The sequence below is a fragment of the Pseudogracilibacillus sp. SO10305 genome, assembly GCF_037072005.1.
Taxonomy (GTDB): domain Bacteria; phylum Bacillota; class Bacilli; order Bacillales; family Amphibacillaceae; genus Pseudogracilibacillus; species Pseudogracilibacillus intestinigallinarum.
In genome coordinates this window covers 1-57,671 of sequence record NZ_JAXHDE010000001.1, presented here as the reverse complement: position 1 = coordinate 57,671, position 57,671 = coordinate 1, and the positions used below count along the sequence as shown (strand labels likewise).

Below are 57,671 nucleotides of genomic sequence, written 5' to 3'. Positions count from 1 at the left end.
GGTTGTTCCTGGTTCGACATTAGAAAACTGTAAACTCGTCGATGATACAGAATCTTTTTGACCATTTATATCTACTTCAAATGTTGCACCATCTCCATCATAATCCCAAGTTGCGGATATAGTGTTGGAAGAAGCATCATAACTTGCTTGAAGATTTTCTATTTCTCCTATATCCTCTTCTTCCTCATTAATTGTAATGGAAGTTGATGCAGGATCACTTTTTTCATTTGATTCTTTGCTAACTGCAACAACTTCTATCGTATATGTGGCACCATCATCTACATCAGATATCGTTGCCCCTGTATCAGATGTTGAAGTTAGATCTTTCATAGACCCATCATCTTTTTTGTAACGAACATCAAAGCTTACGTCCAAGTCACTATCATAATCCCAACTTATGTCTATTTCATTTCGGTCTTCTTCATATGTTGCACTTAAATTAGAAACAGGATCTAAAGAATCTACTTCATCGGCTACTTCATCTGGTACTGTTCCTTTAACAAATAGCTCTCTTGTAACACTGTCGGAAGCCATTCCACTACCAGCAACGACAGGAGGATTAGAACCTTTTACAATGTTTTGTTCGACAACGGAGTCTGGTTTTACAAAATCATCTGTTTCAATATCCTTCGATAATTCTGTCATAATATGCCTGAATAAGTGTAACGGTATTTGTGTATCAGGTAATATTTCATTATTGTCGTTATATCCAGTCCATGCCGTTATCGTATAATTTGTGGAATATCCAGCAAACCAGGCGTTGTTAGATCCAGCCTTCTCAGGGTGGTTAGTAGTACCTGTTTTACCTGCAATAGGTAAATGAGAGACGTTCGCATTGGTACCAGTACCTCTATCGACAACATCTTTTAGCATGTCTGTTACCATATATGCTGTATAATCTTCCATAACTGGTTCAGATTTAGGTTTTAAGTCAACGACAGAACCATCTTCAAATTCAACTTTTGTTACAGCATATGGTTCTGTATAAACCCCTTCATTTCCAAATGCACTGAATGCACCCGCCAGTTCTAAAGGTGAGTATTCATTTACAGTTCCACCAATGGCATCTCTAGGGTCTAATACATCTGTGTTGAATGAGAGTCCCAAATTTTCTCCAAATTCTTTTACTCGATCAGAACCAATCTCTTCTAACGTTTTAGCTGCTGGTACGTTATAAGATTGTTCTAAGGCAAATCTTTGTGAAACCCAACCGTGATATTGTCTATCCCAGTTTCGAATTGTATTTGAGCCTTCAGGTGTATATTCTTCATCTAAGATTTGATGATACGTAGACCATTGTTCATATTCAATTGCAGGACCATAGGCTAGTAATGGTTTCACGACCGATCCAGGTTGTCTATGTGCGTTAATTGCATAGTTTGAACCAAATGCATTTTCTCTATTTCTACTACCACCAATTGCTTGAATCGCCCCTGTTTTAGTATCAATTACAGATACTCCAGCTAATAAATCTTCGTCTGGATATGGGATTGGGTTTTCCTCGCTATCCGTTAATAAAAATTCCACATATTCTTGTGCGTCCGTATCAAGTGTCGTATAAACTTTTAATCCCGCTGTATTAATATCTGTACCTTCTAATTTTTCTTCTAATTCTCTTTCTACTTGTTGAATAAATGCATCATATGGGAAAGATTTTGGTTTTTCATCTGTTAAAACAGAAGATACGTCAATAGCCGCAGCTTCATCTGCTTCTTCTTGTGTAATCTTTCCATGACGAACCATTAATTTTAATACTGTATCAACTCTGTCTTGCATTAATTCAGGATTTTCAAAAGGATTATATGCAGATGGTCGTTGCGGTAGTCCAGCTAACATTGCAGCTTCAAGCAATGTTAAATCATGTAAATCATCTTTACCAAAATAAACTTCTGCCGCTTTTGCTACACCATACGCATTACTTCCATAGAATATTTTATTTAAATACATTTCCATTATTTGTTCCTTTGAAAATTCTCTCTCTAACTTCATTGCAATCCATTGTTCTTGTACTTTTAATTTAATAGATTTTTCAGGAGTTAAAAATAAATTTTCGGCAACTTGTTGTGTAATAGTACTAGCACCTTCTGCACCGAATCCTCGTTGGAAGTTCGCTTTCACTGCACCAGCGATTCTTCGTAAATCGATTCCTTTATGTTCAAAGAATCGAACATCTTCTGTTGCAGTAACCGCATCAATTAAAACTTGAGGTAAATCGTCATATTCAATTTTTATTCTATTTTCGGCACCTCTGTCAGCGAATTGATTTCCATCTTGATCATAATATTGTGAAGCGAATGCTACATCAAGTTTGTCAATATCAATTTTTGGAGCAGTCATAATGAAATAAGCAAAAACTCCACCTACTACTAAAAACATCAATAATATAAATGCGAATAAATAGGTGATTACTCGTTTCCATACTGGTTTTTTTCCTTTTTTAGACTTTTGTTGTTTTTTTCTTCTTGCTGTTCTTGATTTTGTATCAGCCATATTAAATCCTCCTAACTAAAAAAACGTTCATCAATAATTGGTAAATAGTTTACTCTAGCTTGAAATTGTAGTGGTATTTGTTCGCCTTTTGTTTTTATATCCTCATATGAAAGTGACTTTTTTCCACCTTGCATCATTTTTTCGTATGCTTGTAAGATGTCTTTTGCCTCTATGAAATATGTTTCATCCATCGCTGTAAAACGTATGAGACAAAAACAGATCCCGCCATGTTCTACAATTTGTTGCATATGGGAAAACTGGTGATCATGAAAATTTGCTAAAGGAAATAATGTTTTATTTTTTGTTTCTTTCGCTTCAAAATCGATATGTTTTCCTTTATAAATCCCATTATAATCTGTTGTTGATTTACTTTGAAAATAAGCTTCAGTGATTACGGCTGCACTACGTTTTGGATAATGGACACGGACGATTTGAATCGGTGTCGGTTTTTTATGAACAATAGCTTTGTTCGTTGCAAGATAATATTCATTCGTTGCATTAATATCCTCTTCCAATGACATTCCTCTATTACTATAAGACTGGACATTATTCGTTTTTTTTACACGGTTTGATTGATTCGCACGTGGACGAACTCCATTTGGATAATTCATGCTCATCCTCCTAACACCTTATATTATAGTATTACTTTTTGAAACCTACAACATGTAACATCTTATTCTCATCGTATTCTCATAATGTTTTGACGTTCTTTAGACAAATTAAAATGAAATGTCATATCATGTCATATTTTAAAAACCTTTGTCATTTAAAAGGATTATGATGATTTCATCAAGAAAAATAGAGTAAAAAAAAGGATGTGGAAATATATGTTAAAGTTGAAAGAGAAAGAAGTAGATGAATTGTTTCAAAATTTGTATATTCAATGTGTTAAAATTGAAAAAATGTATGCCAAAAAAGTAAATGAATATATTTCAACCGAATTTAAAAAATTTGATACTTCCATTGATTTTTATGAGAAAATTATTGATAATATGAATAACTAGACAGAAAAGGTTGATGCACATGACAGAAGTGAAACAATTAACAGAATCACTTATAGCATATATGCAAAAATTGGAAATAGTATTTAATAAAGGAGAAAAACCAACTCATAATGATCATGCTTTTTTTGAAAAGGTACGGACAGAAATCAATCCGATATATGATATGGTGGAGGCATGGGAGGAAAAAACAAGTTATCTTATCCAGCAACGAAAAGTGGACTTACATCCAAAACAAGTTGATGCAACAGTAAAAAGCATAAAAGCAATTGCATTACATAGTTATTATCTAGATGTTCGCAAGAGAAGATATCAAGATATAAAAAAATCAGTTGAATATGTATTGCAATTATTATTAAAGGAGTTGTCTTCATGAAGGAAACATTAATTGAACGAGCAAAAAAAGCACAAGAAAAAGCACATGTACCATATTCAAACTTCCGGGTTGGGGCTGCATTACTGACAGAAGATGGAAAAATTTATGAAGGATGCAATATTGAAGTAAGCTCTTTTTCATTAACGTGTTGTGCAGAGAGAACAGCTATTTTTAAAGCGGTATCTGAAGGAGAAAAGCAATTTAAGGCAATAGCTGTAATTGGAGATAGTGAAGGTCCAGTAAGTCCATGTGGGGCATGTAGACAAGTAATGGCAGATTTTTTTGATGAGCATATGAAGGTTTATTTAACGAATCACCACAATGAAATAAAAGAAATGACGGTAGCACAATTATTGCCATATTCGTTTTCATTAGATAAATTATAATGTTTATTTGAGGAAGCTTTCTGTAAGCTTCTTTTTTATGGTATAATATATAAAAGTAGAAATATAAATAATGTGAAGTTGTTTATATGAATTGTTGAGGTGATTTGTATGTCAATTAATCGAATTCAATTAACCGTAAATGATATTTTAGAAAAAGATTTTAAAAAGTCCATGCGTGGATATAATGAAGAAGATGTAGATGCATTTTTAGACGTTATTATCCAGGATTATGAAGCTTTTCAAAAAGAAATTGAAGCATTAAAACAAGAGAATGAACGATTTAAAAGAAGTGAAACACCAACACCACAAAGACAACAAACAACACCATCCCAAGTTAATTATGATGTTTTAAAAAGACTATCCAACTTGGAAAAGGCTGTTTTTGGACAAAAGTTATCCGAAAAAGAAGGGTAAAACTTGTTTAAAAATGACTGTATATAGTATACTGTTTTAGGAATACTTTTGTAATCGCTGCGTGCTTTGTGTACGTAGAGGAAAGTCCATGCTCACACAAACTGCGATGTTTGTAGTGTTCATGCTTGACGAAAAAATAAGTCAAGGTAGCTTTATATAAGGCTAACGGCAGGAGTTTATTCCTACGTCGATTTTGATATGGAATAAAGCCTTGAAAGTGCCACAGTGACGAGGAAGGTTGGAAACAATCGGAAGTGGAACGGGTAAACCCCATGAGTGAGCAACCCAAACTATGGTAGGGGCACTCTCTTAGTAGGAAATGAACGAACGGAGAGACGAGTAGTAAATACTTGTAGATAAATGATTACAGCTGGAGTACGAGGTTGACCACCGTTTGTAGTACGAAAGAACAGAACATGGCTTACGAAGTATTCTTAGGTCATTGATACAAAAAGTTGAAACCTGTTTAGCAGTATTTACTGTAAATAGGTTTTTATTTTTTATTAATGGATATAGAGAGGGACAATAATATGGCACAAACAGTAAAATTAATTGCTACAAGTGCGATGGGTTTAGAATCACTTGTTGCAAATGAAGTGCGTGATTTAGGATATGAACCGACTGTAGATAATGGAAAAGTTGTTTTTGAAGCACCAATCTCGGCAATTCCCCGTTGTAATTTATGGCTTCGTGTTGCAGACCGTGTAAAATTAGTCATTGGGGAATTTAAAGCTATTACATTTGATGAATTATTTGAAAAGACGAAAGGTCTTCCTTGGGAAAAGTATATTTCTGAGGAAGGGAAATTTCCCGTATCAGGAAAATCACATAAATCAACATTATTTAGTGTTTCGGATTGTCAAGCAATCGTAAAAAAGGCAATTGTTGAACGATTAAAACAAAAACACGGAGTAGCAAGTAGAATGCCAGAATCGGGAGAAATGTATAAAGTAGAAGTTGCTTTATTAAAGGATATTGCAACTTTAACAATTGATACATCTGGTGAAGGACTTCATAAAAGAGGGTACCGTGTAGGGCAAGGAGATGCTCCTTTAAAAGAAACATTAGCTGCTGCTTTAGTCCAATTAACGAATTGGACACCGAATGACTTTTTTATGGATCCGTTTTGTGGATCTGGTACGATTGCAATTGAAGCTGCTTTAATTGGACAAAATATTGCCCCTGGTTTTAATCGTGCTTTTGCATCGGAAGAATGGGCGTTTATTAAGCAGCGATTATGGGATGAAGCATTTGAAGAAGCGGAGAACAAAGCGAATTATGATCAGCCGTTACATATTATCGGTACAGATATTGATCACAAAATGATTGAAATAAGTAAACAAAATGCATTAGAAGCTGGTTTAGGAGGTTTAATTACATTTAAACAAATGCAAGCGGCAGATATTTCCATTAAAGAAGAAAATGGATATATCGTCACAAACCCTCCATATGGAGAGAGAATAAAAGATGCAACATATGTACATGAGTTGTACAACACATTAGGAAAAATAATGAAGGAGCATCCAACTTGGAGTGTTTACTTATTAACTTCCTATAAAAAATTTGAACAAGCCTATGGTTCAAAAGCAACGAAACGAAGAAAACTGTTTAATGGTTTTATTGAAACGCAGTATTACCAATATTTTGGAAAGAAACGATAGTCTATTGATATATATATAGGTTTGCGAGGGATTGGGGGTTATCTTCCCCCTAATTCTTTCTCAAAACCTACTGCATGACTGAAAAATGCCACTCTTAATATTTCACAACTACATAATTCATTGAATTCAGTTATGGGAAAGTAGTTATTTTTTTATCTAATTGTAAGCCGTAATCAAACAACACATGTATGGCATCAAGCATCTCTCGTTATGATAAAGGCTTCAATTGAAAGAGTTGTTTTTCTATGTCGCATGAAGAATTAATCATCGTCCCTATAATACTCCATCCTGAAAAAGAAATAGCTATATTATCTATCCCAACCGTTTCTTCGGCAATTCTTGTTTGTTAGAAAAAATCAGGAAACCTTGAATTTTTCTTTCATTAACGGTGTGGATGAGTATATCATTCAAACTTAATTAGAAATGGATACATATAAAGAAGTACCTAAATTGTGAAAGGGAATGGGAACAATGAACTTAACTGGAGTATGATAAACTTACAGCAAGAAGTGTACGTATTAATTGAATAAAATTATAATCTCAACGATAAAATAAACGAACTGAGTGTAAAATTGGAAAAAAAAACGATATAAGTAAATTGAAAAACAGCTTAGTATTTAAGGAAAATTAGTATTATCACGCTGGCGCGAAAAAAGAGAAAAAAGACTTATTGTCCATCGTGAAGGGATAATAATGAAAAATTAATAAAGCTACACAATAGAAACGCAAAAGATATTAATTGTATTAGAAATGTCCAGTATGCGATACATAACAAAGTAATCTCAATAGGGGATTTTTCATAATCAAATATAAAACAGTCGATTGATAGTATTTGTTTAATTGATATTTTTAACCATTTCTATCATAATTAGAAATATATTTAATTTTGGAGGTTGGTAATGTGAGGAAATATTTATTTATTGTTTTTAGTGCATTATTAATTTTATCAGCTTGTGGTGGATCAAATGATAAAAAGGTTGTAAATGAATTGGAAGAAGAAACAGATGATAAGTCCGAAGAAAGTAATGGAGACGAAATAGATCGTAACAATGAAAATGGTGAGGTCATGAAACTAGGCGAAACAGGTTACGTAGATGATGGAATTTTTCAATATGAAATTACGCCTTTGAGTTTTGAAATATTTGAGGAAAGAAACGGAACTTCTGTTAATAATGATGATGAGGTGTTTGTATTAATCGACTATACAATAAAAAGTTTAAGTGAAGAGGGGTTTGAGGAAGAAGAAATGTTAATAGGAGGCGATTTATTATTAAAAAATTCGCAGGGAAATATAGCTTCAGAAATCACTTATTATGACTATGATTTTGTCGATAAAATAGCGGAAACGATTGAACCTGAAAAATCGTATGATAGTCAAATGTTGTTTGAAGTTCCCAAGTCGGAGACCTCTGAATACACTTTACATTTTGGATCTTACTCATCTGATATCAATGATGCAGAATGGTCTTTCGAGGAGTCAGAAGCAAAGTAGGTAATAAGATTATGGAATAATTCCGATTGATAGCACCCATAGTGGTGCTTTTTTAATACCCAAAATTAGGTGGTTGGTGATTATATAATATGTGTAAAAAGAAAAATGAATTGACCGTAGAACTAACTATTATACTCATGTTGAATCTAGACTTTTAAAGATGGAAGGAAGGACAAGAGATGGTTTAATTGATAAGTATATAGCGGAAAATTTAGGAGTGGTATAATCTTTCTTTAAGACATATATTAACATGCTTCTGGACTTAACAGTTTCCTTAAAAAAAGCAAGGTTATTACTGATGGTTAAGTCGCAAAGGTGTTATTTCGTTATCAAGTATATCGAGAATGAAAGGGAATCAACACTTTTACTATATGTCAATTGGGGAGGAAGGTACAAAATGAAATATGAAAAATTGTATAAGATTAGAAATAAGAAAAATATGTAGCAGAGGTAGATCACTAAAATCATTGGGATAATCCACTTAAAAGAAACTGGTAAAAGTGATTTTTTATCCTAAAAGAAAAAAAGATAACGAAAACATTTGGTTGTACATTAGATGATTTATTTGGTGATGAAGAATAGCAAGTTGATCCATAACTATATATTCATCATGTCGGTTGATAGTGGAACAACTAGTAGTATGGAAATGTTACAAATAAGTAAAAAAGAAAATAAAACAGTATCTACGGTGTAAAATATACGAAAGGAATACAAAGGAAATTAAAAAAGTTACACATTCATGGGAGTTCATCTTTTTATTGCATAATCATTATTTTTGAAATATCGTAGAAACGTTGATATATTAATACTTGTACATAATTGTTAAGTTTTATTACATACTAATATTTTCGGAAGAAGTATCGTTCAACAAAATGAGAGACTGGAAACAGGGGAGACGTATGATAAGAAAATTCACAATCATTTTAGGAGTAGTATTATTAGTAGTAGCATGTGGAAATAATGAGGAAAATATAAATGAATCAAATATGAATAATGCGGAAGAAGTTGAACTAGCTCCCAGTATAACAGGGGATAAAACAGAAGGGTTTCAATTAATTCATGAACAAGCCCATAAAACAAAAGTATATGAAGATGAATGGATTAAGATGACATTAACACAATCTATTCATGGAAGAAGTAATGTAAGAGATGTAGTTGAATTGAAATTTGCAGTTGAAAACAAAACAGACAAAACATTCCACATTAATTTTGACCATGTCATTTTCGATGACCGTAATATTGAAGGTACAAAGTTAAATATGTTTGGTACAACTGTCAACGAAAAGGACACAACAGTATTAGATGTTATGGTTTCCAATGAAAACGAATTAACTTTTGAAGAAAAAATTTATGGAGAATTTCGATTAAAAACGGAAGATGATGGGGTAGAAACCATTGAATTCCAAACAGCTATTAATTATGAATAAAAAAATCAGGGATGAAAACATATATTTGTTTTCTCCCTGATTTTTTAATTGATTGTCCTCATAATGCGTTTGTATGCACGATCACGATCAAAGTCTTCTCCCATTGTAAATTTTTCAAGTAGGTTATCATTTTCATCCATGAAGTATGTGTAAGTAGAATGTATGATTTCTCCTGAACCTGGGTCACGATATGCAAAGTCTAAAGCGTCCGCGATTTTTCTTGTTTCTTCTTCAGATCCAGTTAAAAATAACCAACCATCATCATCTGACTCTACTTCAAAACGACCTGCATAATCGCGTAAAACTTCTGTTGTATCATGTTTTGGATCAATTGTAATAGTAATGAATTCGACTTTATCGCCGAATACACCTTCTTCTTCTAAAGTAGACTTTAATTTAGCCATTTCTAGCGTTGTAACAGGACATACATCAGGACATGATGTATACATAAATTCGATTAAACGTGCACGTTTTGGCAGTTCATTAAAATCAACGGTTTCTTCAAATGCGGTTTCCATGACAACGTCGTCTGGAAGTTCAGCCGTTCCAGGACGGAAAATCTCTAAATAATAAATACCAGCACCAACCCCTACAACAAATAGGGCGATAAAAGTAATATAAATTTTTTTCATCTTACTTCCTCCATTAAAAATGATAAAAGAGGGGGAGAGAACCCCTCTTTTACATTACCATAATTTAAATCCCTTAGCTCCCGGAGGGGCACTCTGAATAATATCAATTAAAGGAATTGTATATGCGAATAAAACTAATGCTAATGTAACTGCAGTCCATAGTTTCCAATTTTCGAAAACTTTAGGTGGTGCAATTGCTTTATTACTTACTTCAGCAATCGGATATTCTTCTTCTCCTTTAGGAGCGAAGAATGCTAAATTGATGAAGATAATAATCATAACAACCATACCTAAAAATAAAATTGATCCCCCAACAGCTTGTGCAATTTGATATGCACCCCATGCAGCAGTATCTTCGTTTCCTGCATATGTAGAAAATGCAGAACGACGTGGTCCACCTAATAAACCTTGAATATGCATTGCTGTAGACATAATAGTCATACCAACTGTCCATAAAATCGTTTGTGCAATTGCTAATTTATTGATTGACTTTGTATAGGTTCTTCCTGTTAAAGAAGGGACTAACCAGTAAGCTGCACCGAAAAATGTTAACATTACTGTCGTTGCAACAGTTAAGTGGAAGTGACCAGTTACCCAAATCGTGTTGTGTACAACTTGGTTCATTTGGTTTGATGCGTTAACGATTCCACCAGCACCACCAGGAATGAAGAATAGCATTCCGATAAATGGAGCTAAAAATCTAGCATCTCCCCATGGCATTTTCTTTAACCAACCGAACATTCCTTTCGCACCAAGTTCACGCCCACGTGCTTCAAATGTTGCAAACATACTAAATGCTGTCATCATAGAAGGAATAACAACAATCATCGTTAAAATAACTTGAATGAATTTCCAGAATGGATCGATACCAGGTTCTGTTAACTGGTGGTGGAATCCAACTGGGATTGAGAATAGCAATAATAAAATAAATGTAAATCTAGCCAGTGAATCGGAGAAAATTTTACCACCGATAATTTTTGGTACAATTGCATACCACATCATGTATGCAGGTAATAACCAGAAATAAACTAATGGGTGACCGAAATACCAGAACAATGTACGGCTTAATAAAATGTTCATCGTTTCTGTCCATCCTAATGCCCAAGGAATCATTTGGAAAATAACCGTAATCGCAACACCTAAAGAAGCAATTTGCCACATTAACATTGTTATAACAGCCATATAGCTTAATAAAGGTGTTCTTTCACCAGGATTTTCTTTACGGAAACGTGCATGACGTTTGAAAATAACAAATCCATCAAACCATGTACCAACAATAACTAAAGCTAAACCGATATAGAAAATAACATGTGCTTGTAGTGGAGCGTAAAATGTAAATAAAACAGTTGCTTCATTTAGTAAAATCATTGTCGCTGCCATAATCGTACCAGCTAACATTAACCAAAATGCGATCCATGCAAGTGTACGCTCTGTTTTATTGTATCCACCTGTCGTTTTACTTTGTGCAGATAACATAAAACCTAAAATGAAAAATGTCGTTAATACTAAACCTAAAATAACACCGTGTACTGTTAAGATTTGATAATATCCAATACCTGCTGGTAATTGGAAGTGACCTGAACGTTCTAATGTTTGTAATAAACCACATGTTGCCCCAATAAATAGAGAAATAAAAGCAACATACATATGGGACATAACAAGACGTGATTCTTTTTTAGATAAACTTCTTACTCCTTGTGTCATTATTCAACCACCTCAATCGTAGCAGACATTAAATGGTGACCTACACCACAATATTCATTACATACTAATGTATATGTGCCTGCATTTTTAAATGTATTTGTATACGTACTAATATAACCAGGCTCTAACATCATGTTAACGTTTGTTCCAGCAATCTCAAAGCCGTGGATAACGTCTGTTGTCGTTGAAGAAACATGTACTTTCGCACCTTTTGGAATTTCAATAACTTTTTCAGGGTTTCCAACATCATAATCGAATGCAGAAGCAACGATCGTTAATTGATATTCATTGTCCCCAATTTCTTTTAATCCTGGTTCTTTAAAGAGTGTATGCTCTCTAACTGTTTCTGGATCTAATGTTACTGCACAGCTAGGTGGCTTGTTTCCCATATAGAAAGCACTTATTCCAACTAATGTCAGGAATACTAGCAATGTTGCAGATCCGAAGAAGATCCATATCTTTTCATATTTGTGCATATTCATTTAACTATTCCTCCCAATCTCTCGGTCTATCTTGATAAGAATAAAGACCAAACTCCAAACCACATAATAATAATGACGAAACCTACTACACCTACACCGAATAAAGTACCTCGTAAATCAATGCCATCATGTTCATCTACATGTGCTTGATTTTTCTTTTGCGGTTCTCCCATACTTACCTCTCCCCTCTACCACAAATTCATTCATTAAAGATAATGTATAAGTACGATAGAATTAAAAAAACAAAATGTTTCATCATGTTTTGTAACGAATATTGTTTTTTAACTCTATCTTTATGATACACGAGAAAAGGCCTTATAAAAGGCTTCATGTCAACGTTTCACAATTTAGACGAAAGTCTTTTAAAAGGTAAATTCAATTAGTTTTTAAAACATAAATGTTATAAAAGTATGTGAAAAAACTGTGACCATTTTTTGGATAAAACGTTACAAGAGGGGAGAAAAAGAAGAATTACAGACCAAAAAATAACCTTTCTCGCTTTATAAGCAAGAAAGGTTATTTTATATACTCGGACTTTTATGTGTCCCTTATTTTAGTTTGTAACTTTTTCAACGTTTGCTGCTTGAGGCCCACGTTCACCTTCAACAATTTCAAAAGTAACTTCTTGACCTTCTTCTAATGATTTAAATCCTTCTTCTTGGATTGCAGAGAAGTGTACGAATACATCGTCTCCTTCTTCTAATTGGATAAAACCATATCCTTTTTCGGCGTTAAACCATTTTACAACTCCATTTTGCATGTACATAATCCTCCTAAATTCTTTCACGAATGCCGTGTTGATATACAAAGAAAAGATTGAACATAAAAAAACATCATGCTGAAGGTGGATTGCGTCTGTACCTGCACACATGAAGTAACTTTTATGAATCCATTCAACTTCTTTGTTATATATTAATATAACGATTTTCATTTATATAGTCAAGCGGTTACATTCATAACATTCAGTTAATTTACAAACTATTTATTTTATATTATTTCATAAAATTTGTTTAATTCATATTGAAGTTTCAATAATAGCACTTATGAGAAACAGTATTTTTTGATTAGTGAGGTTGGGTTATCGTGTAAAATTGCTTTCGTAACTGTATCATTAATGATATAGTTTATTAAGCGATAAAATTAATAAGTAAGAATGGTGATATAGATGCAAAATTATATACAATTATTAGAAGATATTTTACAAAATGGAGCGACGAAAGGGGATCGAACTGGGACAGGTACGGTTTCTGTATTTGGGCGTCAACTTCGTTTTGACTTGCAAGAAGGTTTCCCATTATTAACGACGAAACGGGTACCATTTCGTCTCGTTGCAAGTGAATTGTTATGGTTTCTACGAGGGGATACAAATTTAAAGTTTTTATTAGAACATCAGAATAATATATGGAATGAATGGCCGTTTAAACGATATATAGAAAGTGAAGATTATGATGGTCCTGATATGACAGATTTTGGTTTACGTAGTCAAACAGATCCAGAATTTAAAGCAGAATATGATGCGGAAATGGAAAAGTTTAAAGAGCGTATTTTGACAGATGACTCGTTTGCCAAACAATATGGAGAATTAGGTCCTGTTTATGGAGCACAGTGGAGGAAATGGGAATCGAAAAATGGTAGTTTTGTCGATCAAATGACAAATGTGGTTGAGCAAATTAAACATAATCCGAATTCAAGACGCTTATTAGTAAACGCGTGGAATCCGGGAGAAGTAGATCATATGGCATTACCACCATGCCATTATGCATTTCAGTTCTATGTTGCAGATGGTAAATTGTCCTTAATGTGGCAACAAAGAAGTGTTGATACATTCCTCGGTCTTCCATTTAATATTGCAAGCTATGCTCTCTTAACACATATGGTTGCTGCACAGTGTGATTTAGAAGTAGGAGAATTAATTTTTTCCGGGGGAGATGTCCATTTATATAGCAATCATATGGAACAAGCAAAAATATTAATCGACCGTACACCAAAACAATTACCGACATTAAAGTTAAAACGAAAGCCAGAAACAGTATTTGATTATACAATGGATGACTTTGAGTTAGAAGGTTATGATCCACACCCTACAATAAAAGCAGATATTGCCGTATAAATGGAAATTACATTTTAGGACGAAAAGATGAAAAATGGATTTGGGCAAAAAATCCAAATGCTTTTCAAGTATACTTTTATTAGACTGTTTCTTGCTAAAGATATACCGTTCTTAAATATTATATTTTTTAAAACTTAAAGTTAAAACAATTTGATTCATCCTACAATATTTAAAAATAAGAAGCACCTCTATAAATTATTAGATAAATACATTAATTTTACTAGAGTGTGCTTTTTTGTATGTTTAAATTTATTAAAAACGGATTAATTTTTCTGTTGATTACGGCTAGCCTATGGAGCATGAAGCAAATATTAAGAAGCGACAAGCGACACATTAGATTGAACAAAATTCTTTGCAATAAAAATTTATTTAATGAAACTAAAATTCTCTTGTCGGTGTCAGTATGTTTTGCCCAATTTTATTTATATTCATTTATCATGTGGTTATTCGATTACTAGCATATTTTATCGGCTCGTCATCTATGTGAAAAAATTCATCGTCAATGTATTGACTTCGCTATGCTCCTTTTTTAATTAATATAGGATATGGTACAATGTGGATATAATGAATGAAAGGATTGACTCGATGGCACTAATGTTAATTTTTGGAATCGGCATCTTTTTTATTATCATTGTATTGTTGTCGATTGTTTCTGTTATAAGTAATCGAATCAAGATACCGAAAGATGCATTACATCAAGAAATAAAAGATTTAAAACAACGAGTAGAAAGACTCGAAAAGGAAAGACTATAAAAACAATCCAATTATTTTTCCTTTCATTACATGAGCATACATTTTATTTTCTTAGGTTATACGGTGTAAATGGAGTGATTTAAGTATTTTCTAAATTAGTATGATAAGTACACATTGCATGACATTCACTTTGCTGGATTTAGTTTCATACTTTTATATATGTTCATGTAGAGACGGTAGGTTGCTATGGAATAGATATATTACCTATGCTATAATTCGGTTTGTGTAAAAAACAATAAGTGAGGAGTATTACGTATGTTATCCCTTATAGTCGCAATGGATAAAAATAATGTCATCGGTAAAGATAATGATATGCCATGGCATTTGCCAAAAGATTTACAACATTTTAAAGAAACAACCTTAGGTTCAACAATGGTTATGGGTAGAAAAACGTTTGAATCTATTGGACGTGTTTTACCTGGTAGAACGACAGTCGTATTAACGAGGGGAAAACAATCATTTCCTGAAGGTGTCGAAGTAATCCATTCTATGGAGGAAATTTTTGCCTTACAAGAAAAGGATAAGAAAAAAGAATTGTTTGTCATAGGTGGGGGGCATTTATTTGAACAAATACTTCCATATGCCGATCGCTTATATGTGACGGTTATCAATGAAGCCTTTGATGGCGATGTTTATTTTCCAGAAATAGATCCAACAATATGGGAGGAAACAACGAAGGAAAAAGGAATAAAAGATGACAAAAATGTGTATGAGTATTACTTTATTCAATATGATCGAAAAAAATAGTCGTTCTTTATTGTAATGATAAAACAATTCGCTTATAATAAAGATGGTTAAATTAGGAACATACTTTTAGCAATGACTGTATGACATGTAACGTTATATAGCATTGTATATGTTTAAAAAATGAGGTGAAATTCATGGCGCAAATTGGAATTCCAAGTTTAATATTAATTTTAGTTGTCGCGTTATTAATTTTCGGACCTTCAAAGTTACCTGAAATTGGGAAAGCTGCAGGAAGTTCGTTAAGAGAATTTAAGAATGCAACAAAAGGTATGATGGGTGACGATGAAAAAGAAGATAAAAAAGAGTCGAACGAATAAATTGGTGTAAGGACATCCTTACATCTTTTTTAATCGTACACATATTAGTGTAACAAAGGAGCGATAGGGCAAAATGTCTACTAATGTAAATGGGAAAGAAATGAACGTCGTTGGACATTTGTCTGAACTGAGAAACCGCTTAATGGTTACAGCTTTTGCTTTCGTTGGTTTTTTTATCCTTGCTTTTATCTTTATTAAAGATATTTACAGTTTTTTTGAAAATGATATCGATTTTAAATTAACTGTGACAAGTCCAGGAGATATTATTTGGATTTATTTTACGATTGCGGGGCTTGTAGCAATAGTAGCAACATTACCAGTTCTTAGTTTACAATTATGGTTATTTGTAAAACCCGGATTAACAGAGAAAGAGAGAAAAGTGTCTCTATCTTACATACCAGCAGTATTTTTATTGTTTCTTGGTGGATTAGTATTCGGGTATTTTATGTTTGTTAAATTAATTTTACCATTTTTATTAAATTTAAATGATGGTATGTTTAATGAACTTTTTACAGTAGAAAAATATTTCCGTTTTATGTTGCGTGTTACATTGCCGTTTGCTATTTTATTTGAACTACCTATTATTATTATGTTTTTAACGAGTTTAGGCATTTTAACACCGGACTTTTTAAGAAAGTCACGGAAATATGCATATTTTATTTTGTTAATTGTTGGGGCACTTGTAACCCCACCTGATGTTGTACTACAAATAGCGGTTGCAATTCCACTTTTTATTTTATATGAAATTAGTATTCATTTATCACAGATCGTTTATCGCAAGAAAATTAAGCGACATATGGAATATATGAACGAGTAATGTAATGGCACATTACTCGTTTTTTTGATGAGAAAAAGCATGATTCGACAAATTTTACCGTTAATCTTTGTGTAATTTGTAGCATTTTGCGGGTACCCGGGAAATATAAAAGGAAATTAGTTGGGAAATTAAACGTTCAGATAACTGTCAAACAGATGACGCTTATTTCATGAAATTTCTGATACAATATGTATGATAGCTTGTGTTAGGGGGAGAGAAATGGAAGAAGTAAATTTATTTTTAGCGTTCGGAGCAGGATTCTTATCATTTATATCACCATGTGTGTTGCCTCTATTTCCAGCATTTTTATCTTATATTACTGGAATGAGTGTAAATGAATTAACGAATGATGATAAAAAATTTAATATGAACAGTATGATTCATACAGTTATTTTCTTATTAGGATTTTCATTAGTATTCGTTATGTTAGGTTTTTCGGCGAATGCATTTTCGAAATATTTATTAATGTACCAAGATTTAATTAGACAAATTGGTGCGATTGTTATTATCTTCTTCGGTTTAGTAATAGTTGGAATATTAAACTTTGAGTTTTTAATGAAAGATCGATCAATTAAATTTAAAAATAGACCGTCAGGATTTATCGGTACATTTATTATTGGTCTAGCATTTGCGATGGGATGGACACCTTGTATGGGTCCTATTTTAGCGATTGTTTTATCCATGGCAGCAACACATCCAGATCAAGGAGTTCTTTTAATGATTAGTTATGTGTTAGGTTTTGCAATTCCATTCTTAGTATTGTCTTTCTTTATAGGAAAAATGGATTTTATAAAGCGTCATAGCCAAAAGGTAGTAAAAATAGGTGGCTATATTATGGTTGTATTTGGTATAGCGTTATTTTTCAATTGGATGGCTAAATTATCGTCGTTATTTGCAGAATGGACAGGATTTTATGGGTTTTAATTAGCGCTTTCATTTTTAGTTATATTCGTGTAGAATAGAGAAAGAAATGATGAAACAAATGAGGAGTTTTACGATGCATAAACCGAATAATCTAATATTAAAAGTAACGTCTTCTTTAATTGTATTTATTTTATTAGGCTTTGCTGTATATTTATTACTGGCTGGACATAATTCTCCAGGTGGTGGGTTCGTTGGTGGATTAACGACGACCGCGGCAGTTTTATTAATGTTCATGGCATACGGTGAAGAACAAGTGAATAAAATTATTCGTATTAATTATATTCAGTTTATTCCGTTAGGATTGCTCGTTGCAATTTTAACTGGGCTAGGTTCATTATTATTTAATGTCCCATTTTTAACACACACATTTGGCACATTTACAATCCCTTTAGTTGGCGAAGTGGAACTAGCAACGGCGATGTTGTTTGATCTTGGTGTTTATTTCACTGTATTCGGTTCTACAATGACAATTATTTTAACAATTGCTTCAGATAGAGGCTCAGTGAAAGAGTAAGCAAAATGATGAAATCAATGGACCAAACAGTTTTAGTTGCTGCCAGTACGATAGTTGCATTTGGGATGGCGACCATTATGATTTTTGTACGGGCAAAAGCTGCAACAAAGCCAATTACTCCCAAGAAAATTATTTTGCCCCCTGTCTTCATGAGTACGGGGGCTTTTATGTTTCTTTTTCCAGCATTCCGTGTTTCTTTATTAGGGATTGGAGAGGCGGTAATCGTTGGACTATTTTTTTCGATTTTTCTTATTAAATTAACGAAATTTGAAATAAGCGAAAAAAATATATATTTAATCCCGTCAAAGGCATTCATCTTGATTTTAATCGGCTTATTAATTATCCGTATGATAATTAAAATGATTATAGGTAGTATCATTTCATTTGGAGAAACAAGTGGCATGTTTTTCATACTTGCTTTTACTATGATTCTAACTTGGCGGATCGCAATGCTTCGAAAATATTATCAATTGAAAAATGTTATCGAAAAAAGAATGTAGTTATATACTATGTTCTTTTTTTATGTAAAAGAAACCAAAACATATATAAGTATGATACATTTAAAGAAGTATACTAGCGTTGGAGTGAGAAAAGAAAATGACAAAGGAAGAAGAAATATTACATTATATTATTTTAAATCCATATATAACACAACAAGAATTAGCAGAAAAAGTAGGACTATCCCGTTCAGCTGTCGCTAATTATATTCGCGCTTTAACAAATAGCGGAAAAATTATTGGTAGAGCGTATATTGTTCGTGAAAATGAAGCGATAGTTTGTATTGGTGGTATGAACATAGATCGAAAAGCAAGCGCAGAGGAAAATGTTATCTTACATAGTTCAAATCTAGTGCATGTCCTAGAAGTTCCTGGTGGTGTAGCAAGAAATGTCGCTGAAAACCTGCATCGTTTACAGTATAATGTATCATTGTTGTCTGCTATTGGAGAGGATAAGGAGGGAATTTGGTTATTAGAACAAGGAATAGAAAGTGGGCTAGATGTAAGTAAAGTATGGACATTACATTCAGAAAGAACTGGATCCTATACGACATTAATAGATGTAACAGGCGAAACTGTTGTAGCGATGGCAGATATGAAAATTTATAATGAAATTACGGTTGACATGGTAGAAGATAGATGGGCGAAGATAGAAAATGCAAAAGCTGTATTTTTGGATACCAATGTAAGTAAAGAAGTAATTCAGTTTATTATTGCTAAATGTCGGGAAGAAAAAATTCGTTTATTTATAACTTCTAGTTCATCTGTGAAATTGAAAAAACTTCCCTTTGAATTGAGAGGAGTGGAAGCAATCATCTTGCATAAACGAGAAGTGGAATATTTGTTCCAATTAAACTTAAATAAAGATGACGACTATATGAAAGCGATTAAACGTTTAAAAGAAATGGGTGTAGTATATCCGGTTATTTTACATAATCATTATACCGTTTACGGTGAAATCGATGGGAAAATACAACCTATAACAATTCATCCATATATTTTAAAAGATGAAACGGGGATGCAAGAGGCATTTGTATCGGGATTGATGTATGCCATCTTGCAAGAAAACACTTTAAAAGATGCATGTTACTATGGTTTATGTAATATGAGTTTGACAGCCCAAACAAACACATCCGTTTATCCCGAAGTAACTGCAGAGTTATTGAAAAAACAGGTGGAAAAAATAGGGTATAACAAATGAAACGTATAAAGAAGCAAATAAGAAGTTCGAATGTAAAGGCGAGGTTAAATAGAAGAGAAATAAATGTAAGGACCACCTTTCTAACGTAATTCATCTTTGCAACCGCCCTTTTGTTTGGGCTTTTTGCATTTCTCCCAGAATAGAAAAGATGATATTGACAGCGGAGAATTTGATAGGTAAAATAAACTTGTGTTTTGATTATAAACATTTGTTTTATGGAGGGTATATGAATAAACAAGTGAAAAAAGATACATACATCGTCTGTATTGGCGGTGCGAATATTGATCGAAAATATCGGGCGAAACAACCAATTATGCAAGGGACATCCAATCCAGTTGTATCATCTACCTCTATCGGTGGTGTTGGTAGAAATATTGCTGAGAATTTAGGAAGGCTAGAAAATGATGTAAAATTGCTAACAGCGGTAGGAAATGATGCTGATAGGTTGAAGATTTTGCAATCTTCGAAAAAGTATATCGATATGAATGACGTCTTGGAAGTCGAGGGACATTCTACTGGGTCATATACAGCCATTTTAGATGAAGAAGGTAATATGGAAGTTGCTTATGCGAATATGGATATATTTGATCAACTAACGATCGAACGAATAAAGGAAAAAGAATCATTAATTCGCTCTGCAACTTGTATTGTAATAGATTTAAATTGTCCGAAAGAAACAGTAGAGTATGTATATACAATTGCAAAACGTTTTACAATCCCACTCATTATTATTCCTGTTTCTTCCCCTAAAATGGACAGATTACCTACCACATTAGAAGGTGTGGAGTGGCTCATTACAAATAAAGATGAGTCTGAGACGTATTTTCAAATGCCAATTCATTCACATAATGCGTGGAAAGAAGCGGTAAAGAAATGGTTACAAAAGGGTATAAAACAAGTCGTAGTAACAAACGGAGACAATGGAGTGATGGTCGGAAATATAGCGGAAAATAACGATTTAAATATACAATGTTTTCCTCCGATACGTGCTGAACAAGTAATCGATGTAACAGGTGCTGGTGATGCATTTTGTTCAGGGGTAATTTTTGGTTTTATAGAAGGAAATACATTAAAAGAATCGATTCAACTTGGGATGATAAATGCATATAAAACAATTTTGTCCCTATACACCGTTCGATTAGAATTAAGCAAAAGTCAATTATTACAAGAGATGGAGGAACTTTAAAAGTGAAAGATTATTTACTATTATCTGAAGAAGTGCAACAAGCGAAAGAGAAAGGATTACCAATTGTCGCTTTGGAATCAACGATTATTTCTCATGGGATGCCATATCCTGAAAACGTACAAATGGCACGAGAAGTAGAAGAAATTGTTCGTAGTCAAGGTGCAGTTCCAGCTACGATAGCGATTATGGATGGAAAGATTAGAATTGGATTATCCAATAATGAGTTGGAACTATTTGGTAAAAGTGAGAATGTGCAAAAAGTGTCACGTAGAGATTTAGCCCAAGTTATAGCTACAAACAAGTTAGGAGCAACTACAGTAGCATCAACGATGATTTGTGCAGAAATGGCTGGAATTGAAATTTTTGTAACAGGTGGTATTGGCGGGGTACACCGCGGGGCTGAGACGACGATGGATATTTCAGCAGATTTAGAAGAACTTGCACAAACAAATGTAGCTGTCGTCTGTGCTGGAGCAAAGTCAATTTTGGATTTAGGTTTAACGATGGAATATTTGGAAACAAAAGGTGTTCCAGTAATCGGGTATGAAACAGAATATTTACCTGCATTTTATACGAGAAAAAGTGAACATAAAGTACCTTTCCATACGGATTCAATTGAAATCATTGCAAAAACATTAAAGACGAAATGGGATCTTCAATTACAAGGTGGCACAGTGATAGCTAACCCGATACCAGAAGAAAACGCAATGGATGAAACATTCATTAATGGTATTATTGCAGAAGCAATTAAGGAAGCGGAAGCAAATAATGTTATTGGGAAGGATAGTACGCCGTTTTTATTAGCGAAAGTTAAAGAATTGACAGATGGGAAAAGTTTAGAAGTAAATATTGCATTAGTGAAGCATAATGCAAAAGTTGGAGCACAAATTGCTGTAAGCTTGAACAAACTAATATAAATAAAAAAGGTCAGAACATATTTTAATGTTTGTTCTGACTTTCTTTTTGTTGTCTTTCATATTTCTTTTTCCAGTTTTCACGATATTCTTTTTTCGATAACTCGAAATATTGTTCATATGGTGCAACATCGATGTTTTTCTCTTTTAGTTTTTTTCGTAAAAATTTATGGTCCCTTTTTGGCGTACCAATAATATAGCCTTGGATAATGATATCTTCGGTAATTTTTGTAGCATTTTTATCTAAAGCAACTTCCCCAATTTTACCTGCAATCGTTTGTTTTGCAACGTCACGGAATAATTCTGGAACCGGTGATACTAATTCATTTAACAACCCAAGTTCCTCTTCTCCCCACATATGTTTTGTTTTGTCGATATAGTGATGTTGCCAGTACATATCTGATTTACCGTCTTCTTTCGGTAGTTGTTTTAAAAACTTTCGGAACATAAAATATCCCCCAATTGCTAAAAAACCAATTAGGAAAAATCCCCATAAAACGATAATATATTCCATTCAATCTCACCTTTCATGCAAAAAATGGTATCTTTTTTCTCCATGATATAGTAATATCATAATAAAGTTATCCGTTCTTTATCTGCCTATTATTATAAACATTAAGAGACATACATACAAGTAAGTGGCATATATTGACATAGAGACCACGTTTTGTAGGGGGAATGTTTACAATGTTTCATAAATTACCATTAAATGAAGGTAATCGCGAAATTTTGCGGTGTTTTTCGGAATGGTACGTGCAAGTGACGGAAGAAGTAGTCTTGTTCTTATTAGACTCCGAATTGAAGATCATTCAAGTGTCATCGACAATCCAAAAGTATTTTCCACAGTATAAACATTCGTACATAAACATGAATTTCTTTCAACTAATACCTCATGAAATTTTCATGGAAGATGAATTTCAAAATGAACATCATATTTTCATTCCTAAATTTTCACACGAACAACGAGATAAAAAATACTACTTTTCATTGTTGATTGAAGAACAAGAAGTAGAAGGTGAAACATATTATTTTAGTTTATTAAAAGATATAACTGAAAAAGTACACCAAGAACAAATGAATATTAAACAACAAGCATTGATCGAGACGGCAACATTAGCTGCTGGTGTAGTTCATGAATTAAGGAACCCGTTAACATCTATAAAAGGATTTCTCCAATTATTACAAGCAGGGGTAAAGCAAGAGGGAGTATATTATGAGGTAATGATTAAAGAGGTCGAAAAATTAGAAGAACTTACGACCTATTTATTACAAACCGGAAAACCTTTAGACGAGAAGAAACAATTAGAAACAGTTAAAAATTTAATTGAAGATTGCTTGTTTATACTACAAACACAAAGTGAATTACGACATGTTACATTTGAGGTAAATATGGAGGCGGATTACCAATTATTTGTAGATGCTCGGCAAATTAAACAAGTGTTTTTAAATGTATGCAAAAATAGTGCTGAAGCGATGGAGTATGAAGGTAACATATTGATTCATGTGTTTTTAAACGAGTATATGAATGAAGTTGTCATTGAAATTAAAGACGAAGGTAAGGGCATGTCAGAAGAAATGATTCATGAATGGAAACAACCGTTTTGTACATCCAAACAAAATGGGACAGGTTTAGGATTAGCGATTAGTCATTCTATCATATTGAATCATCAAGGGAAAATGTTTTTTGAAAATAGAAAAACGAAAGGAACAATAGCGACGATTACACTACCCCATTTTTCGAACAATAATAATAAATTAACCGAAAGACGCTAAAGTATAATTTTTACTTATTAGAGGAAATAACAAAAACATATTGATGAAATGTTTGTAAACATTTGTTTTATCTTTCAGTTTCATATAGACTATTATTGAAAAGGGTATTTTTAACCTAGAAATATATGAAATGATGAAAGGGGCTAAACAATTAATGGGAAACGATAACTTTCGTACAAAAAAATCGTTTGAACTAAATGGTAAAACGTATAATTACTATGACCTAAAAGGTATTGAAGATGCTAAATTAGGTTCTATTGAACGTTTACCGTTCTCAATTCGTGTGTTATTAGAATCAGTTATTCGCCAACACGATGGTCGTGTCATTAAAGATGAACATGTTGAAGGATTAGCAAAATGGGGAACACCTGAGGGGAAAGGTGTAGACGTACCGTTTAAACCTTCACGTGTAATTTTGCAAGACTTTACAGGGGTACCAGCTGTAGTTGATTTAGCTTCATTAAGAAAAGCTATGGTAGATATGGGTGGAGACCCAGATCGTATTAACCCTGAAGTACCGGTTGATTTAGTTATTGACCACTCTGTACAGGTAGATCATTATGGTAACCCAACTGCATTAGAAGCTAACATGGAGTTAGAATTTGAGCGAAATGCAGAGCGTTATCAGTTCTTAAACTGGGCAACTAAAGCCTTTGATAATTACCGTGCTGTACCACCAGCAACAGGTATCGTACACCAAGTTAACCTTGAATATTTAGCAGATGTAGTACATGCAAATGCAAATGAAGATGGATCTTTTGATTCTTTCCCAGACACTGTATTTGGTACAGACTCTCATACACCAATGGTGAACGGTCTAGGAGTACTAGGATGGGGTGTTGGAGGAATTGAAGCGGAAGCAGGAATGCTTGGACAACCATCATATTTCCCACAACCAGAAGTAATCGGAGTGAAGTTCACAGGTGAATTCCCTGAAGGAACGACTGCGACAGACTTAGCATTAACAGTAACGGAAGTATTACGTGAGAAAAACGTTGTAGGTAAATTCGTTGAGTACTACGGACCGGGATTAGCGGATATGCCATTAGCTGACCGTGCGACAATCTCAAACATGGCTCCAGAGTATGGTGCAACTTGTGGTTTCTTCCCAATTGATGAAGAAGCATTAAACTACTTACGCTTAACAGGTCGTCCTGAAGAGCAAATTGCATTAGTTGAAAAATATTGTAAAGAAAACAACTTCTGGTATTCGGCAGATATGAAAGACCCTGAGTACACAGAAACAGTTGAAATTAATTTATCTGAATTAGAATCAAGCCTTGCTGGTCCAAAGCGTCCACAAGACCGTATTGCATTAGGAGATATGCAAGAAAAATTCGTAACTGCGGTTACAGCTCCTGCTGGAAACCAAGGTTTAGGTTTAGATAAATCTGAGTTTGATAAAGAAGTAGAAATTACAAACCCAACAACAGGCGAGAAGTCTGTTATGAAGACAGGTGCAGTTGCAATTGCAGCGATAACCTCTTGTACGAACACATCTAACCCGTACGTTATGTTAGGTGCAGGTCTACTTGCGAAAAATGCTGTAGAAAAAGGGTTAACAGTACCTGATTTCGTAAAAACATCATTAGCACCAGGTTCAACAGTAGTTACTCGTTACTTAAATGATTCTGGTTTAACAGAATATTTAGATGCATTAGGATTCAACACAGTTGGATATGGATGTACGACTTGTATCGGTAACTCTGGACCATTACGTCAAGATATCGAAAAAGCAGTTATGGATGCTGACTTAACAGTTGCATCTGTATTATCAGGTAACCGTAACTTCGAAGGTCGTATTCACCCATTAGTGAAAGCTAACTACTTAGCATCACCACCATTAGTTGTTGCTTATGCATTAGCTGGATCGGTTGATTTCGATTTACGTAATGATTCATTAGGTAAAGATAAAGACGGAAACGATGTATACTTAAAAGATATCTGGCCTTCAATGGATGATATTAGAACTACAGTGAACGAAGTTGTAAATCCAGAAATTTTCCGTTCTGAATATGATAACTTATTCGAATCAAACGAAAAATGGAACCAAATTGAAACAACGGATGAGCCATTATACGAATGGGATGATAACTCGACATATATTCAAAACCCACCATTCTTTGAAGGGTTATCGAAAGATGTCGACACAATTGAACCGTTAAGTGGCTTAAAAGTGTTAGGTTTATTAGGAGATACAGTTACAACTGACCATATTTCTCCAGCTGGAGCGATTGCATTAGATTCACCAGCAGGAAAATATTTACAAGATAAAGACGTATCACCTCGTGACTTTAACTCTTACGGATCACGTCGTGGTAACCACGAAGTAATGATGCGTGGTACATTTGCGAACATTCGTATTCGTAACAAAATTGCTCCGGGTACAGAAGGTGGATACACTACTTATTGGCCAACAGGAGAAATTATGCCGATTTACGATGCAGCAATGAAATATAAAGAAGACGGAACTGGTTTAGTAGTTATTGGTGGTAAAGACTACGGTATGGGATCTTCTCGTGACTGGGCTGCTAAAGGTTCTAATTTATTAGGGATTAAAGCTGTTATCGCAGAAAGCTTTGAAAGAATTCACCGTTCTAACTTAGTAATGATGGGTGTATTACCACTTGTTTTTGCTGATGGTGAGGGCGCTGAAACGCTTGGCTTAGACGGAACGGAAGAGTATGCAATTAACATTGACGAATCTATCACTCCTGGTGGAACGGCTGAAGTTGTTGCAACTCATAAAGACGGAAAAGAAACGAAGTTCAATGTTAAAGTACGTTTCGACAGTGAAGTTGAGATGGACTACTACCGTAACGGTGGTATTTTACAAATGGTTCTTCGTAACCGTATTGCTGAAAATAATTAATAATCTATTAACTTTAAAACGCTAGCTATGTCGTATATAGCTAGCGTTTTTTTCTTTTAAAGGAGTAAAAGATTACTTCTATATCAAATATCCTCATCTTAAAAGCCATATATCAAATTGAAAACTATGTTGTAAATTATGTTATAATCAGTTACGGTTATAGTTAAAAACCGTTATTTTGAACAAAGAATAAAAAGATTCGTCGGAGGGTGTGTTCGTACATGCAATTTACTAGAAATAGAGAAATAGTTGATTTTGCAGTTAGTTTACCTAAAGAAATGAAGTACGCTGAAAACAAATATATGCGAACAGGTATATGTAAACAGTCTATAGAAGAAGCTTACTTAACAAAAGATGGATTTAATGGGGATGGAGTAGCTGATTTACGTCATCATGGTGGACCAGATCGAGCGGTTTGTGTATACCCTTATGAACATTATACATTTTGGGAAAAGGAATTTGGATACCCATTATCTAAAGCGAATTTTGGTGAAAATTTAACGGTTTCAAACATGCTGGAAAAAGATACATATTTTGGCGATGTTTATCGTTTAGGAGAGGCATTCATCCAAATAACACAAAGTAGAATTCCATGCAGCACAATAACGAAAAGAACGAAAAATCCATTGCTTTTAAAACGAATGATCGAAACGGGTTATACAGGATATTTATGTCGCGTTTTAGAAGAAGGTATCGTATGTAGTGATTCCAAAATTACACTTGAAGAACGACATCCACAACAGGTGTCCGTGCTTTTTGGAAATGAAGTGTACTTCCGAGGACATAAAAATGTAGAAGGTATGAACAAAATACTGTCGGTGGAAGCATTAGCAGATGAATGGAAAGAACTGTTAAACGAACGGTTACATAAATTGAAAATTTAACTATATTCGAATGAAGATATTTTGTTGAACATACTATTATGCTCTTTATTTTTCCTAATATAGTGGGAGAGCATAATAATTAACAAACAGTTGCTTAACCTTATCGATTCAACGTATTTTATGTTATGATATAATGCGACAATTATTATTTATGAAGATATATGGAATGTTAAGAAAGGTTTGATATAAATGAGCAATAAAACGGTTGCGTTTCACACGCTTGGGTGTAAAGTAAATCATTATGAAACAGAAGGCATATGGAATATGTTTAAAGCGGAAGGGTTTGAACGGGTTGATTTCGATAAAATAGCCGATATTTATGTCGTAAATACTTGTACAGTAACGAATACGGGAGATAAAAAAAGCCGCCAAGTCATTCGACGTGCAGTTAGAAAAAACCCTGAAGCGGTAGTATGTGTTACTGGATGTTATGCACAAACATCACCAGGAGAAGTAATGGAAATACCTGGGGTAGATGTTGTCGTTGGAACACAAAATCGTAAAAATATGATTAAATTAATTGAGGAACATGAGTTAACTAGACAACCGGTTAATGGGGTACAAAATATTATGAAAAATCGTACATTTGAAGAGATGGACGTACCCGTTTTTTCTGATAGAACGCGTGCATCTTTAAAAATTCAAGAAGGATGTAATAATTTCTGTACATTTTGTATCATCCCTTGGTCAAGAGGGTTACTGCGTTCTAGAGATCCAGAAAATGTGCTAGAACAAGCGCAAAAATTAGTAGATGCAGGGTATAAAGAAATTGTCTTAACAGGTATTCATACAGCTGGGTATGGAGAAGATATGCAAGACTATAATTTTGCGAAATTATTACGGGAATTAGAAACGAAAGTGGATGGTTTAAAACGAATTCGAATTTCATCCATTGAAGCAAGTCAAATTACAGATGAAGTAATTCAAGTGTTAGACGAATCAGAAAAGATTGTGCGTCATTTACACATTCCATTACAATCTGGATCAAATACGGTGCTTGCAAGAATGAGAAGAAAGTACTCTGCGGATTATTATAAAGAAAAAATTGATAAAATTAAACAAGCGTTACCAGGACTTGCAATTACTTCAGATATTATCGTTGGTTTTCCTGGTGAAACAGAGGATGAATTTTTAGAAACGTATAAATTCGTACAAGATATCGGATATGCCGAATTACATGTTTTCCCTTATTCAAGACGGACTGGAACACCAGCAGCACGGATGGATGACCAAGTACCAAATGAAATAAAAGATGCACGAGTAGAAAGAATGATCGCTCTATCAAACGAATTAGCTACAATATATGCAGACAAACATATGGATCAAGCTGTTGAAGTAATCCCTGAAGAAAAGAGCTCCGAAAAAGTAGGTGCATTAGTGGGATATTCGGACAACTATTTAAAAGTTCAATTTGATGGTCCAGAAGAATTAATTGGTTCGATTGTGCGTGTAAAGTTAACGAAAACAGGTTATCCATTAAACGAAGGTACATTCGTAAAAGTAGCTGATCAACTTGTTATAAAGTAAAAATAGTAGATATTCGTGAATAAATAGTAATAGTTGTTGACCGTAATCGGTCCTTATAATATAATGAAAACGAACATGTTTGAAAAGATATGTTAAATATCAATGTTTTTATCTCCGGAGGGAGGGAAATATGTATGCCAAATACAACTCGAATTCGTAAAAACGAATCTTTAGAAGATGCTTTACGTCGTTTTAAACGTAATGTTTCAAAGAGTGGAACATTATCTGAATACAGAAAACGTGAATATTATGAAAAACCTAGCGTGCGTCGTAAGAAAAAATCTGAAGCTGCTAGAGCACGTAAACGTAAATTTTAAAAGTAGGTGTGATCATGTCACTGTTAGAACAGTTAAATGAAAACATGAAACAAGCAATGCGTGCAAAAGATAAAGAGCGACTTAGTGTGATTCGTATGGTAAAGGCATCTTTACAAAACGAAGCTATTAAACTAGGTGTGGAAACATTGTCTGAGGAAGATGAAATAACCGTTTTATCTAGAGAGTTAAAACAACGAAGAGATTCGATGAAAGAGTTTGAGGCAGCTAATCGAATAGATTTAGCAGAAAAACTTGCATCTGAAATAGAAATGTTACAACCATATTTACCTGCTCAATTATCAGAGACAGAGGTAGAGCAACTTGTGCAGGAAACAATTAAACAAGTAGGAGCTACATCTAAAAAAGATTTTGGTAAAGTAATGCAACAATTAATGCCAAAAGTAAAAGGAAAGGCAGATGGGTCTGTCGTACAACAGCTAGTACAGAAACATCTTGCTTAATATTTCAAATGTTTTTAAAAAGGGGTATGAGAGTAATTTCTCATACTCCTTTTTATTTACTTCGTAATTGAATAAAAATTTTCAAATAAATAATGATAATATATATCCGATATGATATTCTAAAATAGAATCGATTTATACATATATGGACAAAGAAGGTGGTGAATGTATTTGTCCAAAAAGATTTTTACGTTTTATATTCTACTTTTAACCCTTTTACTTACTGTTGTTCTTCCACCTGAAAAGAATGCGGAAGATGGTTCAAATAAGTTAGTATATATGATTCCTATAGAAAACGAAGTAGAAAGAGGTTTGGAAGCCTTTTTAGTCAGATCAACAAACGAGGCAATCGAAGCAGGTGCAAATCATATTATATTTGAAATTGATACTCCTGGAGGAAGGGTAGACTCTGCAGGCCAAATTGGGAAATTATTACAAGGCCTAGAGATACCAACGACAGCCTATATTGTAAATGAAGCATTATCGGCCGGTTCGTATATTGCACTTAATTCCGATACAATTTATATGAAACCGAATGCAACTATGGGAGCTAGTGGTGTCATTACCTCTGATGGAAATGCGGCAGATAAAAAGGCACAATCTGCATGGATTGCAGCAATGGAAAGTGCAGCTGAATCGAAGGGGCGTGACCCACAATATGCTGTAGCGATGGCAGATGCTAATGTTGATTTACCAGAATATGGTGCTCCAAAAGGAGAGTTTTTAACGTTAACACCGAAACACGCATTAGATGTTGGATATGCGGAAGGAATTGTACAAAATGAGGTAGAGTTATTACATGCATTAGATTTAGATCAAGCGAAAATTGTGAAAACAGAAACTTCATTTGCAGAGGAGATTGCTCGTTTTGTCACGAGTCCAATTGTCATTCCAATTTTACTTTCTATTGCAAGTATCGGGTTAATTGTTGAATTGTACACACCTGGTTTTGGAATTGCAGGATCCATGGGGATTATCGCTTTAATTTTATTCTTTTATGGACATATTATTGCGGGAATTGCAGGGATGGAAGCAGTTATCCTTCTCATCGTTGGAATCATATTGATTATATTAGAATTCTTTGTTGCAGGGGGAATACTCGGATTTTTCGGTGTTGCCTCGATTGTTATCGCGTTATTAATGTCAGGATATACATTATCTCATATGACGATGAGTGTCGCCATTGCCTTAGTTGCGGCAATTGTTGCTGCGGTTGTTTTATATAAATGGATTGGGACAGAACGAGGTATTTTTAAAAAGCTCATTTTACGAGATCGAACGATGACAGAACAAGGGTATGTTTCTCAAGTGACGAGAACAGAGTTGATAGGAAAAGAAGGTATTACGATCACACCTTTACGTCCTTCAGGCACAGTGCTATTTGAAAAGGAACGACTAGATGTTGTTTCAGAGGGAAATTTCATTGAAAAGGACAAAAAGGTAGAGATCATCCATGTGGAAGGTGTAAAAGTAGTTGTTCGCGAGAAGAATGGTATGTAAGGGATAAAGTGTAGTTATGTCTGCTTCACTGTTTAAGAAAACACATGATTATGCTATATTGCGCTATTCATTCGATATAAAGCATTTGCTAATATTGTCATGGTTAGTGCAAAAGCTGCAAATATACATAATCCGTCTACTGCTTTATTTCGTTAATTGCTAGAAGGTAAATAAATTGGTTAATGGTATTTGTTTGCGGCTGTTAGAATGGATGTAATGGAGAAGCACAGTAAAGATAAGCTTGATTTAAGGGAGTACGATGTTTAAAATTAGTAAAAAATGAAATGGAAGAATATAGGAGGTAGTACAATGTTTGGAGAAATTTTTCCGATTATTATTATCGCAATTATTTTAATTGCATTAGTTGTATTATTTACATTTGTTCCCGTTGCATTATGGATTAGTGCACTTGCAGCAGGTGTAAAAGTTGGTTTATTTACTTTAGTAGGTATGCGTTTACGTCGAGTTGTACCATCACGTGTTATTAATCCGTTAATTAAGGCTTATAAAGCTGGATTAAATGTAACGACTAACCAATTAGAGGGTCATTACTTAGCTGGTGGTAATGTAGACAGAGTAGTAAATGCGTTAATCGCAGCACAAAGAGCGAATATTAGTTTAACATTTGAAAGAGCAGCAGCGATTGATTTAGCTGGTCGTGACGTTTTAGAAGCAGTTCAAATGAGTGTTAACCCGAAAGTGATTGAAACACCATTTATTGCAGGGATTGCTATGGACGGTATCGAAGTAAAAGCTTTAGCAAGAATTACAGTGCGTGCTAATATTGACCGTTTAGTCGGGGGTGCTGGAGAAGAAACGGTAATTGCCCGTGTTGGTGAAGGGGTCGTAAGTACAATCGGTAGTTCAGAAACACATAAGAAAGTACTTGAAAATCCTGATATGATTTCTCATACGGTATTAGCGAAAGGGCTAGACTCAGGTACAGCATTTGAAATTTTATCAATTGACATTGCAGATGTGGATATTGGTAAAAATATCGGGGCTATTTTACAAACAGACCAAGCACAAGCAGATAAAAATATCGCTCAAGCTAAAGCGGAAGAGCGTCGTGCAATGGCTGTTGCATTAGAACAAGAAATGACTGCAAAAGTGGAAGAAATGCGTGCACGAGTTGTGGAAGCCGAAGCAGATGTACCACGTGCATTAGCTGAAGCATTACGTTCTGGTAAAATGGGTGTGATGGATTACTTAAATTACCAAAACATTAATGCAGATACAGATATGAGAGACTCAATTGGAAATGTAACGAAAAAAGACCAAGGATCAACAGATAACGATAAAAAATAAGGAGGCACCGAGAAATGGATAGCTTCTTTGACTTTATTTTTGGGAATTTGTTTTTTGTCATTATTATAGTTGCTGCGATTATCAATTTCTTTAATTCTGCCAAAAAAGAAGAAGAGAAAAAACGTCGTCAACAACAGCAAAGACAACAAAGAAGAACAAATCAACCTGAGCAAACAAGGCAACAACAGGAACAAAAAGAACGAAAAATGCCTACTTTTTCTGACTTGCAAGATCAATTAAAAGAACAATTAGATCAATTTTTAGAACCAGAAGAAAAGAAAACACCGTCCAAAAAGGAAAAACAATCTACAATCGGTGTGGATCATGCAACAGAAACATTGGAATCAATTGAAGAACAACGTCAAAAACAATATGAACGATTACGTTCACAATATCAATCACAATCAAATGAAGAGGATGTTAAAGAAGATTTATCAGCCTTATTAAAGCCGAAAAAGGCTGCAAAACAAGATGTATCGATTGCGATTGAAAAGAAATTGACACGTGAAGGAATTGTGGAAGGAATAATTATGGCTGAAGTATTAGGGCCTCCAAGGGCTTTGAAGCCATATGATACAAATCCAATGAACAGAAGAAGACGCTGAGTAAAAGAGCTAAGGACTTGCTTATGTCCTTAGCTCTTTTTGTTCTTTCTTTGTGATTCTCCTCATATACTAACATCATACATTGTAATTGTAGGTGGGAGAATATGAAATTTCATAAAGCTATATTCGGAGCATATCATTTAAACTTACATAACATACATATCGAACGTTTTTTACATATGTGTTATGAAATGAATGTTCCATTTTATCAATTGTGTATGGTAGAGAAAGAAAAATGGTCTATAAAAATTTTACGGAAAGATTGGCATAAAATAGCTCATATGATTGAAGAAGCATCGATTCCAGTTACAATCGTTGGACAAACCGGAATCACCTATTATGTACAGCGGTTTTTACATAGAAAGGAATGGGTAGTTACACTCGTTCTGTCGTCTTTATTATTATTTTTATTACAATTTGTCGTATTCGATGTTCGTTATAATTCGATGCCTATATATATTGAAAAAGAGATTGAGAAGGAAATGAAAAACATAGGTTTACAAAAATGGGCTTGGATTCCATCTTTAGACCACCCTAAGCAAATGGAACAGTATATTATCGACCAGTTACATTCCATTCAACATATTCAAATTGAAAGAAGTGGCAATACATATTTGATAGATGTAGAAGAGAAAAAGGTGGAACCGAAAGAATCACACAAGCCCCCACAACATTTAGTTGCAAATAAATCGGGTGTGATTGAAAAAGCATCTATCGTGCAAGGAGATATGCTCGTACATCGCTATGAAGTGGTGGAAAAAGGCGATATACTTGTATCAGGTGAAATAGTGAATGATGAAGATAATGATATAAAACATTATGTACATGCTGAAGGTGCTGTATATGCCACAACATGGTATGAAGTGAATATTTCGATGCCAGTTGAACAATATAAAGAACAAATTGTAGGTTTAAATGCACATCAATATCGATTACGAATAAATAATGTAGAGATCCCTATTTGGGGAAATATATTTCACGCTTATGAGCCTAAAAAGGAAGAGAAAATACTGAAAGATCAATGGAAATTCTTTCGAGAATGGCCAGTAGAAATACGTGAACTATATTATTATGAAAAAGAACAAATTGAAAATAGCGTATCAAAAGATCAATTGAAAAAACGAATGACTCATTATATAACAAAATATTTGAAGAAAAACTTAGGTAAACATGTTAAAATAAAGAAATACTATATTTTGCATGAAGAACAAGTCAATGGTAGAGTAAAATGGAACTTATATGTAAGTGTAACAGAAAACATCGCATCACCGAAAAAGATTCATCATAAACGTTAAATGGATAAAGGAGTAAAAGCATGTCAGAACATTTAGAACAAATAAATTTGCATTTGAACGATGTAAATGAAGCAAGAGAATTATTTGGAACGAATGATAAATTTTTACAATTAATTGAAGCACAGTTAAAAGTGGAAATTGTGACACGTGGAGAACAAGTAAGTGTTTCTGGTGAAGATCCTGCACTTGTTCAAGTTATTTTACATAGTTTATTACAAATTATTCGAAAAGGACTAACGATTACAGAACGGGATGTCGTATATGCGATTAAATTAGCGAAAGAAGGAAACATCGAACAATTTGAAACATTATTTGAAGACGAAATAACAAAAAATGCAAAAGGTAAATCTATTCGCGTAAAAACACTTGGACAAAAAGCTTATATTGATGCCATGCACCATCATGATCTTGTTTTTGGTATTGGTCCTGCAGGGACAGGTAAAACATATTTGGCTGTTGTAAAAGCGGTAGATGCATTGAAAAAAGGAGAGGTAAAAAGAATCGTTTTAACACGACCGGCTGTCGAGGCCGGTGAAAGTTTAGGTTTTTTACCTGGTGATTTAAAAGAAAAAGTAGATCCTTATTTACGACCGCTTTATGACGGGTTGAATGATGTGCTAGGTAAGGAACAGGCAGCTAGGTTAATTGAAAAAGAAATCATTGAAATTGCTCCGTTAGCATATATGCGTGGGCGTACATTGGATAATGCTTTTGTTATTTTAGATGAAGCACAAAACACAACTCCAGAACAAATGAAGATGTTTTTAACTCGTCTTGGTTTTGGAGCTAAAATGGTCATAACTGGAGATGTTACCCAGATTGATTTACCTAAAGGGGTACAATCTGGACTGATAAAAGCGAATAATATTTTAAAAGATGTAGCAGATATAGCTTTTATTTATTTAAATGAATCTGATGTCGTGAGACACCCACTAGTCCAAAAGATTATTGCAGCATATGATAAAAAAGATACATAATTGCCCTTACTTGAGGTGAATACAAATGAAAAATTTTATCGACAAATTATTCTCTATTTTTAATAGTGAGTCTAAAGCGATTGCGATTTATTTACCAATGTTTATTTTACTTGCCTTTATCTTTGTCATCACGATTAATAATGTATATACAAAAACATATGATATTGAGCGATTTGATAGGGCGAAGGAAACGATACGTTCACCAATTACAATTGAAAATGAAGTAGAAACAGATAGGAAAATGCGAGAAACTGTTTCAAATGTGGTGGACAGATATACTGTTTCAGAAGAAATTACAGAAGAGCAAGTAGGATTATTAGAGGAACTGTTTGATGCTATTGAAACGATAGAAAAAGAAGACACTAATAAAACGCCTATTTCTCTAGAAGATAAGACGACACATTTAGAAGAAATATTATCAGAGGAGTTAATCAATGAAATAGATGAGGTTGTTTTTATGCAGCTGTTTCGTCTGGATGTGAAGGATCGGACGAAAGCGAAGAAAACATTTATTCAATCTGTTGAAAAAACATTGAATAATGGGGTGCGCATTGAAAATATTCAAAGCGCCAAAGAAGAAGTAAAATCTATTTTAAAATATTCCTCTTTAGATGATGAAACAAAGGATGCATTTAAGGAGCTAATTGATTTTTCTGTCGTAGAAAATTCCTTTTTTGATATCGAAAAAACGATGGAAGCAAGAAACGAAGCTGCGAGTGGGGTAGAACCTGTTATGATTCGTAGCGGGGATATTATCGTTCGTGAAGGTCAAATTGTAACAAATGAAATATACGAAGAATTGCAATTAGTCGGGTTGTTAAATCGTGGCAATCAAATTTTACCTGCGATTGGACTATTGATTTTTGCTACTTTTTTATTAAGTATTATTACGTATGAATTAAATCGCTTGTATCGCCGTCAACATTTAACTCCAGCAAAAACGATTGCTGTTCTTTTTATTAGTATTATTACGATTACGCTCATGAAAATAATGAGTTTATATACAGATCAATTGCAATCTGTCTTTTTATTAGTCCCTGTCGCAACAGGTGTTTTACTTATTCGTCTTTTAATATATGAACGTTTAGCGATTATATTGGCGATTGTTTATGCGATTTTAGGAAGCATTATTTTTAATGGAGAAATACCGGGCTCATTAAATATTGAATCATTTTTATATTTTATATTTTTCCAGTTGGCAGGTATTTATTTGTTGAGAGATGTTAGAGACCGTATGTCGATTATAAAAACAGCATTTGGAATGGCTATAATAAATGTTATGACAATTATGTTCTTTTTATTCCTTTCATTTCAACAATATTATTTTATTGATTTTATTATACATGCAAGTTTCGGAGTGGCGGCGGCTATTTTGTCTGTCGTCCTTACGATCGGGTTAATGCCTTTCTTTGAAACTGGGTTAGGTATTTTAACAGATAGTAAGTTATTGCATTTAGCGAATCCAAATCAACCATTATTACGGAAAATTTTACAAGATGCTCCAGGTACGTACCATCACTCTGTTATGGTTGCCAATTTAAGTGAAACAGCATGTGAAGCAATTGGCGCAAATGGTTTATTAGCGAGAGTTGGTTCGTATTACCATGATATCGGAAAAACAGTAAACCCATATTATTTTATTGAAAATCAAGTCGGTATTAAAAATCCACACGATTTTATTTCTGCAAAGGAAAGTGCTGAAATTATTATTGGTCATGTAACAAATGGGGCTGAAATGTTAAAAAAGGAACAATTACCAAAAGAAATCATTGATATTTGTTTACAACATCACGGGACATCTTTAGTTGAATATTTTTATCGAATGGCAGAAAAAGAAGGGAAACAGGTAGACGAGGCAGACTTTCGTTATCCTGGACCAAGACCGCAAACGAAAGAAGCGGGTGTCATCTCTATTTGTGATGCGACAGAAGCGGCGGTTCGTTCACTTGACGAACCTTCCAATGAAAAAATTGCAAATATTGTTCAAAATATCGTTAATAATAAATTATTAGACGGTCAATTTAATGAAACGCCTTTAACAATTAAAGAAATTCATACTATTCGTGAGACGGTTTGTACAACATTACAAGGGATATTTCATTCGAGAATCCAGTATCCTGATAAGGAGGAATAAATATGCATATAGATCTAACAGATGAAACAGGACAGTTAAAAGAAAAAGATTGTTTACTGCTACAAAAAATTGTAACGTATGCTGCGGAAAAAGAACAATTGCAACAGAATGCTGAAGTCTCTCTCGTTATTGTCGATAATGATGCAATTCAGCAATTAAATAAATCTTATCGTCAAAAAGATAATGCGACAGATGTGCTATCTTTTCCGATGGTAGAGGATTTTAATCAAGTGGACGAACGTTTACCACTTATGATTGGTGATATAATTATTTCCATTGATAAAGTGAAAGAACAAGCAGAAAGATATAACCACCCATTTGAACGAGAGTTGGCTTTTTTAGCTATCCATGGTTTTCTTCATTTAATTGGATACACACATGACGATGAGGAAGAGGAAAAAATAATGTTCGGAAAACAAGAGCAAATTTTACAGGAGTTTCAACTTGAAAGAGGATAAGAAGAGAGGAATTGGTCTATCTTTTGCTTGGAACGGGATAGTACAAGTTATCAAACGAGAAAGAAATATGCGTATCCATTGTGTAGTGGCATTATTTACGGTACTTTTTGGATTTATTTTTCAAATTTCACGTTTGGAATGGATCACCATTACAATAGTTATCGTACTCGTTTTTGCTTTAGAAATGATGAATAGTGTATGTGAGCAGATCATTGACTATGTGAAGCCAGAAATTTCCATGGAAGCAAAAATTATTAAAGATATGGCTGCTGGAGCTGTGTTAGTGGCAGCGATTGGAAGTATAATCATTGGCAGTCTTATTTTTATCCCGAAGATGTTCGCATTCTTCGGGATTTAATTTGTAAAAATGTTATGTACTTCATGATTTTATAAGAAGTTTTGTCGAAATGGTAGCACTATTTTAAATTTGTAGTAAAATGTAAACAAAGCTAGGACAACTTAGGAGGAAGTTATGGAAGAGAAACACGTGTCAGGGTTCGTAACGATGATTGGACGACCAAATGTAGGAAAATCAACATTATTAAATCAAATTATTGGGGAAAAAATTTCTATTATTAGCGATAAAATACAAACGACAAGACATGCGATTCAAGGAATATATTCAGACGATGTTGGACAAATTGTGTTCATCGATACACCAGGTGTGCATAAACCGAAACATCGTTTAGGGGATTATATGGTCGATGTGTCTTTACAAACAATTTCAGATGTAGACCTTATTCTTTTCGTAGTTAACGCAAACGAAGGAATAGGTCGAGGCGATCAATTTATTATGGAAAAATTAAAAAAAGCAAATGTACCTGTGTTTTTACTCCTTAATAAAGTGGACCTCATTCATCCGGATGAATTGTTCCCATTGATTGCAACGTATAAAGAACAATTCGATTTCGCTGAAATTATCCCTGTTTCTGCTCTAAATGGTAATAATGTACAGAAATTAATTTCTCTCGTACAAGAAAGATTACCAGAAGGACCGAAGTATTTTGATGAAGATGCATTAACAGATAAAACAGAACGATTTTTAGTCAGTGAATTGATTCGAGAAAAAGTGTTGCATCATACTGAGGAAGAAGTACCACATTCCATAAATGTTGTCGTTGAAAACTTTTCTACATCTGAACATGGAAAAGTTCATATTCAAGCATTAATCATTACCGAAAGATCTTCCCAAAAAGGAATTTTAATCGGTAAGAAAGGGTCCATGTTAAAGAAGATTGGAAAAGAAGCTAGACTAGATATTGAAAAAATGTTAGATGAAAAGGTTTTTTTAGAACTATGGGTGAAAGTAGAAAAAGATTGGCGAAATAAACAATCAAGCTTAACAAAATTTGGCTTTGAAACAGAATAAACTGATTGGTAAATTTTATAACTTATGTTTTACGTACTGTAGGAAAAATTATAAAGTAAGCATCATTTATGTAATACAATAAAATATAGAAAGGACGATTTTCTGTGCATCAAAAAATGTGGAAAGTATTTTTACAAACAGGAAACGTTGAAGCATATTTATTGTTAAAAAAAATGGAAGCTAGTTATGTTAACAGACCGTATGAACCAAACATAAGTAAGCACATCGTTTCTCTGAAGCCCGAAGTAAATAAACAAGCATAAAGGGGCATGCACATGTTAAGACAATTAGAAGGAATTGTTTTAAGAAGTCGTGATTACGGGGAAACACATAAAATAATTACAATCTACACAAAACAAATTGGTAAAATAACAGCACTTTGTCGGGGAGCAAATAAACCGAAAAGCCGTCTTAGTGCTGTTTCACAACCTTTTATTTACGGTGATTTTCAAGCGTATATGCCAAAAGGGTTGAGTACTGTACAGCAAGCAAGTGTATTACAATCCTTTCGAAAAATAAGAGAAGATATTGAAAAAACAGCCTATGCATCTTATATCGTCGAATTACTTGAAAAATTAACAGAAGAAAAAGAACGAGATGTCTTTTTGTTTAAAGAACTATTGCTTACACTCACTTGGATTAATGAACATGATTCTTATTTTATCCCAATTATGATGTTTGAATTGAAAATGTTTGAAAAAGGTGGATTTAAACCTTTGTTAGATCAGTGTATGCAATGTGGGGAAAAAGAAGGGCCATTTGCTTTTTCAGTTCAGGAAGGTGGCGTACTTTGTCTACGTTGTCAAAGTGTCGATCCATATGCGATTACATTAAATAAAGCTTTAACGAAGTTATTGCCAATTTTACAATCCGTCTCATTAGAAAGGGTTGGAAATATTTCGGTAAAAGAAGAGAATGTTTTAATGATGCGACGTTTGCTCGATGCATATTATGATCGATTTGGTAGTTATACATTAAAGTCTAAACGATTTTTAGAACAACTCGATAAATTAAAATAAACGAAAAAAAGTTGCAATTATCATTCTTTTTTTGTATGATAAAGATAATTGTATGCGAGGAAAGGGAAAAGTACATATTGTCACCTATTTTTTAGCGAGTCCAGGATAGTGTAAGCTGGATGATAGTACAATATGGAAAGGCACCCTGGAGCACGTAATATCATCTAAAGTGGCTTTACAATTGTAAGGCAAATAGGGTGGAACCGCGGGCAAGAATCCGTCCCTATGTCTTTTTATTCTAAGATAAGAAGACATAGGGACGGATTTTTTATTATGAGAAAGCGAGGAGTTAATATGAATATTCAAGAAATGATATTAACATTACAAAATTATTGGTCAAAGCAAAACTGTATTTTAATGCAAGCATATGATACGGAAAAAGGAGCAGGAACAATGTCACCTATGACATTACTAAGAAGTTTAGGACCTGAGCCGTGGAATGTAGCATATGTGGAACCATCGAGACGTCCAGATGATGGTCGTTATGGAGAAAATCCAAATCGACTATATCAACACCATCAATACCAAGTAATCATGAAGCCGTCTCCAGATAATATTCAAGATTTATATTTAGATTCTTTAGTTGCATTAGGAATTAATCCGTTAGAACATGATATTCGATTTGTTGAAGATAACTGGGAAAACCCAACATTAGGTGCAGCAGGGCTTGGTTGGGAAGTTTGGTTAGACGGAATGGAAATTACACAGTTTACATATTTCCAACAAGTTGGTGGATTGGAAGCAAATCCAGTTGCAGTAGAGTTGACATACGGTATTGAACGATTAGCGTCCTATATTCAAGATAAGGAAAACGTTTTTGATCTAGAGTGGGTCAATGGCGTAACATATCGCGATATCTTTTTACAACCGGAATTTGAACATTCAAAATATGCGTTTGAAACATCAAATACGGAAACATTATTTGAATTATTTACCCTTTATGAAGAAGAAGCGCGCGCAACAATGGAAAAAGGGTTAATCTTCCCTGCATATGATTACGTATTGAAATGTTCCCATACATTCAACTTACTAGATGCAAGAGGAGTAATTAGTGTGACGGAAAGAACAGGCTACATTGCGAGAGTACGTAATTTAGCACGTAGTATTTCACAAGCATATGTGGCAGAACGAGAAAAATTAGGTTTCCCGATGTTAAAGGAGGAGCTTTGCAATGAGTAGTAATGTTTTATTTGAAATTGGAATCGAAGAATTACCGGCAAGATTTATAGATGAAGCTGAGAAACAATTATTAGATCGTACTACAAAGTGGTTACGTGAAAAGAATATTCAATTTGAAGCGATGAAAACTTTCTCGACACCTCGACGTTTAGCAGTACTAATTGAAAATATCGCAGAAAAACAAGAAGTTGTAAAAGAGGAAGTACGTGGACCACAGATGAAAATTGCACAAGATGAAGAAGGAAATTGGTCCAAAGCGGCAATAGGTTTTGTAAAAGGACAAGGGAAGAATACAGAAGATATTTATACGAAGGAACTGAAAGGGCAAACATATATCTTTGTTGAAAAAGTATCAGAACAGAAAGAGACGAAAGAAATTTTGCCTGAATTTAAACAAATCATTTCTTCAATTCCTTTTCCACAAACGATGCGTTGGGGTAGTGGTTCGTTTCGCTTTGCGAGACCTATTCGTTGGATTGTTGCGTTATATAATGATGAAGTCATCCCATTTGACGTTGCAAATGTTACATCGAGTAATACAACAAGCGGTCACCGGTTTTTAGGAAGTAAAGTAACATTAACTTCGCCATCTGAATATGAGCAAGCATTAGAAGAAAATTTCGTCATTGTTAACCCAGTGAAGCGTGAACGGCTAATTGTAGAACAATTAAAAGTGTTAGAAAAAGATGCAAAATTCACTATAGAAATTGATGAGGAATTATTACATGAAGTTCGTAATTTGGTGGAGTATCCTCAAGCGTTTTATGGTTCATTTGATGAATCTTACTTAGCTATTCCAGAGGAAGTGCTAATTACATCGATGAAAGAACATCAACGTTATTTTCCTGTTAAGAACAAAGAAACGAATGAGTTATTACCATATTTTGTAAGTGTTCGTAATGGAAATAATCATGCAATTGATAATGTTATTAAAGGAAATGAAAAAGTATTACGTGCTCGTCTTGCAGATGGTGCCTTTTTCTTTGAAGAAGATCGTAAACATTCGATTGAATTTTATAATGATAAATTAAAGACAGTTGTTTTCCAAGAAAAAATTGGAACGGTGTATGAAAAAACGGAAAAAGTGAAAAATATAGCTGCATACTTAGCGGAAAAAGTTGAGTTAACAACAGAAGAACAAAAAGATGTTGTTCGTGCAGCAGAAGTATGTAAGTTTGACTTAGTGACAGATATGGTAAATGAATTCCCCGAATTACAAGGTATTATGGGAGAAAAATATGCGAAACATTTTGGAGAGTCAGAGGTTGTAGCGACTGCAATTCGTGAACATTATTTACCAACGTCAGCTGGTGGAGCTTTACCAAAAACAAAAGTTGGATCAATCATCAGTATTGCTGATAAATTAGATACGATTATTGGATGTATTTCTGTCGGATTAGTTCCATCCAGCTCACAGGATCCACTAGGATTAAGAAGACAAGCGATAGGAATTTTACGTATTTTATTAGAACAGAAATGGAATGTGCCTATAGAGGAATTGGTACATAAAGTTTGTGAACAATACGGTGTAACGGTAGAAGATATTCGTGCAGAAATTATTCAATTCTTTAAAAATAGAGCTGCGTACATTTTAGCGGATCGTGGTATTGAATCAGACGTCGTACAAGCTGTATTAGCAGATGGCATTGGTAACATGTTTGTGAAAATCCATAAAGCAAGATTATTATCTTTAAAACGCCAAGATAATTCGTTTAAACAAATTGAGGAATCCTTTACACGAGTAATGAATTTAGGTAAAAAATATGAACAAACTGATATAGATGAAGCACTGTTTGAAACAGATTCTGAAAGAAAATTATATGATACGTATGTAGATGTTCGTGAAACATTTCATGCACAAATGAATAACGAAGAGGTTGCAGAAGCATTAGACACGTTATCTACATTATCTACTCCAATTAATGATTTCTTTGATCATAATATGGTAATGGCGAAAGATGAAAAAGTAAAACAGAACCGTTTAGCTTTAATTCATGCCATTTCTAATTTGATTAAACAATTTGCGGATGTTACGTTAATTGAGTGGAAACAGCAACAATGATAATAAATATGAATGACTCGTTTTCTTTTACAACGAATCATTATATACTATCTATATGTAATACATTTTCGTAAAAAGATTTTGGGGTTGGATAATGTTTGATCCAACCTCATTACTATCTTATAGGTGGTGGAAAAGTGGAATTATCAGAGAGACAAGAAACAATTGTACAAATCGTTAAAGAAAATGAACCGATCACTGGGGAACAAATTGCCGATAAATTAAATTTATCTCGTGCCACTTTACGTCCAGATCTAGCGATTTTAACAATGGCAGGTTATCTAGAGGCAAGACCAAGAGTAGGGTATTTTTTTACTGGAAAAAGTGGTTCAGAACTTTTGACTGAAAAAATAAAACAATTTAAAGTGAGTGATTTTCAATCTGTTCCAGTCGTAGTAAAAGAAGATGTATCCGTATATGAAGCAATCTCTGCGATGTTTTTAGGTGATGTCGGTACATTGTTTGTCGTGAATGAAGATCATTGTTTATCTGGTGTTTTATCGAGAAAAGATTTATTACGTGCTAGTATTGGCAATCAAGATTTAAATAGTTTACCAGTTCATATTATAATGACAAGGATGCCGAATATTACAGTTTGTTATAGTGATGATTTATTAATCGAAACTGCTAAAAAGTTAATTGATAAACAGATTGATGGTTTACCAGTTGTAAAACAAAATACAAAAGGTTTACAAGTAGTCGGACGTATAACAAAAACGAATGTAACGAAAGCATTTGTAGAATTAATCTTAGATGAATAAAGAAGCGAGGGATAATTCATGAATAATCCAACAGTATATGTCCTTTCAGATTCGGTTGGAGAAACAGCCGAACTTGTGATTAAAGCAGGTTTAAGTCAATTTACAAATGGAAATTATAAAATTCAGCGTGTCCCGTATGTAGAAGATACGATGACGATTGATGAAACATTAGAGCTTGTAAAAGAAGAATCAGGTATTATTGGGTATACTTTAGTAGATCCAAATTTACGAAGATATATGTCAAAAGAAGCGGCAGAAATGGGCGTAGAAGCAATTGATATTATGGGACCGATGATGGATGCAATGGAACGTACGTTTAATCATGAACCGCGTCATGAACCGGGATTAGTTTATAAATTAGATCAAGATTATTTTAAACGTATCGAGGCAATTGAGTTTGCTGTCCGTTATGACGATGGGCGTGACCCACGTGGTATTGCTAGAGCGGATGTTGTCCTAATTGGTGTATCACGTACATCAAAAACACCATTATCACAATACTTAGCGCATAAGCGCTTGAAAGTAGCAAACGTACCAATTGTACCAGAAGTCGTACCACCGGAAGAATTATTTCGGATTGATAAGTCGAAGTGTATTGGCTTAAGAATTAGTCCACATAAATTAAATGAAATACGAAAAGAACGTTTAAAAGCACTTGGTCTTGGAGACCATGCTGCATATGCGACATTCCAACGTATTGAAGAAGAATTACAATATTTTGATGAACTAATCGAAAAAATAGGTTGTGAAGTAATCGATGTGTCACATAAAGCAGTAGAAGAGACGGCAAATATTATTTTACAAATGATAGAAACAAAAAATAATTAAAAAACTAGATTATATATTGTATATATACTATAATACTATGTTGTACATCGTATATATGTTTGTCCTTTATAAAAAACGGGAAGATAAATAGTACGATATATGTGCATACTCCTTCTTTAATATAGCGGAAAGATAAAGAAGGATATTTTTTTTCGATAGTTTATAAAAACAATGTCGAAAAATGAAGGACTTTTAGCATGCATATAGAATATATATATTAAATACGTTTTTAGGTGATATACATGGCAAATGGTTTACCTGATGAACTGATTGATCAAATTCGAAATGAAAATGATATTGTCGAAGTCATTGGTGAATACGTTCAGTTAAAAAAACAAGGGAAAAACTATTTTGGGCTTTGTCCATTTCATGATGAGAAATCACCTTCGTTTTCTGTTGTGAAAGAAAAACAGTTTTTTCATTGTTTTGGATGCGGGAAAAGTGGAAATGTATTTAATTTTTTAATGGAAAAAGAAACATTTACCTTTATAGAAGCAGTGCAATTTTTAGCAGAACGGGTACATATTTCTTTACCAGAGGCACCCACGAAACGTTCTTCTATGTCAGAAGAACAAACTGCTAACTTAGAAGCACATGATTGGTTGACAAAGTTTTATCACCATCTTTTAAAGTATGCAGAAGATGGAAAGGAAGCACTGTCCTATTTAAAGGACCGTAGTATTTCAGATGAAACTATACAACAATTCCAGCTTGGATTTGCTCCAGCAGATAGTAAATTTACAACGGAATTTTTAGAAGAGAAAGGATTCCATTTACAGTTTTTAGTAAAAGCGGGTTTATTATCGACGTCAGACAACGTTCATTTCAATGATATTTTTCGTAATCGTGTTATTTTTCCGATTAAAAATCATTTAGGAAAAACAGTTGCATTTGGTGGACGAGCAGTCCATGGTGAACAACCAAAATATTTAAACAGCAAGGAACATGAATTATTTCGTAAGGGTCAACTATTTTACAATTTTGATTTAGCAAAAAACCATATTCGAAAGCAAAATAGTGTGATTATTTTCGAAGGATATATGGATGTTATTCAAGCATATCAAGCTGGTATTAAAAATGGGGTTGCAACCTTAGGTACAGCATTATCAGAATCACAGGTGAAATTGATCAAACGATATGTTGACCAAGTAACATTATGTTATGACTCAGATGAAGCGGGGCTCAAAGCGGCATATGAGTCAGCGGTTATGTTTCAAAGAAATGGGACGAATGTAAAAATTGCAACAATGCGTGATGGGTTAGATCCAGATGATTATATACGTCAATATGGGGGAGAAGCGTTTCAAAGGGATGTATTAGATGTAAGTGATACATTTATGAAGTTCTATATGACGTATAAACGAAAAGATTTTAATTTAGCTGTAGATAGTGAAAGAATAGCTTATGTAGAACATATAACAAAAGCACTTGCAACGGTTGAAAGTCCCATCGAACGGGAATATTACGTAAAAGAGCTTGCAGATGAGTTCAATCTATCAACAGATATTATTCATCATGATATAAATACCCATAAAAATCGAATGAAACGAAATAATATGGATAACGTGAATAATTATAGTAATACTACAGTTACAGCACCAGTGAGACAAAGGACTTTGCGAGCACATATTCGTGCCGAAAGACAACTCATTGCACTTATGTTTCATCATCCATATATCGTTTCAAAAGTACAACAAGAACTAGGTGTCCAATTTACTCAAGAAGCACATCGTGTCATTTTAACACATGTATATGGATTATTTGAGGAATATGGGGAAGTATCTGTTAGTGAGCTCTTTGATAAAATATCAGATGAACATATAAAACAATTGCTAACAGAAATAGCGATGATCGAAGTAAATGACGCCATATCTGATGCAGAATTAAATGATTATATCATGACGATTCAAAAGGAAGTGTCAAATGGGGACTATTTACGTTCTTTAAAACGTAAACAGAAGGAAGAAAAAGACCCAATTTTAGCAGCGAAAATTGGCTTGGAAATACTCAATATTCAAAAACAGTTAAAAATGTAAGGTAGAGCATATTTAGGAGGGATGGGGCTAATGTCTGATAATAAAACTCCACAAACAGCGGACAATGATCAAACATTGGAACAAGTGAAAGAGGAATTATTAGAAACAGGTAAGAAATCAGGTGCGTTAGCATACGAAGATGTTGCAGACCGACTTTCTACGTTTGAAATCGAGCCTGAACAAATCGATGAATTTTATGAGCAGTTGGAAGAACAAGGAATCGAAGTCATCGGTGATGTCGATGAAGAAGAATTAGAAAAAGAACTTTCAACTGAAGCTGATTTACGTGATTTAAGTGTACCTTTAGGGGTGAAAATAAATGACCCTGTACGTATGTATTTAAAAGAGATTGGTCGCGTCGATTTATTAACTGCTGAAGAAGAAGTTGCTTTAGCAATCCGTATTAAGGAGGGCGATGAAGAAGCAAGTAGACAACTGGCAGAAGCAAACTTACGACTAGTTGTAAGTATTGCGAAACGCTATGTTGGACGCGGAATGCTCTTTTTAGACTTAATTCAAGAAGGAAATATGGGATTAATTAAAGCTGTTGAAAAGTTTGACCATGAAAAAGGGTTTAAATTTAGTACGTATGCAACTTGGTGGATTCGTCAGGCAATTACACGTGCGATTGCAGACCAAGCTAGAACGATTCGTATTCCAGTGCATATGGTTGAAACAATCAATAAGTTAATTAGAGTTCAGCGTCAACTATTACAAGACTTAGGGCGTGAACCAACTCCAGAAGAAATTGGAAAAGAAATGGAACTATCTCCTGCTAAAGTGAGAGATATCCAAAAAATAGCTCAAGAACCTGTTTCGTTAGAAACGCCAATCGGGGAAGAAGATGACTCACACTTAGGTGACTTTATTGAAGACCAAGAAGCTGTATCACCATCAGATCATGCGGCATACGAATTATTAAAAGAACAATTAGAAGATGTGCTTGATACATTAACAGATCGTGAAGAAAACGTGTTACGTTTACGTTTCGGTTTAGATGATGGTCGTACGAGAACTTTAGAGGAAGTTGGTAAAGTATTCGGAGTAACGAGAGAACGAATTCGTCAAATCGAAGCTAAAGCATTAAGAAAACTACGTCACCCTAGTCGTAGCAAACGTTTAAAGGACTTCTTAGAATAATTTCATAATGACTTTTCATTATGAAATTATTCCTTTGTTTGTGAGTTTTTTTATAAAAATTAGCTCTCATATGTATTATTACTTTAATATAAGACGAATATCGAGTAAAATAGATATTGTCTTTACATAATTATATTTATCATCATATTATTTAAGGAGGAAACATCGAATGAAGAAAAACATTCTCCCATTTGGAATTATTGCTGTCGTTGGTATTTTTGCAGCGATTATCGTTTTCTATATTGGCGTTGAGCAACGTGAAGATATTCGTTTAGCAGAAGAAAATGGCGGTGAAGAAGTTACTGAGAACAATGATGGCGAAGTAGCTGACGATCCTGAAGCTGTCTATGCGAACTCATGTGCGAGCTGTCACGGAGATGACTTATCAGGAGCAATGGGACCAGACTTAACAAAAGTTGGTAGTGACCACTCAGCAGATGATATTGTAAATATCATTAACAATGGTCAAGGTGCAATGCCACCAGGACTAGTAGGGCCAGAAGAGGCAGATTTACTAGCTGAATGGCTAAGCGAAATGAAATAATATGTAAATTATATTAGAGAGGTTAGACAACATTATCACAGAATAACGATTATGTTTAAAGAACATGAATCGATTATGGTACAATAGTGATAGGTGTCCTAGCCTCTTTTTACGTTTAATTAATAATAAAAGGTGAACTATGATGAAAGATTTTAAACAAATATCAGAAAGATTAAAACAAATTGCTACCTATATTGATTCTAATATGCGTTTTGCTGATATCGGTTCAGACCACGCTTATTTGCCGTCGTATGTTTGCTTACAAAATCAAACGGTTCAAGCAATCGCCGGTGAAATTAGTAATGGTCCTTATGACCGTGCAAAACAAACGATAGAAGAATACGGATTAACAGATCAAATCCAAGTACGGTTAGGAAATGGACTAGAAGTAATAGAACGAGATGAAGTAGACGCAATCGTTATCGCCGGAATGGGTGGTGGACTTATTGCCTCTATTTTAAAAGAAGGTGCACATAAATTAGAACATATTACACGTATTATTGCCCAACCTAATACGAATGGATATATTGTACGTAAAACATTACATGAATTAGGTTATACACCTATAAAAGAACAAATTATCGAAGAAAATAACCATATATACGAAATGATTGTTGCAGAGCGAGCAGAAGATCATACATTAGATGAAAAAGAATATATGTTTGGTCCAATATTATTACAAGAAAAATCATCAACGTTCATAAAAAAATGGACGAAAGAACGGGATAAAGTTTTATATATTTTAAATCAGATGAATAAAAGTACAGAAAAAAATGTGGAAAAAATATATCAGTATGAAAAAACTTTACGATGGATAGAGGAGGTCATACGATGAATACTATTACACATAAAAATGTTTTTAGAACTTTAGAGAAATGGGCACCAAAAAGTTTAGCATATGATTGGGATAATGTCGGGTTACAAGTAGGAAATGTACATGATGAAACAAAAAAGGTATTAATTACTTTAGACGTAACGAACGATGTTGTGAATGAAGCAATACGTCATGATGTGAATTTAATTATTGCACACCATCCATTATTGTTTCAGTCTATAAAACAAATTGATTTTTCAACGCCAAAAGGAAAAGTGATTCAGAAGTTAATCCAACATAATATAACAGTTTATGCAGCACATACAAATTTAGATATCGCTGAAGGTGGTGTCAACGATTTACTGCTGGATGCATTAGACATATCAAATCGGAAGAATTTTATCCCTTTTAAAGAAGAAGCACTGTATAAATTAGTAATATTTGTTCCAAACACACATGAAACGGAATTGAGAGATGCATTAAGTGACGCTGGTGCAGGACATATTGGAAATTATAGTCATTGCACATTCCGTCAAGAGGGACAAGGTACATTTAAACCATTAGATGGGACAAACCCATATATTGGTTCACAAAATGAACTTACATTTGTAGATGAAATAAAACTGGAAACGATTGTGACGGAAAATAATATGCAACAGGTGTTACAAGCAATGTTTCAAGCACATCCATATGAAGAAGTTGCATATGATTTATATCCATTACAGCAAAAAGGACATACATTTGGCTTAGGTAGAATCGGTACATTAGATACTCCGCAATCGTTAATGCATTTTGTGGAAAGAGTGAAAGATGCATATGGTTTAGAAAAAGTTAAAGTAGTTGGAGATGTACATGCTATGATTCAAAAAGTTGCTGTACTAGGAGGAAGTGGAGAAAAGTATATTGCAGCTGCCAAAAAAATGGGGGCAGATGTATATATAACAGGAGACTTAACATTTCATCATGCACAAGATGGAATGGAAATGGGAATTCATTTAATTGATGCAGGACATTATATTGAACAAATAATGAAACAAGCAACAAAAACTTATATAGAGGCGAAATATCCAACATTATCCGTGATGGAATCAACAATTAATACGAATCCATTTCAATTTTTATAAATAGAAGGGAGTAATTGGAATGGAAAAAAAGTTTCAAGCTCTAGGATTAAGTGAAGAAATACAACAGATAGTAGATGAGCTATACTTTAAAAAGCCGACACAAATTCAAGAAGAAGCAATTCCAGCCATTTTACATGGGAAAAGCATTATTGGACAATCACAAACAGGTTCAGGGAAAACACATGCATTTTTATTACCTTTACTAAATAGGTTAGAAGATGATGCAGAGGGAGTTCAAATAGTTATCACTGCTCCAACTAGGGAGTTGGCGATGCAGCTACATGAAGAAATAAAAACAATGACGACTATAGCGAACAAAGAGAATGTATGGACATCTCGTTTATTAATAGGTGGACTTGATCGTCAACGCATGATGAAACAGTTAGAAAGAACGCCAAAGATTATTGTAGGAACACCTGGAAGGATTTTAGATATGGTGAATGAAGGAGTACTATCAATTTATAGTGCGACTTCATTTGTAGTGGATGAAGCGGATTTAATGCTTGATTTACGTTTTATAGAAACAATTGATGAATTACTTGTTACTTGTAAAAGGGACATTCAAATGCTCATTTTCTCGGCGACCATCCCAACACAGTTACAGCATTTTATCCGAAAATATCTAGATAAACCAACATATATTAAAATCGAAAATGGTATTGCACCACAATCAATGACACATCGATTAATCGATCGTAAACATGGGGATATCGTCCAGAAAATAGTTGGAATTTCAAATGTGATTCAACCATTTGTTGCTATTTTATTTACAAATAGCAAAGAGTCTGCCGATGAATTAGCGGGTAACTTACATCGTGCTGGATTAAATGTTGGTGTACTACATGGTGGCTTAACGAGTCGCGAACGAACAAAAACGGTCAAAGCTATTTTAGATTTGAAATATGAGTATATCGTTGCGACTGACTTAGCTTCACGTGGAATTGATATAAAAGGCGCAAGCCATGTGATCAATGTAGAATTACCAAAAGAAACAGAATTTTATATTCACCGTGTTGGACGAACGGCACGCGCAGGTTTAGATGGAACTGCAATTAGTTTTTATACAGAGGATGACATTGCATTAATTGAACAATTGGAAAAACAAGGACTTTCTTTTGTTTATTCTGATGTGAAAAACGGTGAATTTGTGGAAGCGAAACGGTACAATGTTCGAGCGCTTCGAAAAAATGTTTCTACGGAAGTAGATAAAGAAGCATGGAAACAAGTGCGTAAACCAAAAAAGGTAAAACCAGGATATAAAAAGAAAATGAAGCAAGAACAAGAAAAAATAAAGAAAAGATTACAACGACAAAAACGTCGCAGAAAATAATGAGGTGGGAATATGGTTAAATTAGGTTCACATGTATCAATGAGTGGAAAGAAAATGTTATTAGGTTCCAGTGAAGAGGCAACAAAATATGGTGCAACAACATTGATGATTTATACTGGTGCACCACAAAACACAAGAAGAAAGCCGATTGAGGAATTAAATATTGAAGCGGGATTACAGCATATGAAAGACAACGGTATTTCTGACATTGTAGTCCATGCACCATATATTATTAATATTGCCAATACGACAAAACCGGAAACATTTGAATTAGGTGTCGATTTCTTACGTATGGAAATTGAAAGAACAGCAGCAATCGGTGCAAAACAAATTGTTTTACACCCTGGAGCACATGTTGGCGCAGGAGTAGACGCAGGAATTGATCGTATAATTGAAGGGCTTAATGAAGTGTTAACGAACGACCAAGAAGTACAAATTGCTTTAGAGACAATGGCTGGAAAAGGTACAGAAATCGGACGTAGTTTTGATGAATTAGCACGCATTATAGATGGAGTGACACATAATGAAAAATTATCTGTTTGTTTAGATACTTGTCACATTCATGATGCAGGATATGAAATTACCGAAGGGCGTCTAGATAATGTTTTAAATGAATTTGATCAAATTGTTGGTTTAGACCGTATTAAAGTTGTCCACGTGAATGATAGTAAGAACGTATGTGGGGCTCAAAAAGACCGACATGAAAATATTGGCTTTGGTCATATTGGTTTTGATACATTGCATGAAGTTATTTATCATGAAGCATTTAAAGATTTACCTAAAATTTTAGAAACACCATTTGTTGGGGAAGATAAGAAGAACAAAAAACCTCCATACAAATTTGAGATTGAAATGATTAAAAATGGTGTGTTCGATAAAAACATTTTACAAAAAATTATGGAACAATAGAAAAAAATACAAATTATGATTTACTTCATTATCCATAAACTAAACATACTTCTATGTAAAGGAGGAAAAGTTTATGGATAATGATTTTAAAGACGATCAAATGGAAGTAGGGGATGAAGTTTTACATGACGATGATTTTCATTTGTCATTACATGAAGAAGAAAAGGATGATCCGGAATTAAAGAGTGTATTTGGTTGGATTGCGCTGTTTATTTCGTTCTTTTCATTCATATTCGCTCCATACGCATTTGCGATTGCTGGGATTATATTAGGATTTATTGCTCGTACGAGAGATGCAGTGTTGCTTGGTAACACTGCGATTGTTGTCGGTATATTATCAATCATCGTTCGATTAGTTATTATGCCGTTTATTTGAGGAAAAAGGTTAAGACAAGATATCATTATTGTCTTAACCTTTTTTAAAAAAATATATCATGAACTGAAAAACTTTCGTATAATATACATAAAGGGGTGAGCGTAATGGAACTTATAGATATAACATGGATTGGTTTATTATTAGTAGGACTAGGAACCTTTTTCTTAATTGGTGAATTGCTCGTTAACTTACGTGGTCTGGGAGCAATTTTAGGAATCAGTTTTATCGTTTATTATTTTTATATCTTTACACCAAATACGTCTACATTAATAATGATGCTATTTATTTATTTTGTCGGAATTATATTTATATTTATAGACGGAAAATTAATTAATGATGGAACATTGGCAACAATTGGTATAACGGGAATGATATTCTCTGTTGCTTTATCTGCACCTTCCTTTACATCTGGTTTGTATGCAGTTATAGGTGTCCTTGTTGGAAGCGCTGTTTCACTATTATTGTTAAAAATGTTTGAAAAAAGAAATATGTGGAATAAAATAACTTTAAAAGACCGTTTAACAGCTGATAAAGGTTATACGACTGTAAATGAAGAGTATGAACAATTAATTGGAAAAACTGGAGAAACGATTACAGATATGCGACCTGTCGGTACAATTAAAGTAGAGGGGAAAGAATATAGTGGGATATCAAATGCCCAATGGATCCCTAAAGCATCAAAAATAGAAGTGTTGGATGTTGATGGAACGAGGATTTTAGTGAAATTAATTTCAAACGAAAAAGAAATGTAAATCGATTGTAAATTTAATGTTAATTTTTTAAAACTCACTTTACAAACTATGCTAATTTCTTAATAATAGGATTGTATGTAAAAAATATGTTAATTTAAGGTGGATTGAAGAATGGAATCAGTAGATTTGCAAACAATTATATTTGAATTCATCGGAGGATTAGGGATCTTCCTACTAGGAATTAAGTTCATGGGGGATGGTCTCCAAAAATCTGCGGGAGATAGATTAAGAGATATTTTAGATCGGTTTACATCTAATCCATTTTTAGGAGTATTAGCAGGGATTATCGTAACGATTTTAATTCAGAGTAGTTCTGGAACAACTGTATTAACTGTTGCTCTCGTAAATGCTGGATTTATGACATTACGACAAGCTATTGGTGTTATAATGGGTGCGAATATCGGAACGACAGTAACTGCATTTATTATTGGCTTAAATATTAGTGAATATTCCTTACCTATTATGGCGATTGGTTGTTTCTTATTATTCTTCTTTAATAATCAAAAGGTAAACATTGTTGGACAAACCATTTTTGGTTTTGGTTCATTATTTTTTGGATTAAGTTTAATGAGTAATGGAATGCAACCTTTACGAAATTTACAAGTTTTCCATGAATTAACATTAAGTATGAGTGATAATCCAATTTTAGGTGTCGCAATTGGTACAGTTTTCACATTAGTTGTACAAAGTTCAAGTGCAACTATCGGTATTTTACAAGGGTTGTTTTCAGAAGGTGCAGTAGATTTACAAGCGGCATTACCTGTTTTATTTGGAGATAATATTGGGACGACAATAACAGCTATTTTAGCTTCTTTGGGTGCATCTGTCGCGGCAAGACGGGCGGCATTTACTCACGTTATTTTCAATATAATTGGTGCGACCATTTTCTTATTATTATTAACACCATTTACTGCATATGTATCTTATTTACAATCAGTTTTAAATTTAAATCCAGAAATGACAATTGCATTTGCGCATGGTAGTTTTAATATTGCTAATACAATTATTCAATTCCCTTTTATTGGTGCTTTAGCATGGTTAGTAATAAAAATTGTTCCAGGAGAAGATGTAACAATCGAATACAAACCGAAACATTTAGACCCATTATTTATTAAACAATCTTCAACTGTTGCTTTGTCCCAAGCGAAACAAGAAATAATTCGGATGGGCGAATATAGTGTTCAAGGTTTAGTTGAAACAGGTGCATATGTTGTCACACACGATACAAAGCATTCTGAAATGGCCTTACAAATTGAAGGAGCCTTAAATAACTTAGATAGGGAAATTACCAATTACTTAGTAAGTATTTCAAGTACAACATTATCAGAAGCAGAAAGTGCTAAACATACTGCATTAATGGATTCGGTACGTGATATTGAACGAATCGGTGATCATTTTGAAAACATTATTGAGTTAACGGATTATAAAATTTCAAACAAAATAAATATTACAGACCAAGCACAAGAAGATTTAAATGAAATGTTTGATTTAACGATTTTAACTGTAAAACAAGCTATAGAAGCATTAGACAGCTTAGATCGTGAGGAAGCATTGATTGTTATCCAAAAAGAAGATCAAATAGACAAATTAGAACGTAAATTTCGTAAAAAACATATTATTCGCATGAATGAAGGATTATGTACAGGATCCGCGGGAATTGTTTTTGTGGATATTATTAGTAATTTAGAACGTATAGGAGATCATGCGGTAAACATTGCGGAAGAAGTTTTAGGTGAAAATTAAATAATGAAGGAAGATGTTTTATATAAATTGTTGACATGATTTTAAAAACGTGATAAATTATATCTTGTCGCTTCGGAAAGAAGATAACAATTGTTTCTATATAAAAACATCTTCTTTTATGTTTTTAGTGGACAAAGTAAAAATAATATCCTATAATAACAAAGGATGTTCCAAACTATTACATATTATACAGTGACTCATAAATATAGGATAAAATAAAAGAAATAGAATAAATAAGTTTTTGTGAAAATTCCACAGTAGCTCAGTGGTAGAGCAATCGGCTGTTAACCGATCGGTCGTAGGTTCGAACCCTACCTGTGGAGCCATACATGGCGGCGTAGCTCAGCTGGCGAGAGCGTTCGGTTCATACCCGAAAGGTCGTGGGTTCAATTCCCTCCGCCGCTATTTATTTTATTAGGACCCATAGCTCAGTTGGTTAGAGCTATCGGCTCATAACCGATCGGTCGCAGGTTCGAATCCTGCTGGGTCCACCATTTATTTCATACATACATAAACATTGGAGGAATACCCAAGTCCGGCTGAAGGGATCGGTCTTGAAAACCGACAGGGGTGTCAAAGCCCGCGGGGGTTCGAATCCCTCTTCCTCCTCCAGTTGGCTCAGTAGCTCAGTCGGTAGAGCAAAGGACTGAAAATCCTTGTGTCGGCGGTTCGATTCCGTCCTGAGCCATACAAAACCAAGCAATGATTTGCTTGGTTTTTATTTTTTTATCTATAAATTATTAGGCGTAATATTTGCACGGGATGAAAACGTTTGATAATCTTAATATGTAAGCAATTCAATTTTAAAAGGAGAGGAATTAATTATGTCAACATTTACATTACCTGAATTACCATATGCATACGATGCATTGGAGCCATCAATCGATAAAGAAACGATGAACATTCACTATACGAAGCACCATAACACTTACGTTACAAACCTAAACGCTGCACTAGAAGGTCATGCTGACTTACAAAACAAATCATTAAACGAACTAATTAGTGATTTAAATGCATTACCAGAAGATATTCGTACAGCAGTTCGTAATAACGGTGGTGGACATGCCAACCATAGCTTATTCTGGACAATTCTTTCACCAAATGGTGGTGGAGAGCCAACAGGAGAATTAGCTGACAAAATTAATGATAAATTTGGAAGCTTTGATGCTTTTAAGGAAACTTTTGAAAAGGCTGCAGCTACACGATTTGGATCTGGCTGGGCTTGGTTAGTACTAAACAATGGTGAATTAGAAGTAACGAGCACACCAAACCAAGACTCTCCAATTATGGAAGGACAAACTCCTATTTTAGGTTTAGACGTATGGGAGCACGCATACTACTTAAACTATCAAAATAGACGTCCTGAATATGCAAAAGCATTCTGGAATGTTGTAAACTGGGATGAAGTTGCTAAAAATTACGATTCAGCTAAATAATTAAATAATAAAAGAGGCTGGGACAAAACTAGCCTCGGATAAATAAAAATGCTTGTGTTTATCATAAAAAGATAAGCACAAGCATTTTTTCCA

At 33.9% G+C, this 57,671-nt stretch carries 58 protein-coding genes, 5 tRNA genes, 1 other RNA gene and 1 other annotated feature (1 of these 65 running past the window's edge); of the genes, 56 read left to right on the top strand and 8 right to left on the bottom strand.

Annotated elements, in window-relative coordinates; genetic code table 11:
- A protein-coding gene (locus tag SPD45_RS00320; RefSeq protein WP_336265584.1) for a PBP1A family penicillin-binding protein crosses the window boundary here: on the bottom strand, nt 1-2,490 show its 5' portion. Its footprint begins 231 nt before the window's first position; the window shows 2,490 of its 2,721 coding nt (coding positions 1-2,490); the start codon lies at nt 2,488-2,490; its stop codon lies off the left edge, out of view.
- An 11-nt stretch (nt 2,491-2,501) separates the two neighbouring features.
- Entirely contained in the window at nt 2,502-3,101 is a 600-nt protein-coding gene (gene recU, locus SPD45_RS00315) for a Holliday junction resolvase RecU (RefSeq protein ID WP_336265583.1), read from the bottom strand.
- Between the two features lie 216 nt (nt 3,102-3,317).
- Between recU and SPD45_RS00310 the strand changes: the two genes are divergently transcribed.
- The 8 genes from SPD45_RS00310 to SPD45_RS00275 all read left to right on the top strand — a co-directional run bounded on the left by SPD45_RS00310 (nt 3,318) and on the right by SPD45_RS00275 (nt 9,247).
- The gene (locus tag SPD45_RS00310; protein WP_336265582.1) at nt 3,318-3,494 is read left to right on the top strand and encodes a hypothetical protein; all 177 of its coding nucleotides are present in this window, start codon (nt 3,318-3,320) and stop codon (nt 3,492-3,494) included.
- Between the two features lie 19 nt (nt 3,495-3,513).
- Nucleotides 3,514-3,867 carry a DUF1798 family protein gene (locus SPD45_RS00305; protein WP_336265581.1) on the top strand — a complete coding sequence of 118 codons (354 nt, stop codon included), beginning with the start codon at nt 3,514-3,516 and terminating at the stop codon, nt 3,865-3,867.
- Nucleotides 3,864-4,253, top strand: a complete 390-nt coding sequence (locus tag SPD45_RS00300; protein ID WP_336265580.1) for a cytidine deaminase — start codon at nt 3,864-3,866, stop codon at nt 4,251-4,253. The genes SPD45_RS00305 and SPD45_RS00300 overlap by 4 nt, the downstream gene beginning before the upstream one ends.
- A gap of 108 nt (nt 4,254-4,361) precedes the next feature.
- Nucleotides 4,362-4,667: a cell division regulator GpsB gene (gene gpsB, locus SPD45_RS00295; RefSeq protein WP_336265579.1), complete on the top strand. Its 306-nt coding sequence runs from the start codon at nt 4,362-4,364 to the stop codon at nt 4,665-4,667.
- 42 nt (nt 4,668-4,709) lie between these two features.
- An RNA gene (gene rnpB, locus SPD45_RS00290) (RNase P RNA component class B) lies at nt 4,710-5,096 on the top strand.
- 101 nt (nt 5,097-5,197) lie between these two features.
- Complete coding sequence (locus tag SPD45_RS00285) at nt 5,198-6,328, top strand: THUMP domain-containing class I SAM-dependent RNA methyltransferase (RefSeq protein ID WP_336265578.1); 1,131 nt, start codon at nt 5,198-5,200, stop codon at nt 6,326-6,328.
- A 901-nt stretch (nt 6,329-7,229) separates the two neighbouring features.
- Nucleotides 7,230-7,820 (top strand): hypothetical protein, encoded by a 591-nt coding sequence (locus SPD45_RS00280; RefSeq protein WP_336265577.1) that lies wholly within the window; start codon nt 7,230-7,232, stop codon nt 7,818-7,820.
- Between the two features lie 899 nt (nt 7,821-8,719).
- Entirely contained in the window at nt 8,720-9,247 is a 528-nt protein-coding gene (locus SPD45_RS00275; protein WP_336265576.1) for a hypothetical protein, read from the top strand.
- Between the two features lie 44 nt (nt 9,248-9,291).
- Here the strand turns inward: SPD45_RS00275 and SPD45_RS00270 are convergent, their stop codons facing one another.
- From SPD45_RS00270 to SPD45_RS00250, 5 genes are all read right to left on the bottom strand, one after another.
- Entirely contained in the window at nt 9,292-9,879 is a 588-nt protein-coding gene (locus SPD45_RS00270) for an SCO family protein (RefSeq protein WP_336265575.1), read from the bottom strand.
- Between the two features lie 54 nt (nt 9,880-9,933).
- Nucleotides 9,934-11,583, bottom strand: a complete 1,650-nt coding sequence (locus tag SPD45_RS00265; RefSeq protein ID WP_336265574.1) for a b(o/a)3-type cytochrome-c oxidase subunit 1 — start codon at nt 11,581-11,583, stop codon at nt 9,934-9,936.
- Nucleotides 11,583-12,065 carry a cytochrome c oxidase subunit II gene (locus tag SPD45_RS00260; protein WP_336265573.1) on the bottom strand — a complete coding sequence of 161 codons (483 nt, stop codon included), beginning with the start codon at nt 12,063-12,065 and terminating at the stop codon, nt 11,583-11,585. The genes SPD45_RS00265 and SPD45_RS00260 overlap by 1 nt, the downstream gene beginning before the upstream one ends.
- A 26-nt stretch (nt 12,066-12,091) precedes the next feature.
- Nucleotides 12,092-12,238 carry a cytochrome c oxidase subunit 2A gene (locus SPD45_RS00255; RefSeq protein ID WP_336265572.1) on the bottom strand — a complete coding sequence of 49 codons (147 nt, stop codon included), beginning with the start codon at nt 12,236-12,238 and terminating at the stop codon, nt 12,092-12,094.
- 380 nt (nt 12,239-12,618) lie between these two features.
- Nucleotides 12,619-12,825 carry a cold-shock protein gene (locus tag SPD45_RS00250; protein WP_336265571.1) on the bottom strand — a complete coding sequence of 69 codons (207 nt, stop codon included), beginning with the start codon at nt 12,823-12,825 and terminating at the stop codon, nt 12,619-12,621.
- A gap of 405 nt (nt 12,826-13,230) precedes the next feature.
- Here SPD45_RS00250 and SPD45_RS00245 point away from each other — a divergent pair, with 405 nt between their 5' ends.
- From SPD45_RS00245 to SPD45_RS00195, 11 genes are all read left to right on the top strand, one after another.
- Entirely contained in the window at nt 13,231-14,175 is a 945-nt protein-coding gene (locus SPD45_RS00245) for a thymidylate synthase (RefSeq protein WP_336265570.1), read from the top strand.
- 585 nt (nt 14,176-14,760) lie between these two features.
- Entirely contained in the window at nt 14,761-14,928 is a 168-nt protein-coding gene (locus SPD45_RS00240; RefSeq protein ID WP_336265569.1) for a hypothetical protein, read from the top strand.
- A gap of 255 nt (nt 14,929-15,183) precedes the next feature.
- On the top strand, nt 15,184-15,675 hold the full coding sequence (locus SPD45_RS00235; RefSeq protein ID WP_336265568.1) for a dihydrofolate reductase: 492 nt from the start codon (nt 15,184-15,186) through the stop codon (nt 15,673-15,675).
- 134 nt (nt 15,676-15,809) lie between these two features.
- Complete coding sequence (gene tatA / locus SPD45_RS00230) at nt 15,810-15,992, top strand: twin-arginine translocase TatA/TatE family subunit (RefSeq protein ID WP_336265567.1); 183 nt, start codon at nt 15,810-15,812, stop codon at nt 15,990-15,992.
- Between the two features lie 73 nt (nt 15,993-16,065).
- Complete coding sequence (gene tatC, locus SPD45_RS00225; RefSeq protein ID WP_336265566.1) at nt 16,066-16,809, top strand: twin-arginine translocase subunit TatC; 744 nt, start codon at nt 16,066-16,068, stop codon at nt 16,807-16,809.
- Nucleotides 16,810-17,028: 219 nt separating this feature from the next.
- Nucleotides 17,029-17,733, top strand: a complete 705-nt coding sequence (locus SPD45_RS00220; protein ID WP_336265565.1) for a cytochrome c biogenesis CcdA family protein — start codon at nt 17,029-17,031, stop codon at nt 17,731-17,733.
- A gap of 73 nt (nt 17,734-17,806) precedes the next feature.
- Nucleotides 17,807-18,247: a Na(+)/H(+) antiporter subunit B gene (locus tag SPD45_RS00215; protein ID WP_336265564.1), complete on the top strand. Its 441-nt coding sequence runs from the start codon at nt 17,807-17,809 to the stop codon at nt 18,245-18,247.
- A 5-nt stretch (nt 18,248-18,252) separates the two neighbouring features.
- Nucleotides 18,253-18,747 carry a CcdC family protein gene (locus tag SPD45_RS00210; protein WP_336265563.1) on the top strand — a complete coding sequence of 165 codons (495 nt, stop codon included), beginning with the start codon at nt 18,253-18,255 and terminating at the stop codon, nt 18,745-18,747.
- Between the two features lie 97 nt (nt 18,748-18,844).
- The gene (locus tag SPD45_RS00205) at nt 18,845-19,945 is read left to right on the top strand and encodes a carbohydrate kinase (protein ID WP_336265562.1); all 1,101 of its coding nucleotides are present in this window, start codon (nt 18,845-18,847) and stop codon (nt 19,943-19,945) included.
- A gap of 226 nt (nt 19,946-20,171) precedes the next feature.
- Entirely contained in the window at nt 20,172-21,131 is a 960-nt protein-coding gene (locus SPD45_RS00200; protein WP_336265561.1) for a carbohydrate kinase family protein, read from the top strand.
- Between the two features lie 2 nt (nt 21,132-21,133).
- Nucleotides 21,134-22,048 (top strand): pseudouridine-5'-phosphate glycosidase, encoded by a 915-nt coding sequence (locus tag SPD45_RS00195; protein ID WP_336265560.1) that lies wholly within the window; start codon nt 21,134-21,136, stop codon nt 22,046-22,048.
- A 22-nt stretch (nt 22,049-22,070) separates the two neighbouring features.
- Here SPD45_RS00195 and SPD45_RS00190 read toward each other — a convergent pair whose 3' ends face one another.
- Nucleotides 22,071-22,559, bottom strand: a complete 489-nt coding sequence (locus SPD45_RS00190) for a DUF2621 family protein (RefSeq protein WP_336265559.1) — start codon at nt 22,557-22,559, stop codon at nt 22,071-22,073.
- A gap of 173 nt (nt 22,560-22,732) precedes the next feature.
- Between SPD45_RS00190 and SPD45_RS00185 the strand changes: the two genes are divergently transcribed.
- The 37 genes from SPD45_RS00185 (at nt 22,733) to SPD45_RS00005 (ending at nt 57,578) form a co-directional block, all read left to right on the top strand.
- Nucleotides 22,733-23,818: a two-component system sensor histidine kinase NtrB gene (locus SPD45_RS00185; RefSeq protein WP_336265558.1), complete on the top strand. Its 1,086-nt coding sequence runs from the start codon at nt 22,733-22,735 to the stop codon at nt 23,816-23,818.
- 130 nt (nt 23,819-23,948) lie between these two features.
- Complete coding sequence (gene acnA, locus SPD45_RS00180) at nt 23,949-26,690, top strand: aconitate hydratase AcnA (RefSeq protein WP_442961964.1); 2,742 nt, start codon at nt 23,949-23,951, stop codon at nt 26,688-26,690.
- 221 nt (nt 26,691-26,911) lie between these two features.
- Nucleotides 26,912-27,574 carry an MOSC domain-containing protein gene (locus tag SPD45_RS00175; RefSeq protein WP_336265557.1) on the top strand — a complete coding sequence of 221 codons (663 nt, stop codon included), beginning with the start codon at nt 26,912-26,914 and terminating at the stop codon, nt 27,572-27,574.
- A gap of 189 nt (nt 27,575-27,763) precedes the next feature.
- The gene (gene mtaB / locus SPD45_RS00170; protein ID WP_336265556.1) at nt 27,764-29,101 is read left to right on the top strand and encodes a tRNA (N(6)-L-threonylcarbamoyladenosine(37)-C(2))-methylthiotransferase MtaB; all 1,338 of its coding nucleotides are present in this window, start codon (nt 27,764-27,766) and stop codon (nt 29,099-29,101) included.
- Nucleotides 29,102-29,235: 134 nt separating this feature from the next.
- A complete protein-coding gene (gene rpsU, locus SPD45_RS00165; RefSeq protein WP_336265555.1) occupies nt 29,236-29,418 on the top strand; it encodes a 30S ribosomal protein S21 in 183 nt (60 codons plus the stop codon).
- A gap of 14 nt (nt 29,419-29,432) precedes the next feature.
- The gene (locus tag SPD45_RS00160) at nt 29,433-29,879 is read left to right on the top strand and encodes a GatB/YqeY domain-containing protein (RefSeq protein ID WP_336265554.1); all 447 of its coding nucleotides are present in this window, start codon (nt 29,433-29,435) and stop codon (nt 29,877-29,879) included.
- A gap of 165 nt (nt 29,880-30,044) precedes the next feature.
- On the top strand, nt 30,045-31,379 hold the full coding sequence (locus tag SPD45_RS00155) for an NfeD family protein (protein ID WP_336265553.1): 1,335 nt from the start codon (nt 30,045-30,047) through the stop codon (nt 31,377-31,379).
- Nucleotides 31,380-31,688: 309 nt separating this feature from the next.
- Nucleotides 31,689-32,687, top strand: a complete 999-nt coding sequence (gene floA / locus SPD45_RS00150) for a flotillin-like protein FloA (protein WP_336265552.1) — start codon at nt 31,689-31,691, stop codon at nt 32,685-32,687.
- A gap of 14 nt (nt 32,688-32,701) precedes the next feature.
- Nucleotides 32,702-33,292, top strand: coding sequence for a hypothetical protein (locus SPD45_RS00145; RefSeq protein WP_336265551.1), 591 nt, complete (start codon nt 32,702-32,704; stop codon nt 33,290-33,292).
- Between the two features lie 104 nt (nt 33,293-33,396).
- The gene (locus SPD45_RS00140; RefSeq protein WP_336265550.1) at nt 33,397-34,587 is read left to right on the top strand and encodes a sporulation protein YqfD; all 1,191 of its coding nucleotides are present in this window, start codon (nt 33,397-33,399) and stop codon (nt 34,585-34,587) included.
- 20 nt (nt 34,588-34,607) lie between these two features.
- The gene (locus SPD45_RS00135; RefSeq protein WP_336265549.1) at nt 34,608-35,564 is read left to right on the top strand and encodes a PhoH family protein; all 957 of its coding nucleotides are present in this window, start codon (nt 34,608-34,610) and stop codon (nt 35,562-35,564) included.
- A gap of 25 nt (nt 35,565-35,589) precedes the next feature.
- On the top strand, nt 35,590-37,698 hold the full coding sequence (locus tag SPD45_RS00130) for an HD family phosphohydrolase (protein ID WP_336265548.1): 2,109 nt from the start codon (nt 35,590-35,592) through the stop codon (nt 37,696-37,698).
- 2 nt (nt 37,699-37,700) lie between these two features.
- The gene (gene ybeY, locus SPD45_RS00125) at nt 37,701-38,156 is read left to right on the top strand and encodes an rRNA maturation RNase YbeY (RefSeq protein ID WP_336265547.1); all 456 of its coding nucleotides are present in this window, start codon (nt 37,701-37,703) and stop codon (nt 38,154-38,156) included.
- Complete coding sequence (locus SPD45_RS00120) at nt 38,143-38,514, top strand: diacylglycerol kinase family protein (protein ID WP_336265546.1); 372 nt, start codon at nt 38,143-38,145, stop codon at nt 38,512-38,514. The genes ybeY and SPD45_RS00120 overlap by 14 nt, the downstream gene beginning before the upstream one ends.
- Nucleotides 38,515-38,628: 114 nt before the next feature.
- Nucleotides 38,629-39,525 (top strand): GTPase Era, encoded by an 897-nt coding sequence (era, locus tag SPD45_RS00115; protein WP_336265545.1) that lies wholly within the window; start codon nt 38,629-38,631, stop codon nt 39,523-39,525.
- A 104-nt stretch (nt 39,526-39,629) separates the two neighbouring features.
- The gene (locus SPD45_RS00110) at nt 39,630-39,788 is read left to right on the top strand and encodes a YqzL family protein (protein WP_336265544.1); all 159 of its coding nucleotides are present in this window, start codon (nt 39,630-39,632) and stop codon (nt 39,786-39,788) included.
- Nucleotides 39,789-39,800: 12 nt separating this feature from the next.
- Nucleotides 39,801-40,544, top strand: coding sequence for a DNA repair protein RecO (gene recO, locus SPD45_RS00105; RefSeq protein ID WP_336265543.1), 744 nt, complete (start codon nt 39,801-39,803; stop codon nt 40,542-40,544).
- A gap of 48 nt (nt 40,545-40,592) precedes the next feature.
- Nucleotides 40,593-40,772: a binding site (T-box leader), on the top strand.
- A 66-nt stretch (nt 40,773-40,838) separates the two neighbouring features.
- Nucleotides 40,839-41,723 (top strand): glycine--tRNA ligase subunit alpha, encoded by an 885-nt coding sequence (gene glyQ, locus SPD45_RS00100; protein WP_336265542.1) that lies wholly within the window; start codon nt 40,839-40,841, stop codon nt 41,721-41,723.
- Nucleotides 41,716-43,785, top strand: coding sequence for a glycine--tRNA ligase subunit beta (glyS, locus tag SPD45_RS00095; RefSeq protein WP_336265541.1), 2,070 nt, complete (start codon nt 41,716-41,718; stop codon nt 43,783-43,785). Before glyQ ends, glyS begins: the two co-directional genes overlap by 8 nt.
- Before the next feature lie 137 nt (nt 43,786-43,922).
- Nucleotides 43,923-44,546: a helix-turn-helix transcriptional regulator gene (locus SPD45_RS00090; RefSeq protein WP_336266046.1), complete on the top strand. Its 624-nt coding sequence runs from the start codon at nt 43,923-43,925 to the stop codon at nt 44,544-44,546.
- A gap of 18 nt (nt 44,547-44,564) precedes the next feature.
- Nucleotides 44,565-45,374 carry a pyruvate, water dikinase regulatory protein gene (locus SPD45_RS00085; protein ID WP_336265540.1) on the top strand — a complete coding sequence of 270 codons (810 nt, stop codon included), beginning with the start codon at nt 44,565-44,567 and terminating at the stop codon, nt 45,372-45,374.
- A gap of 242 nt (nt 45,375-45,616) precedes the next feature.
- Nucleotides 45,617-47,410 (top strand): DNA primase, encoded by a 1,794-nt coding sequence (gene dnaG, locus SPD45_RS00080; RefSeq protein WP_336265539.1) that lies wholly within the window; start codon nt 45,617-45,619, stop codon nt 47,408-47,410.
- 30 nt (nt 47,411-47,440) lie between these two features.
- Nucleotides 47,441-48,550 carry an RNA polymerase sigma factor RpoD gene (gene rpoD, locus SPD45_RS00075; RefSeq protein WP_336265538.1) on the top strand — a complete coding sequence of 370 codons (1,110 nt, stop codon included), beginning with the start codon at nt 47,441-47,443 and terminating at the stop codon, nt 48,548-48,550.
- Nucleotides 48,551-48,719: 169 nt separating this feature from the next.
- Nucleotides 48,720-49,094 (top strand): cytochrome c550, encoded by a 375-nt coding sequence (gene cccA, locus SPD45_RS00070; RefSeq protein ID WP_336265537.1) that lies wholly within the window; start codon nt 48,720-48,722, stop codon nt 49,092-49,094.
- 142 nt (nt 49,095-49,236) lie between these two features.
- Entirely contained in the window at nt 49,237-49,929 is a 693-nt protein-coding gene (locus SPD45_RS00065) for a tRNA (adenine(22)-N(1))-methyltransferase (RefSeq protein ID WP_336265536.1), read from the top strand.
- Nucleotides 49,926-51,032 carry a Nif3-like dinuclear metal center hexameric protein gene (locus SPD45_RS00060; RefSeq protein ID WP_336265535.1) on the top strand — a complete coding sequence of 369 codons (1,107 nt, stop codon included), beginning with the start codon at nt 49,926-49,928 and terminating at the stop codon, nt 51,030-51,032. Before SPD45_RS00065 ends, SPD45_RS00060 begins: the two co-directional genes overlap by 4 nt.
- A 19-nt stretch (nt 51,033-51,051) precedes the next feature.
- The gene (locus SPD45_RS00055; protein ID WP_336265534.1) at nt 51,052-52,362 is read left to right on the top strand and encodes a DEAD/DEAH box helicase; all 1,311 of its coding nucleotides are present in this window, start codon (nt 51,052-51,054) and stop codon (nt 52,360-52,362) included.
- Nucleotides 52,363-52,374: 12 nt separating this feature from the next.
- Complete coding sequence (locus tag SPD45_RS00050) at nt 52,375-53,271, top strand: deoxyribonuclease IV (protein ID WP_336265533.1); 897 nt, start codon at nt 52,375-52,377, stop codon at nt 53,269-53,271.
- 73 nt (nt 53,272-53,344) lie between these two features.
- Nucleotides 53,345-53,647, top strand: coding sequence for a DUF4190 domain-containing protein (locus SPD45_RS00045; protein ID WP_336265532.1), 303 nt, complete (start codon nt 53,345-53,347; stop codon nt 53,645-53,647).
- A gap of 104 nt (nt 53,648-53,751) precedes the next feature.
- Nucleotides 53,752-54,399 (top strand): NfeD family protein, encoded by a 648-nt coding sequence (locus tag SPD45_RS00040; RefSeq protein ID WP_336265531.1) that lies wholly within the window; start codon nt 53,752-53,754, stop codon nt 54,397-54,399.
- A 111-nt stretch (nt 54,400-54,510) separates the two neighbouring features.
- Nucleotides 54,511-56,142 carry a Na/Pi cotransporter family protein gene (locus SPD45_RS00035; protein WP_336265530.1) on the top strand — a complete coding sequence of 544 codons (1,632 nt, stop codon included), beginning with the start codon at nt 54,511-54,513 and terminating at the stop codon, nt 56,140-56,142.
- A gap of 251 nt (nt 56,143-56,393) precedes the next feature.
- A tRNA-Asn gene (locus SPD45_RS00030) sits at nt 56,394-56,468 on the top strand.
- Between the two features lie 5 nt (nt 56,469-56,473).
- Nucleotides 56,474-56,547 (top strand) — tRNA-Met (locus SPD45_RS00025).
- Between the two features lie 12 nt (nt 56,548-56,559).
- Nucleotides 56,560-56,636, top strand: a tRNA-Ile gene (locus tag SPD45_RS00020).
- Between the two features lie 25 nt (nt 56,637-56,661).
- A tRNA-Ser gene (locus SPD45_RS00015) sits at nt 56,662-56,754 on the top strand.
- A gap of 3 nt (nt 56,755-56,757) precedes the next feature.
- Nucleotides 56,758-56,830: transfer RNA gene (locus tag SPD45_RS00010), tRNA-Phe, on the top strand.
- Nucleotides 56,831-56,966: 136 nt separating this feature from the next.
- Nucleotides 56,967-57,578, top strand: coding sequence for a superoxide dismutase (locus tag SPD45_RS00005; protein WP_336265529.1), 612 nt, complete (start codon nt 56,967-56,969; stop codon nt 57,576-57,578).
- The last annotated feature ends 93 nt before the right edge of the window (nt 57,579-57,671 follow it).

What these genes read in the sequence shown, in the direction of transcription:
- recO (WP_336265543.1), top strand. Translation starts at nt 39,801, where the DNA reads ATGTTAAGACAATTAGAAGGAATTGTTTTAAGAAGTCGTGATTACGGG.
- SPD45_RS00135 (WP_336265549.1), top strand. Translation starts at nt 34,608, where the DNA reads ATGTCAGAACATTTAGAACAAATAAATTTGCATTTGAACGATGTAAAT.
- recU (WP_336265583.1), bottom strand. Translation starts at nt 3,101, where the DNA reads ATGAATTATCCAAATGGAGTTCGTCCACGTGCGAATCAATCAAACCGT.
- SPD45_RS00220 (WP_336265565.1), top strand. Translation starts at nt 17,029, where the DNA reads ATGGAAGAAGTAAATTTATTTTTAGCGTTCGGAGCAGGATTCTTATCA.
- floA (WP_336265552.1), top strand. Translation starts at nt 31,689, where the DNA reads ATGTTTGGAGAAATTTTTCCGATTATTATTATCGCAATTATTTTAATT.
- tatA (WP_336265567.1), top strand. Translation starts at nt 15,810, where the DNA reads ATGGCGCAAATTGGAATTCCAAGTTTAATATTAATTTTAGTTGTCGCG.
- SPD45_RS00085 (WP_336265540.1), top strand. Translation starts at nt 44,565, where the DNA reads ATGAATAATCCAACAGTATATGTCCTTTCAGATTCGGTTGGAGAAACA.
- SPD45_RS00235 (WP_336265568.1), top strand. Translation starts at nt 15,184, where the DNA reads ATGTTATCCCTTATAGTCGCAATGGATAAAAATAATGTCATCGGTAAA.
- SPD45_RS00145 (WP_336265551.1), top strand. Translation starts at nt 32,702, where the DNA reads ATGGATAGCTTCTTTGACTTTATTTTTGGGAATTTGTTTTTTGTCATT.
- SPD45_RS00305 (WP_336265581.1), top strand. Translation starts at nt 3,514, where the DNA reads ATGACAGAAGTGAAACAATTAACAGAATCACTTATAGCATATATGCAA.
- glyS (WP_336265541.1), top strand. Translation starts at nt 41,716, where the DNA reads ATGAGTAGTAATGTTTTATTTGAAATTGGAATCGAAGAATTACCGGCA.
- SPD45_RS00210 (WP_336265563.1), top strand. Translation starts at nt 18,253, where the DNA reads ATGATGAAATCAATGGACCAAACAGTTTTAGTTGCTGCCAGTACGATA.
- SPD45_RS00215 (WP_336265564.1), top strand. Translation starts at nt 17,807, where the DNA reads ATGCATAAACCGAATAATCTAATATTAAAAGTAACGTCTTCTTTAATT.
- SPD45_RS00130 (WP_336265548.1), top strand. Translation starts at nt 35,590, where the DNA reads ATGAAAAATTTTATCGACAAATTATTCTCTATTTTTAATAGTGAGTCT.
- SPD45_RS00005 (WP_336265529.1), top strand. Translation starts at nt 56,967, where the DNA reads ATGTCAACATTTACATTACCTGAATTACCATATGCATACGATGCATTG.
- rpsU (WP_336265555.1), top strand. Translation starts at nt 29,236, where the DNA reads ATGCCAAATACAACTCGAATTCGTAAAAACGAATCTTTAGAAGATGCT.
- SPD45_RS00050 (WP_336265533.1), top strand. Translation starts at nt 52,375, where the DNA reads ATGGTTAAATTAGGTTCACATGTATCAATGAGTGGAAAGAAAATGTTA.
- SPD45_RS00240 (WP_336265569.1), top strand. Translation starts at nt 14,761, where the DNA reads ATGGCACTAATGTTAATTTTTGGAATCGGCATCTTTTTTATTATCATT.
- SPD45_RS00185 (WP_336265558.1), top strand. Translation starts at nt 22,733, where the DNA reads ATGTTTCATAAATTACCATTAAATGAAGGTAATCGCGAAATTTTGCGG.
- SPD45_RS00055 (WP_336265534.1), top strand. Translation starts at nt 51,052, where the DNA reads ATGGAAAAAAAGTTTCAAGCTCTAGGATTAAGTGAAGAAATACAACAG.
- mtaB (WP_336265556.1), top strand. Translation starts at nt 27,764, where the DNA reads ATGAGCAATAAAACGGTTGCGTTTCACACGCTTGGGTGTAAAGTAAAT.
- glyQ (WP_336265542.1), top strand. Translation starts at nt 40,839, where the DNA reads ATGAATATTCAAGAAATGATATTAACATTACAAAATTATTGGTCAAAG.
- SPD45_RS00300 (WP_336265580.1), top strand. Translation starts at nt 3,864, where the DNA reads ATGAAGGAAACATTAATTGAACGAGCAAAAAAAGCACAAGAAAAAGCA.
- SPD45_RS00285 (WP_336265578.1), top strand. Translation starts at nt 5,198, where the DNA reads ATGGCACAAACAGTAAAATTAATTGCTACAAGTGCGATGGGTTTAGAA.
- ybeY (WP_336265547.1), top strand. Translation starts at nt 37,701, where the DNA reads ATGCATATAGATCTAACAGATGAAACAGGACAGTTAAAAGAAAAAGAT.
- gpsB (WP_336265579.1), top strand. Translation starts at nt 4,362, where the DNA reads ATGTCAATTAATCGAATTCAATTAACCGTAAATGATATTTTAGAAAAA.
- dnaG (WP_336265539.1), top strand. Translation starts at nt 45,617, where the DNA reads ATGGCAAATGGTTTACCTGATGAACTGATTGATCAAATTCGAAATGAA.
- SPD45_RS00160 (WP_336265554.1), top strand. Translation starts at nt 29,433, where the DNA reads ATGTCACTGTTAGAACAGTTAAATGAAAACATGAAACAAGCAATGCGT.
- era (WP_336265545.1), top strand. Translation starts at nt 38,629, where the DNA reads ATGGAAGAGAAACACGTGTCAGGGTTCGTAACGATGATTGGACGACCA.
- rpoD (WP_336265538.1), top strand. Translation starts at nt 47,441, where the DNA reads ATGTCTGATAATAAAACTCCACAAACAGCGGACAATGATCAAACATTG.
- SPD45_RS00255 (WP_336265572.1), bottom strand. Translation starts at nt 12,238, where the DNA reads ATGGGAGAACCGCAAAAGAAAAATCAAGCACATGTAGATGAACATGAT.
- SPD45_RS00250 (WP_336265571.1), bottom strand. Translation starts at nt 12,825, where the DNA reads ATGCAAAATGGAGTTGTAAAATGGTTTAACGCCGAAAAAGGATATGGT.
- SPD45_RS00045 (WP_336265532.1), top strand. Translation starts at nt 53,345, where the DNA reads ATGGATAATGATTTTAAAGACGATCAAATGGAAGTAGGGGATGAAGTT.
- SPD45_RS00265 (WP_336265574.1), bottom strand. Translation starts at nt 11,583, where the DNA reads ATGACACAAGGAGTAAGAAGTTTATCTAAAAAAGAATCACGTCTTGTT.
- SPD45_RS00035 (WP_336265530.1), top strand. Translation starts at nt 54,511, where the DNA reads ATGGAATCAGTAGATTTGCAAACAATTATATTTGAATTCATCGGAGGA.
- SPD45_RS00060 (WP_336265535.1), top strand. Translation starts at nt 49,926, where the DNA reads ATGAATACTATTACACATAAAAATGTTTTTAGAACTTTAGAGAAATGG.
- SPD45_RS00245 (WP_336265570.1), top strand. Translation starts at nt 13,231, where the DNA reads ATGCAAAATTATATACAATTATTAGAAGATATTTTACAAAATGGAGCG.
- SPD45_RS00275 (WP_336265576.1), top strand. Translation starts at nt 8,720, where the DNA reads ATGATAAGAAAATTCACAATCATTTTAGGAGTAGTATTATTAGTAGTA.
- SPD45_RS00155 (WP_336265553.1), top strand. Translation starts at nt 30,045, where the DNA reads ATGTATTTGTCCAAAAAGATTTTTACGTTTTATATTCTACTTTTAACC.
- cccA (WP_336265537.1), top strand. Translation starts at nt 48,720, where the DNA reads ATGAAGAAAAACATTCTCCCATTTGGAATTATTGCTGTCGTTGGTATT.
- SPD45_RS00140 (WP_336265550.1), top strand. Translation starts at nt 33,397, where the DNA reads ATGAAATTTCATAAAGCTATATTCGGAGCATATCATTTAAACTTACAT.
- SPD45_RS00175 (WP_336265557.1), top strand. Translation starts at nt 26,912, where the DNA reads ATGCAATTTACTAGAAATAGAGAAATAGTTGATTTTGCAGTTAGTTTA.
- SPD45_RS00040 (WP_336265531.1), top strand. Translation starts at nt 53,752, where the DNA reads ATGGAACTTATAGATATAACATGGATTGGTTTATTATTAGTAGGACTA.
- SPD45_RS00065 (WP_336265536.1), top strand. Translation starts at nt 49,237, where the DNA reads ATGAAAGATTTTAAACAAATATCAGAAAGATTAAAACAAATTGCTACC.
- SPD45_RS00260 (WP_336265573.1), bottom strand. Translation starts at nt 12,065, where the DNA reads ATGAATATGCACAAATATGAAAAGATATGGATCTTCTTCGGATCTGCA.
- tatC (WP_336265566.1), top strand. Translation starts at nt 16,066, where the DNA reads ATGTCTACTAATGTAAATGGGAAAGAAATGAACGTCGTTGGACATTTG.
- SPD45_RS00205 (WP_336265562.1), top strand. Translation starts at nt 18,845, where the DNA reads ATGACAAAGGAAGAAGAAATATTACATTATATTATTTTAAATCCATAT.
- SPD45_RS00310 (WP_336265582.1), top strand. Translation starts at nt 3,318, where the DNA reads ATGTTAAAGTTGAAAGAGAAAGAAGTAGATGAATTGTTTCAAAATTTG.
- SPD45_RS00270 (WP_336265575.1), bottom strand. Translation starts at nt 9,879, where the DNA reads ATGAAAAAAATTTATATTACTTTTATCGCCCTATTTGTTGTAGGGGTT.
- SPD45_RS00200 (WP_336265561.1), top strand. Translation starts at nt 20,172, where the DNA reads ATGAATAAACAAGTGAAAAAAGATACATACATCGTCTGTATTGGCGGT.
- acnA (WP_442961964.1), top strand. Translation starts at nt 23,949, where the DNA reads ATGATGAAAGGGGCTAAACAATTAATGGGAAACGATAACTTTCGTACA.
- SPD45_RS00190 (WP_336265559.1), bottom strand. Translation starts at nt 22,559, where the DNA reads ATGGAATATATTATCGTTTTATGGGGATTTTTCCTAATTGGTTTTTTA.